The organism is Cryobacterium sp. TMT2-14 (assembly GCF_004402465.1).
GTDB classification, from domain to species: domain Bacteria; phylum Actinomycetota; class Actinomycetes; order Actinomycetales; family Microbacteriaceae; genus Cryobacterium; species Cryobacterium sandaracinum.
Genome location: NZ_SOFV01000005.1, coordinates 1 through 42,111, shown reverse-complemented (window position 1 = coordinate 42,111; position 42,111 = coordinate 1). Strand labels below are relative to the sequence as shown.

The window sequence follows — 42,111 nt, the reverse complement described above, 5'->3', positions numbered from 1 at the left end:
TCACCCGACGCCCTCATCGCCCTCGCCATGCTCAGCCTCGGCGGCCACAAACCCGCACTCCCCGGCCGGGTTTAACCCACAGAAGCAGCAGGAGAGCCGGAAATCTCCTGAGTTAGCCACCGGCGGCAACTGACGACTGACGACTAACCACTGACCACTGACCACTGACCGGAGGCTGAAGGATGCCGTTACCCGGCGCCCATCCGGCCTCAGTGCTCCAGCGCGGGCACCGACCGGGGGCGCACGATGAGCCACAGGGCGAAGATCGACACGATGGCGGTGACGCCCATCACGGCGCCCATCGGAACCGCTGTCCCGACGCCGAGCACGCCGACGATCGGGGAGATCAGTCCGGCGACGCCGAAGTTCGCGGCGCCGAGCAGCGACGCGGCGGTTCCGGCCTCATGCGCGTGCGCGTTCAGGGCGATGACCTGCACGCTGGGGAGGGTGAAGCCGCAAGCCGCGATGAAGAACCACAGCGGCACCAGGGTGCCCCAGAGTCCCGCGCCGGCGAGGTCGAGCAGCACGATGGCCGCGGCCGTGATCAGGAGCACCACGGTGGACACCGAGATGATCCACTGCGGGCCGATGTTGAAGCGGTGCATGAGTCGGGAGCTGAGCTGCACACCCATCACGATGCCGAGCGAGTTGACGGCGAAGAGCACGCCGTACTGCTGCGGGCTAAAATCGTAGACCTGCTGGAACAGGAACGACGACGCCGAGAGGTAGGAGAAAAGACCCGTAAAGGTCATCGCCCCGATGATCGCGACGCCGACGAAGATCCGGTCGCTGAGCACCGCACGGTAGCGCTGACCGAGGGAACTGTGCCCCTTGGTGTGGCGCTCAGCATCCGGCAGAGTCTCGACGATCCAGAACGCGACGGCCAGGATCACGACCGCACCGTAGGCGGCGAGCACCCAGAAGATGCCGCGCCAGCTCATCACCAGCAGCAGCTGCGAGCCGATGACCGGGGCCAGCACGGGGGCCAGGCCGCTGATCAGCGCGAGGCGGGAAAGCATCTTCACGAGCGGCTTGCCGCCGAACAGGTCGCGCACCATCGCCAGGGCGACGACCGCGCCGGCCGCGGCGCCGAAGCCCTGCAGCAGACGGAAGACCCCGAGCCAGACGATGTCCTGGGAGAGGGCGGCGCCGACACTCGCCAGAATGTGGAAGCCGGTCGCGAGCATCAGCGGCAGTCGGCGCCCGACCTTGTCACTCCACGGGCCGACCACAAGCTGGCCGAACCCGAACCCGATCATGGTGCCGGTGAGGGTCAGCTGGATGGCGGCCGCCGAGACACCGAACTCACCCTCCAGGGTGGGGAACGCGGGCAGGTACAGGTCGATCGTGAACGGGCCGAGAGCGGTGAGCGCACCGAGCACGAGGATGTAGACCAGGCGCTGGCCGCGGGAGAGAGCGTCGCCGGGATGCTTCGCGGCCGACCTCAGGTCGGCGGCGGTGATGACGGTGATGGCGGCGGTAGTCACGTGGTGTTGATCCTCGTATCGATGGGGCCGGCCCGATGGGGCGCAGGCGTGCTGGTCTGAAAAGGTGTTCGAGGCACCGCATCACGGGCGTCAGTACCAGCAGCGGAATACGGAACCGCTCTTGGAGACAAGGCAACCACGCCGGCGCCTATTCCCCCATTCGGGGAACGCCGCGGAAGTTGCAGATATCGGCCCGATCGTGCACCGGGTGCCCGCCGCTTCGGCGCCCTCGGCGTTCAGCCCACGGCGGGCAATCCGCTCGGGTCGTCGAGCAGCTGCTCGAAGGCAAGCTCGGCAGCGCCGATCATCAGCAGGTTCGAGCCGAGTTCGGCCGCGCTGACCCGCACGAGGTCGAAGGAGGAGCTCAGGGTCATCGAGGCCACGGCTAGCCTCAGGCGCTCCGGGTCGACCGAGAACAGGGCCGCCAGGAATCCGCCGAGCACGACCAGCTGCGGGTTCAGGATGTTGATCGCCCCGGCCAGGGCCACCGCCAGAAAGTCGACCTGACGGTTGACCTCGGCCCGCACGGCGGGCGCGTCGGAGGCGAGCAGTGCCTGCTCGAGTTCGTCGGCATCCGCGCCGGCCAGGCCGAGGGGTTCGAGGAGTTCCTCGCGGGTGACCTCGGCTTCGAGGGTTCCGGCGATCCCGGCCGTGTCCGTGCGGGCGCTGTCGCTGACCCGGATGTGGCCGAACTCCCCCGCGTAGCCGGCGATGCCGTCCACCACGGTGCCGCCGATGATCATGCCGCCGCCGATGCCGCTGGCGCCGCCGTTGAGGTAGATCAGGTCGGTGAAGCCCTTCCCCGCACCGAAATGGTGCTCGGCCATCGCGCCGAGGATCGCATCGTTGGCGGCGGCCACGGGATAGCCCGTGGCCTGCTCGAGCATGTCCTTGAACGGCTCGTCAACCCAGCCGAGGTGGGGGGCCTGGCGCACCAGGCCGTCGGGGGCGCGCACGAGTCCCGGAACAGCGACGCCGATTCCGACCACGCGGAAGCGGGTCTCGAGTTCGCCTCGCATCCCCTCGATCACGGCGGCGGAGATGTTCACGGCCTCGCTGGCGGTCGGCGGCCGTTCGGTCGGGTAACGGATGCGGCGGTGCACGGTGCCGTCGAGCCCGACGATCCCGATCGTGACGGCGTCGATCTCGGGGTTCACCGCGAGGGCGACCACCCGTTCGGAGCAGAAGACGACCGGACTGGGCCGGCCCACCTGGTTGGTGGATTCCGGGTCGCGTTCCCCGACGAGCCCGAGCGACTCGAGTTCGGCGACGAGAGCGGCGATGGTCGACCGGTTCAGGCCGGTCCGACGCGTCAGCGCCGCGCGCGGCGTCGGTCCGTCCCGGTGCACCAGGCGGAGGACGACCGACAGGTTGTGCCGTCGCACGTCGTCGTTGTTGGTTCCCTGCATCAGTGCCTTCCCATCAGGTAATCAATCCAAGGCTACCGCCGCCCGGCTGTGCCCGTTCCGGACGTGCTACAGCGACGGGCCGGTCGGTGACGACTGGCCCTCGGCCGCGGTCTCACCCTCGTCGAGCGTGCGGACGACGCGAGCCGGGTTGCCGACGGCGATCACTCCCGGCGGCACATCGCGGGTGACGACGGAGCCGGCGCCGATCACGCTGCCAGCACCGATCGTGACGCCGGGGCAGACCACGACGTTGCCGCCGAGCCACACATCGTCGCCGATGTTGATCGGCGACACCCTCTCGTAGCCGGCCCGTCGCTCGTCGATGTCGAGGGCGTGGACCGGTGTGTACAGTCGAACGCTCGGGCCGATCAGGACGTTCCGCCCGATCGTGATCTTCCCGCCGCCGAGGGCCAGGAGGTCGGCATTGATGAAGGTGTGGGCACCCACGTGCAGCCTTGAACCGTAGTCCAGGTACAGGGGCGGCCGGAAGTCCAGGCCCTCTCCGGCCGTGCCGAGCATGCCGACGAACAGCTCCTGGGCTGCGTCCCGGTCCTCATCGAAGAGAGCGGTGATGCGCCGGCAGGTGCGTTGGGTGGCGATCGTCATCTCGGCGAGCTCTGGGCCGGAGCGGTATCGGTACCAGTCCCCGGCGACCATCTTGTCGTACTCCGTGGGCTCGGGATCCGGTAACGGGCTATTTGTTTGAAGCATAAACATAATCCTATTCCCTAGTCGGCCTGTGACCCTGCAGCACTGCGACCGGCCCTGCGGGACCTTCCTGCTACCAGCGGCTCGGCAGGGCGCCCTCGGGCACGATGGCCGGCCGTTCCACGGTGCTGGTCAGTTCCATGACAGAGCGATCATGGGCGGCGCGCAGGATGGCGTCCATGATCTCCAACACGTGGAAGGCCAATTCTGCGGAGGCCCGGTGCGGGCGATCGGTTTCAATGGCCCTCGCCATGTCGGCCAGGCCGTAGCCGCGCCCGGCATCCGCATACCCGGCCTCGGGCTCCACCTCGCGCCAACGACGGTCGTCACTCGTGTAGAGCTCAGTCGCATCGCTGAAACGGTTCGGGTCAGGCACCGCGATCGTTCCGAGAGTGCCGTAGATCTCGATGCGCGGCAACCGGGCCGCCCACACATCGAAGCTCATCATGACCGTCGAGGTGACGCCCGATGCATGCTCCAGCAAAGCGGAAACGTGTGTGTCGATCTCGACCCTGAGGCTCGTTCCCTCGAGCGGCCCGGTCGCCACCGTGCGCTCCCGCCCCGAGCGTCCGACGCTGCCCGATACGCGCACGACCGGTCCGAGCAGCGTGACGAGGGCGCTCAGGTAGTACGGGCCCATGTCGAACAGCGGCCCGCCACCCTCCGAATAGTAGAACTGCGGGTCAGGGTGCCAGAGTTCGTGCCCCGGCGCCGTCCAGAAAGCGGATGCCGCCACCGGCGTTCCGATGCGGCCGTCATCGAGCAACGCACGGGCAGTCTGCACCCCCGTACCCAGCACAGTGTCCGGAGCGGACCCCACCCGCAGACCGCAATCGACGGCCAACCTGAGAACAGGTGTCGCCTCGTCCGGATTCAATGCGAGGGGCTTCTCCCCGTAAACGTGTTTGCCGGCTGCCAGCGCGCGCAGCGCCACCTCGGCGTGGGCTGCCGGAATGGTGAGATTCAGCACCGCGTCCACGTCGGGCGAGGCGATCAGCCCGTCGACGGTCAGTGCCGGCACACCCTGCTCCGCCGCCACGGCGGCCGCGCGAGAAGCATCCAGATCGGCGACCGCCACGAGCTTGAGTCCGGGGAGCTTGGGCAACTCGGCGAAATACTGCTCGCTGATCTTTCCGACGCCGACTACTCCTATTCTCAACGGGCTGCCCATAGAAGTCCCCTTTCGATCATGGTGCGCACGCTGGCGTTCTGCAGAATGTCGACCCGGTGCCCGGGGGTGGACACGAAGATGCGCCCCTGTCCCCACTGCCGGGTCCAGATGGCCGGCGAGGTGACCGGGCGGTGCCACGGGTCCCAGGGGCGAACAGCCTGCGTGGTCGTGGCCAGCACATCGTTGTAGTCGTCGTGGAGCACCCAGTACTGCTCGCTGACCAGATCGAAATCGTCGATGCCCCGGGTGATCGGGTGATCCGCAGCGGCGGGAAGCATGTCGATGCGGTGGGGAACGTAGTTGTCAGATTGTTCCCCGGTGTGGTCGGCGGGTTCCTTGCCGGGGTGAGCCGCGAATTGACCACCGATGAGTTGCAGGTAGTCAACGTTGGTGCGGTACGAATCGGCGATGCCGCCGTGCCAGCCGCCGAGCCCCGTGCCGCTTTCGATGGCCGCCTTCAGCCCCGTGAATTCGTCCTTTTCGATCGAGGCCATGGTGTTGGTCTGCAGGACGAGATCGACCAGGGCCATGTACTCGGAATCGGCATACGGCGCCGCTGAGCCTTCGATGCGCACCGTGAAACCGTTCTCCTCCAGAAATGGAATGAACAGATCCGTCGTCTCGACGGGCTGGTGGCCGTCCCATCCGCCACGCACGACGAGTGCGTGACGGGGGGCGGATGCCTGGGGTGGTGCGGTGGTCATGAATAACCCTTCAAAACTCAAATAAAGACCTGAATGTCAGGCGCGAGTCGTTCGAAGATCGTCCGCGCTTCGTGATACCCCAGCGCCATGCGGTCGATCACGGCTTCGGCAGTCGGATCCCCTGCCGCTTCAGCCGGATGCCCGCTTCGCCAGCGCGCCATCTCCACGACCGTTTCGACGAACGTCCGGCTGGGCGCATATCCCGGAACATACCGGCGAATCTTGGAAGTATCGAAGATCGCACTGTGGCCCAGGTCTCCGACGAACAATTCGGACCAGCCCCAATCGGGTGCAGCAACGGGGAAGAACTCCGACGGAACATGGACCAGTTTCGCCGGCACGCCCAGCGAGGCACCGACGAGCGAGTAGATCTGATCCCAGGTGTAGACGTCATCTGACGTGATGTGGAACGCCTCGCCGATCGCCCGCTGATTCCCGAGCAGCCCCACCAGGCCCTGCGCCAGGTCGGCCGCGTGGGTCAGAGTCCACAACGACGTGCCGTCACCGTGGACGACGATTTCGGCTCCACGCTCGATTCGATCGAAGACCGTCCATCCGCCGGCGAGAGGTGGGTTCGCCTCGTCGTAGGTGTGAGACGGTCGCACGATGGTGACCGGGAACCCGTCATTCACATGCGCACGCATCAGGGTGTCCTCGGCGGCGATCTTCTCCCGCGCGTACCGCAGAAGGCCATTCTGACGCAGGTTCGATTCCACGATCGGAACCTGAAGGATCGGCTTGCGATACATCGACGCGGTGCTGATGTGGACGTAGTGGCGGGTGCGATCGCGGAATATCTCGATCGCCTGTGCCGCGTCGGCGGCGTTGAAACAGAGAAAATTGACGACAACGTCGAACCGCAAGCCGCCGAGCGCCGCAGTGACGGAATCACGATCCGTGATGTCACCAATCAACCAGGTGACCGAGCCGGGCAGCTGTCGCCCCCTGGCGTTGTGTCCACGGTTGAGCACGAACACCTGCATACCCTGGGCGACAGACAAATGTACGGACGACGTGCTGATCGTGCCGGTACCACCGATGTACAGAATTTTTCGCGGCGTGGCAGTCATCGTCATCGCAGGGCAATCGCTGACCAGGAGACCGGAGGCAGCGTCACGGTGAGCACGCCGTCGGTGAGCACGGCGTGGGTGAGCGACTTCAATGCCACCCGCGTCTGATCTGCCAGCGTGTTCTGCGCGTAGACATCGGAATCGTGCACGCTGACAGCCTCGTCGATGACGGATGCGCCCAGATCGACCACATCGATGGTCACGTCCAACGACTCGGTTTGGCTGCGGTTCACCAGGAACACCGCAGACACTCGGCTCTCCGGGTCGTGGGTCGCCACCGAATCCACCAGAGGCGCGGCGCCGTAGACGGCCGTCTCATAGGTGCCGACGTCGATTCGCGGTCGCAACACCTCGCCGCGAGCTAGCCGCGATGTCACCGAGAACGGGAAGAATGTCGTCTGACGCCAGGACGCCCCACCCGGCTCCGTCATGATGGGCGCGATCACATTCACCAGCTGGGCCAGTGACGCCGACCCCACCCGGTCGTGATTCTTCAACAGGGTGATCCGCAGATTGCCTAGCACCACGGCATCCGCCACCGAATAGGTGTCCTCCAGCTGACGCGGTGCCACGCACCACTGCTCATTGACCTCCTCTGACGCCCGGTGCTCGTCGAGGTACCAGATGTTCCACTCGTCGAACGAGATCTTGATCGTCTTCTTGCTGTGCAATTTGTTCTTCACGTGATCGGCCGTCGAGACGACGGTGTCGATGAAGTACTGCATGTTCAGCGACGACGCGAGATACGATCCCAAATCCCCTTTGCGCTCCTGGTAATACGCGTGGGCGGATATGTAGTCGACGTGCTCATAGCTGTGCTCGAGGACGGTGCGCTCCCAATCGCCGAACGTCGGCATCGACGAACCCGAGGACCCGCAGACGACCAGCTCCAGATTCTTGTCGGCGGCCTTCAACGCGTGCGCCGTTCGAGCGGCCAGCTTGCCGTAATCATCGGCCGACATGTAGCCGGTCTGCCACGGACCATCCATCTCATTGCCCAGGCACCACATCCGAATGTCGTGAGGTGCGGCCGTGCCGTTGGCAATGCGTTGGTCGCTGAGCGCCGTGCCAGACGGGTGATTGGCATACTCCAGCAGATCGAGAGCGTTTTCGATGCCCCGCGTGCCGAGATTCACCGCCATCATCAATTCGGAGCCCGTCAGATCACACCACCGCGCGAACTCGTCCAGGCCGACCTGATTGGTCTCGAGTGAATGCCACGCCAGGTCGCGGCGCACCGGGCGTTGCTCCTTGGGACCGACCCCGTCTTCCCAGCGATAACCGGAGACAAAATTGCCGCCGGGATAGCGGATGGTCGACGAGCCCAATTCCCTGACCAGGTCGACGACATCCAGCCGAAAACCGTCCTCGTCGGCCGTCGCGTGTCCCGGCTCGTAGATGCCGTCGTAGACACACCGACCCAGATGTTCCACGAAGGAGCCGAAGATACGACGGTTGACGGGGGCAACGACCGCCGTGCGGTCGATGGCAATGCACGCGTTTGTCACTGGTGCGTATTCCTTTGGTTCTAGATGTGCAGGGAAGCGGGAGGGAGGCTGTTCGGCTTAGGTGTGGCGCGTTCAGGCGGACACCTGTGCCCGGACCAGCGCGTCCTGTCGAACGGCCACCGTGCGAAGATCCGCCGCGGTGATTTCATGGACGTCGCCGGTGATCGAAACGATTGCGCGGGCGGTCGACACACCGGATATCCGTCTCACCGGTATGAGCTTCTCGCTGACGATGGCACTGATGGCGGCCTCCTCGGCAGGCACGCCGTCTGAGACGGCCACGTGGGAGGCGAACCACACCTCGACGTTGCCGGGCTCGACGATCTTGACCATGCGTCGGTCGCTGAAGGCGAATCGGCTCGCCGGCACCGAGAAGGTCAGCCGGCGGGACTCGCCCGCATCGAGTTCGACCCGGGAATAGCCGAGCAGTTGCGCCACCGGCCGGGCTACCGTGCCGTGCACGTCGTGGCCGTAGAGCTGCACGATGTCGGTTCCGCGAACGGCGCCCGTGTTGGTCACCGTCACCGTGGCGGTGAAGCCGCCAGTGGCAGGCGCGGCGGGATCGACTACGTAGTCGGAGTAGTCGAAGGAGGTGTAGGACAGACCGAACCCGAAGGGGAACACCGGTGTCGAATCGGTGGCGGTGACGTCGGACGGCCCGCCGAGAACCGGGTGCAGGTACGAATACGGCTGCGCACCGGCCGACCGCGGCATGGAGACGGGAAGGCGTCCGGATGGATTGACCCGGCCCGTGAGGATGTCGGCAATCGCGAGGCCGCCGCCCTCTCCGGGAAAGAATGCCAAGAGTACGGCAGCCGGGGCTGCGCTCCCGCCCTCGACGGCCCACCCGATCGAGTACGGCCGCCCGGTCAACAGCACCATGATGACGGGCGTTCCGGTCGCGATCACGGCCTTGACGAGTCGGCGTTGCAGACCTGGCAGCTCAAGAGATTCGGAGTCATTGCCCTCGCCGACGGTGCCGCGACCGAAGAGGCCCGCTTGGTCGCCCACGACGACAATAGCCAGTTCGCTCGCCGACGCAGCGTCCACGGCGGCGGCGAAGCCGGACTCGTCGTCGCCTTCGACGGCGCACCCCTCGGCGTACACGAACGCCGGCATGGCGAGACCGGCCGTGTGGAAGGCACCGGGGAGCGACTCGAGTACCGTCGGGATCTCGAAGCCGAGCGTGAGATCGGGATAGCCGGCGAGAACATGGTTCGCGAAGGAGTAGCACCCCTGAAGCGCCGTGGCACGGTGAGCGTTGGGGCCGATGACCGCCACCGTCGAGAGCGGCCGCACCCTTCGCTCCAGCGGCAGCACCCCGTCATTCGACAACAGCACGATGGATTCCTCGGCCAGTCGGCGGGCCAGCTCCCGGTGGCGCGGCGAGTCGAGGTCGATGTCCGTCGGCGGCTCATCCTCGTAGGCGTCCTCGTCGAGAAGCCCCAGCTCCTCCTTCTGCGCGAGAGCGCGCAAGACCGCACGGTCGACATAGGCCTCGTCGAACAGACCGGCGCGGATGCGGTCGGCCAGGGGCTGCAGGTAGGCGTCGCCGGTGGGCAGTTCGATGTCGATGCCCGCTTCCAGCGCGAGCGCCGCCGCCTCGCCCCGGTCGGCCGCGACGGCGTGCATGACTTCGAGGAACGCCACAGCGAAGTAGTCGGCGACGACGACACCGTCGAAGCCGAGTTTCTGCCGCAGGACACCGGTCAGGTAGTCGGCGTTGGCGGCCATCGGGATTCCGTCGATGTCGGTGTACGAGTTCATCACTGACTTCGCACCGCCGTCGAGGATCGCCATCTCGAACGGTGGCAGGAAGACATCGGCCATCTCCCTCGGACCCGCGTGCACCGGTGCGTGGTTGCGTCCGGCGCGCGACGCGGAGTATCCGAGGAAGTGTTTCAGCGTCGCGTGCACCCCCGCGCCCTGGAGCCCGCGCACGTAGGCCGTGCCGACGGTGGCGACCAGATAGGGGTCCTCGCCGATGCACTCATCCACCCGGCCCCAGCGCGGGTCCCGGATGACGTCGAGCACCGGGGCGAGCCCCTGGTGGATGCCCAGCTGCTTCATCGAGTCGCCGATGACGCCGGCCATCTCCTCGACCAGCACCGGGTCGAAGGAGGCGCCCCACGCGAGCGGAGTCGGGAACGCGGCCGCCTTCCAGGCGGCGAGTCCGGTCAGGCACTCTTCGTGCACGAGCGCGGGGATTCCGAGGCGCGTCTCCCGCTTGAGGCGGCGCTGCTCGCCCCACAGCCACGCGGCGCGTTCCGCCGGATCCACCGGCCGCGTGCCGTAGACACGGGTGTAGTGCCCGAGGCCGTGGCGGGTCACCTCGGACAGGTCGCCAGGAGCCTTCTGACCTGCCGCCATCTCGCCCTGCATGGGCGCGACGACGCCGCTCTGATCGAGCCAGTAGCCGACAATCTGGGCGAGCTTCTCCTCGAGGGTCATTCGGGCATGGAGCGCCAGTACGCGCTCCGAGACCTCCGGCATGGCTGAGATGGCATGGGTCACGGGTTCAACACTTTCCTTCAGAGGATCAGATATGCAGTTGGGACAGCGCGCGGTGCGACGGCTCACGGCCGCGCACCGCGTGAACGCCTATCCCTTGACGGCGCCGGTCAATCCGCCGACGATGCGGCGCTCGAACAGCGTGAAGAAGATGAGCGCCGGAATCATCGACAGGGAGGTGAAGGCCAGAACCTGTGCCGTGTCCACCGAATACTGCGACGCGAATGCCTGCACGCCCAGTGGCAGCGTGTACATCGCCTGATCGCTCAGGATGAACAGCGGCAGCAGGTAGCTGTTCCAGCTGGCGACGAAGGCCAGGATGCCGGTGGTCACCACGCCAGGAACCGACAACGGCACCACCATGCGGAAGAAGAACCCGAGTCGGCTCGCCCCGTCGATCGACGCGGCTTCCTCGATCTCCTTGGGAATCGCCTTGAGGAACGGCACCAGGATGATGACGGTCACCGGCAGGCCGAAGGCGATCTGCGGCAGGATCACGCCCGCCAGGCTGTTCATCAGGCCCAGTTGCTTGACCAGGATGTAGAGCGGCGTGATCGCAACGGTCATCGGGAACATGAGTCCGGCTGCGAACAGGGCATACATCAGCCCCCGCCCGTGGAAGTCATAGCGGGCCAGGACGAAGCTCACCATCACCCCGAGCACGACGACACCGATCGTGGTGAAGCCGCTGACGATTGCCGAGTTGCCGATCTGCTGCCAGAAAGTCGGAGCGGTCAGGACGTCGAGATAGTTGTCGAAGCGCCACGGACCCGGGAGCCCGGCAGGCGACGAGGTGATCTGGGAATTGTCGCGGAAGCCCCCGACGATGATGTAGAGGACCGGACCGAGGCACAGGGCGATGAACAGGAATGCGATGAAGTACGTGACGGGGCTGCCCCACTTGTCACGACCTTTCGAGCCACGCTGAACCCGTGGGGCCTCCGTGCGTGAGGCCCTCTCACTGGTCAGAACCGACATCATTTCTTCCCCTCTGTGAGCGCGCCGGCCGTGTCGCGTCGCAAGACGAAGCGCTGGTAGGTCAGCGCGATGACAAGCGAGATCAGGAACATGACAACCGCGACGGCGCTGCCGTAGCCGAAGTTGCCCGAGGTGCGCCCGTTCGCGACCATGTAGGTCGCCATGGTCGAGGTACCCGCCGTCGAAGCGACGTACTGGCCCCAGATGATGAAGACAAGGTCGAACAATTGAAGTGACCCGATGATGGACAGGAACGCCCAGGTGCGCAGGGTCGGGCCGAGCAGCGGCAGCGTGATGCTGCGCTGCACCTGCCAGTAACTCGCGCCGTCGATCGACGCCGCCTCGAAGAGCTCCTCCGGGATTCCCTGAAGCCCGGCGAGGAAGAGGATGACGGCGAAGCCGATGTACTTCCAGGAGATGATCAGCATCAGCGACCAGATGGCGATCTTGGGATCTGAGAGCCAGTCGGCCTGGAACGCGCCCAGACCGACACTCTCCAGCAGGTCGTTCACCGCGCCATTGGTCTGGAGCATCAGACCCCAGCCGATGCCGACGATGACCTCGGAAATGATGTACGGAACGAAAATCAGAACGCGGATGAGGGAGCGTCCCCGGATCTTCTGGTTGATGAGCAGAGCAAGAATGAGTGCGATCGGCAGCTGGATGACCAGCGACAGCACGAGGATGATGCCGTTGTGCATCAGCACCTCGTGGAACGCGCTGTCCGCGAAGATGATCACGTAGTTGCCCCAGCCGACGAAATCGGTTGCCGGCCCGTAACCCTTCCAACGGAAGAAGCCGTAGTAGGCGGCCAGAATGACCGGGAGGATCACGAAGCCGACGAAGACAAGGATCGCCGGTCCGGAGAGGACCGCTATCTCCAGGCGCTTCCGCCAGTCTGCAGTTCTCCGGGTGGGGCGCGCCCCGGCCGGGGACGATGCACGAGGTGCACCGTCCCCAGCTTTCTGCGTGCCCGGCAGCGGCCGCGCGTCGGTCAACGACGTAGCGCCTGCGGACTCTTTTCTCATGGTTGCGAGCTAACCCTTAGCCGCTGCCGCGTTGACGCCCGCGACGAGGTCCGCTGCGCCGCTCTTGCCGGCCAGCATGTCGACGACGCCGGTGTTCAGCGCGTTGCCGACGTTCTGGCCGAATAGGGTGTCCAGCCAGACGGTCACGTACGGTGCCTCGTTGTAGGCCTCCAGGATGGACTTCAGTGCATCATCGGTCACGACGTCCTGAGCCTCCGTATTGGCCGGAAGCGTGTGGAACGCGTTCGCGTACCCTTCCTGCTGCTCCTTCTGCATGAAGAAGTTGAGGAAGTCGGTGCACTCCTCCTGCGGCGCCTGAGCCGAGCAGGTGAAGCCGTCCACGCCGCCCATCATTGCGCCGGCCGCACCTTCGCCGCCGTCGATCTCCGGGAAGGGGAACCAGCCGAGGTCAGCCAGCGGCTTCTCGTCGGGGGTCAGCGATGCGATCACGCCGGGGTTCCACGCACCCATGAGTTCCATGGCCGCCTGGTGGTTCGCCAGAAGGCCGGCCGAACTGCCTGCTCCCTGCTGTGCGGACGTGGTGAGGAAGCCATCGTTGAACGGCTCGGTCTCAATGAACTCTTCCATCTGCTCGCTCGCGTTCAGCCAGCAGGCGTCGTCGAACGTCTTGGACTCGGCTGCCTTGTCCATGGCGTCCTGCGAGCAGGCCCGCTGAGCGAAGAAGTAGTACCAGTGCGCAGCGGGCCAGGCATCCTTGGCACCCACGGCGATCGGCGCGATACCGGCGGCCTTGAGCTTGTCCACCGCGGTGCCCAGCTCGGCCATCGTCGCCGGCACGGTGTCGATGCCGGCCTCCGCGAAGAGGTCCTTGCTGTAGTAGATGCCGCCAGGAAGCACTGCGGTCGGCATTCCGTAGATCTTGCCCTCGACCGCGAAGGCACTGAGCACGCCCTTGGGCACCGCCGCACTCGTAGCCTCGTCGATGAAGTCTGTGATGTCCATGGCCTGTCCGGCCGCCACGACATCCACCAGCTTGCCGCCGCCCCGTGCCATGAAGATGTCTGGTGCATCGCCGGAGTTCAGCGCGGTCTGAAGCTTTCCGTCCATCTCCTCGTTCTGGATGGACTGCATTTCGATTGTGACCTTCGGGTTGGCCGCCTCGAACTCGGCGACCGTCTTCTCCCAGTAGGCCTTGCCTTCTCCTGTCGTTGAGTTCTGCCAGAAGGTCAGGGCGACCGTGTCGCTCGAACCGCTGTCGCCGCCACTGGCGCACCCGGAGGCGAGCATGGCGGTGCTAACGGCCAGCGCGAGAATTCCCGCGGTTCGGTTTTTCCTCTTCATTGTGGAAGCTCCTTGGTAGTCATCGGTGACACACGACATTCGTCCGCCACAGCCAGAGCTTCCCAGCACGGCATCCATCTTGTCAATCGATATCGATAACGATTTCTAACGGGGTGATTCGGCTCTTGATCTGTTGCCCGGCGCTGTACTGTGAGCAGTGTGACCCCTGATGTCAACCCATCCCCCCCGCTTGGGCGAGTGACGATCGCCGACGTCGCGCGCGAAGCCGGCGTTTCAGTGCCGACGGTGTCGAAGGTCGTCAATCTGCGTTACGGCGTCGCTCCGGCGACCTTCAAGCGAGTGACGGAAGTCGTCGCCGCACTCGGCTATGAGCCCTCGCTTGTGGCTTCGAGTCTGCGTCGACAGCGCAGCAATGTGATCGGCATCCTCGTCTCTGAATTCGAGTCGTTCTCGGTCGAGCTGCTCAAGGGCATATCCACCGCTGCCACCGGAACCGGTTATGAGTTGCTCGCGTATTCGGCCCTCGCGCCGGGCGGCATCAGCGCGGGCTGGGAACGCCGATCCCTCTCGCGCCTGGCCGGCACGCTCATCGACGGCGCCATCATCGTCACGCCCACGTTGCTCATGCCGACGACTTCGATCCCCGTCGTCGCGATCGACCCGCACACGGGGCCGGGCGGACCCGCGACAATCGACTCGGACAACATCGGCGGCGCCCGGGTGGCGACCCGGCACCTCATCGAACTGGGACACCGCCGCATCGCACATATCCGTGGGCGCAGCGACCTGGCTTCGGCCCAGTTGCGTGAGGCCGGTTACCGTGAATCGCTCGAGAACGCCGGCATCCCATTCGACCCGACCCTCGTTCGCGACGGTGGATACCAGGCCGCCCTGACGGCCGACGCGGCTCGTGAACTGCTGACGCGGCCGGATCGACCGACCGCGGTGTTCGCCGCAAACGACATGTCCGCGCTCGGCGTCCTGAAAGTCGCCCGCGAACTCGGACTGCGGGTGCCGGAAGACGTTTCCGTCATCGGATTCGACGACATCCCCGAGGCCGCGAGCTCGACACCGCCGTTGACGACCATGGCCCAGCCACTGCACGACCTGGGGGCACAGGCCCTGCAGATGCTGGTGAAGCTGCTCGACGGGGAAGACGTCCCTCACCATGTCCAACTCCCTGCCAAGCTCGTGGTCCGGGCGAGCACCGGCCCCGTGCCGGTCGAATCCTGACTTCCCATTCGCCCAGCACCCCGATTCGTCGGCTGGATCAACACTCCAGTCTGGAAAGTGACTCTGCAATGATGCACTCCGCGGCCCTCTCCTCCGCCTCGGCACCCGCCCATCGGCTCTGTACCACCGTCGTGACCGTGACGGATGCGTCCGGTGAGGTCCTGCCAAACACGGAGATCGTCGTCGCCCAGCTGGACCACGCCTTCGGCTTCGGCAACATCGGCTTCGATTTCCTCGGCCTCGCGAACGGCGAGCCTGTCGAGATCGGCACCGAGAGCCTCGCCACGCTCTACGCTGACGTCTTCAACACGGCAACGCTGCCGTTCTATTGGGGCCGCTTCGAGCCCACCCGCGGCGCACCGGACACGGCCCGGCTGCAACAGGCCGCAAGGTGGTTCCGCGGCCGCGGCGTGAAGCTTAAGGGTCATCCGCTCGTCTGGCACACCGTGCAGCCCGATTGGCTGCTCGGCCTGCCCGTCGACGAGGTCGAACGGCTGCAGCGCGAACGGATCCGCCGCGACGTTGCCGACTTTGAGGGGCTCGTCGACACCTGGGACGCCATCAACGAAGCCGTCATCATGCCGGTATTCGAAAACGGGGACAACGGCATCACGCCGCTGGCTCGCGCCAGGGGGCGCATCCCGATGATCCGCCTGGCGTTCGAAGAGGCCCGCGCGGTGAATCCTCGCGCCACGTTGCTGCTCAATGACTTCGATCTCTCGAGCGCCTTCGAGTGCCTCATCGAAGGGGTCCTCGAGTCCGGCGTCGAGATCGATGCCCTCGGGCTGCAAACCCACATGCACCAGGGGTACTGGGGTGAGGACGCCATGCTCGGGATGGTCGACCGGTTCGCCCGATACGGCCTGCCGTTGCACCTGACCGAGTCATCTCTCGTTTCCGGCGACCTCATGCCGGCCGACATCGTGGACCTGAACGACTTCCGCGTCTCCGAGTGGCCGTCGACTCCGGAAGGAGAGGCCCGCCAGGCGGACGACCTCGAGCGACACTACCGCTCACTCATGGCGCATCCCTCGGTCGAGGCCGTCACCTACTGGGGCATCACCGACGCACGCGCCTGGCTCGGCGCACCGATCGGGCTGGTGCGCGCCGACGGCACTCCGAAGCCGTCCTACGACGCGTTGCGCGGGCTCGTGAAGGGCGAATGGTGGCTTGCACCGACGACCGTGCTCACCGACGCGCGGGGCAGGGTCTCGGTCGAAGGATTCGCCGGCGAATACCAGCTCGGCACCAGCGCCAGGTTCGCCGCGAGTGAACAGTCAACCCGATTCACGCTGAGTCCTGAGGATCGGCACGCTCGCGTCACCCTCCCATCGATCACCTGACCCGGCAGACGCGAAGTCCGGTCACGCGTCAGACACCGATGCGTCCGCGCACAAACCCGGCAGGGTCGTCGAGCAGCCCGGCGAAGGCCAGCTCGGCCGCCCCGACAATCATCAGCCGGGAGCGCAGCTGCGCCCGTTCGATTAGCACGGCGTGCCCGAGGCTTCCGATTGAACTCACGCTCACCGCCTCGGCCAGGCGCTCTCGGCCCACCGACAGCAGCGAACCGAGAAATCCGCCGAGCACCACCATCTTCGGGTCGAACATGTTCACGAAGTCTGAGATCGCCACCGAGAGAAAGTCGATCTGCCTCATTACCTCCCGGAGCACCTGAGGGTCGCGCGAGACGCCGAGGGCGATGTCGAGGTCGTCCAGATCCGCGCGCGGCAGGCCCAGCACCCGGAGCAGGCGCGACATGCTCACCTCGGTCTCCAGGCATCCGATGCGGCCGCAGTGGCATCGCACCCCGTTCGAGTTGACCAGTGTGTGTCCGAGCTCACCCGCGTAGCCACTCGTACCGCGCAACGGGCTGCCGCCGATGATGAGGCCGCCCCCGATGCCGCTCGCACTGCCGTTGAGGTAGACGAGGTCCTTCGCGCCACAGGCCGCTCCGAACAGACTCTCGGCGATGGCGGCCAGGCTTGCGTCGTTGCCGGCGTACACCGGGAAGTGCAGCACCCTGGCGAGGGTGCTGGTGAGGGCGCAGTCCCGCCAGCCGAGGTGCGGGGCGATCAGCACGCGGCCGTCGACCGTGTCGACCAGGCCGGGAACGGCCACGCCGACCCCGGCGATGCGATAGTTCTGCTCGATCTCGCCGCGCATACCGTCGACGATGGCCTTGACCGCGTTCACGGTTTCGGACACGGTGGGAATACGGGTCGTGTCGAAGCGGATGCGGCGAATCACCTCGCCGCCGAGCCCCACCAGCCCCACGGTGATCGCATCGACATCGGGGCTCACGGCGATCGCGGCGATCTTCGGGCTCGGAAACACCTGCAGGCTCGGGCGCCCCACCCGGCCGGGCACATCTTCGGGCTCGCCCTCGAACGCCATTCCGAGCTCGACCAGTTCGGCCACGAGCGCCGAAATGGTGGACCGGTTCAGGCCGGTGCGTCTGGTCAGTTCAGCCCGAGAGCATCCGCTCGAATGATGAATCATGGTGAGAATCATCGACAGGTTGAACCGGCGCAACTGGTCGTTGCTCGAACCACCGCGTGCGGAGAGGGTGGTCGTGGTCAGCCGGGTCACGACACACCACCTCTACGGTTGGAAGACACCTGACAGGGCCCTGCAGGCGCGGGGCGAAGCTAGCGGCCGCCGCGGCTCTTGTTGAAGATGTCGAACGCGACCGCGAGCAGGAGCACGACGCCCTTGATGGTCATCTGCCAGGCCGCGTCGACCGTGAGGATGGACAGGCCCATGTTGAGCACGCCCATCACCAATGCGCCGATGACGGCGCCGATGACCGTGCCGACGCCACCCGTCACGGCCGCGCCACCGATGAAGACGGCCGCGATGGCATCGAGCTCGTAGTTCTGGCCGGCCGAGGCGACGGCGCCCCCGGCCCGAGCCGTGGAGACCACGCCGGCCAGGCCGGCGAGCACTCCCATGTTGACGAAGATGAAGAAGTCGACCCAGCGGGTCTTGACGCCGCTCATCTTGGCGGCGAACAGGTTGCCACCCATCGCGTACACGTGGCGGCCGAACACGGTCTGGTTGAGCAGGAAGGTGTAGCCGAGAATGAGGGCGGCGAGCACGATCAGGATGAGCGGTGTGCCGCTGTAGCCGGAGAGCAACCAGGCGAAGGCGATGATGGCCACGCCGGCGATGCCGCTCTTGATCCACAGGGTGGCGATCGGCTCGCGGGGCAGGTCGAGCTTGCGCAGGGTGGCGCGGGTACGCAGCTGCTGCACGATCAGGGCGAGCGCGGTGAGCACACCGAGGGCGATGGTGAGCACGTCCCGGCCGCCGACCTCGCCGAGCCAGGCGGGCAGCCAGCCCGCACCGATGGCGGTGAACTCGGACGGCAGGCCGCCAATGGTGCCGCCGGTGAGCAGCACCAGGGTGAGCCCGCGGAAGATCAGCATGCCGGCCAGGGTGACGATGAACGCCGGGATGCCGACGAAGGCCACCCAGTAGCCCTGCCACGCGCCGACGACGGCGCCGACCACCAGGGCGAGAATGACGGCGGCCCACCAGGAGAAGCCCCAGGAATTCATACTGATCGCGGCGACGGCACCGACCATGGCCACCACGGACCCGGCCGAGAGGTCGATGTGGCCTGCGATGATGACGATCACCATGCCGATGGCGAGGATCAGAACATAGGCGTTCTGCTGGATCAGGTTGTTGACGTTGCCGGGCAGAAGCAGGCGACCGTCGGTGAGAATCTGGAACAGCATGATGATGATCACCAGTGCGGCGAGGATTCCATACTGTCTGAGGCTGACAGCGAACTTGGGTTTCGTGCGCCTCATAGGGGTGGTGGTGCTCATCGGGGTCAGTCCTTTCCCGCGGTCATGTAGTGCATGAGTGTTTCCTGGGAGGCTTCCGCCGCGGTGACTTCACCGGTGAGCTTGCCCTCGGAGATGACGTAGATCCGGTCGGAGAGCCCGATGAGTTCGGGCAGCTCCGAGGAGATCACCACAACGGCTTTGCCCTGGGCGGCGAGCTCGTTGATGATTCCGTAGATCTCATACTTGGCGCCCACGTCGATGCCGCGGGTCGGTTCGTCGAGAATGAGAATGTCGGGGCCGGCGAAGATCCACTTCGAGAGCACGACCTTCTGCTGGTTGCCGCCGGAGAGCTTGCCGGTGATCGATGTGACGCTCGGCGCCTTGATGTTCATCTTCTCGCGATAGGAGTTGGCGACCTTGTATTCGCGGTGCCGGTCGATGACGCCCCACTTGGCGAGTTTGCCGAGGGCCGCCGCCGAAACGTTCACCGTGATGTCACCGATGAGGTTGAGGCCGTAGAGCTTCCGGTCTTCGGTGGCGTAGGCGAAGCCGTGGCGGATTGCCTCGTCGACGGTGCGCATCTGAATCTCGTCGCCGTTCTTGAAGACGCTGCCGGTGATCTTGGTACCGTACGAGCGGCCGAAGATGCTCATGGCCAGTTCGGTTCGGCCGGCGCCCATCAGCCCGGCGAACCCGACGATCTCGCCGGCGCGCACGCTGAAGGACGCCCCGTCGACGACCTTGCGCGCGGTATCGACCGGGTGGTACACGGTCCAGTCTTCGACGCGCAGCAGTTCGGCGCCGATCTTGGGTTCACGCGGCGGAAACAGGTTGTTGAGTTCCCGGCCGACCATCGAACGGATGATGCGCGCCTCGGTGGCGTCCGGTCCGTCCATCGAGATGGTTTCGATGGTCTTGCCGTCCCGGATGACGGTGACCTTGTCGGCGATCCGCTTGATCTCTTTGAGCTTGTGGCTGATGATGATGCAGGTGATGCCCTGCCCGCGCAGGTGTTCGATCAGGCCGAGCAGGTGCGCCGAGTCCTCATCGTTGAGGGCGGCGGTCGGCTCATCGAGGATGAGCAGTTTCACCTGTTTGGAGAGCGCCTTGGCGATCTCCACGAGCTGCTGCTTGCCGACGCCGAGTTCGAGCACCCGGGTGGCCGGGCTTTCAGCGAGGCCGACCCGGCTGAGCAGCAGGGACGCTTCGCGGTTGGTCTTGTTCCAGTCGATGATGCCCCGGTTGGAATTCTCGTTTCCGAGGAAGATGTTCTCGGCGATCGACAGGTAGGGGCTGAGGGCCAGTTCCTGGTGGATGATGACGATGCCGTCGGCTTCGCTGTCATTGATCGTCTTGTAGGAGACCGGCTTGTTCTCGAACTCGATGGTGCCCTCGAAACTGCCGGCGGGATACACACCGCTGAGCACCTTCATGAGCGTTGACTTGCCGGCGCCGTTCTCGCCGCAGATCGCGTGCACCTCCCCGCGAACGACGTCGATGGACACCCCGTCGAGTGCCTTCACTCCGCTGAAATCCTTCACGATGTTGTGCATCCTGAGGATGGTCGTGTGCTCCAAGGGCAGCCTCCTGATCGATAGCGCGTGTGTAGATCTGCCGGCCCCGGTGAGGGCCGAGGTGGTCGGCCCCGCTCGCGCGGGGCCGACCGGGGTGTGGGACCGGTTACAGTCCTACGTCGGATGCCTTGATGAAGCCGGAGTCGATCAGCTTGACCTGGATGTCCTCCTTGACGACGACCTCGGGGTCGAGCAGGAACGACGGCACGATCTTCTTGCCGTTGTCGTAGGTCTCGGTGTCGTTGACGGTCACTTCTTCGTTCGCGGCGATCTGCAGAACCATGTTGTAGACCTGCTCGCCGAGCGTGCGGGTGTCCTTCCACACGCTCATGGACTGCTCGTCTTTGAGAATCGCCTTGATGTTGGCCTTGTCGGCGTCCTGCCCGCTGATGATCGGGTAGTCCTCACCGGGTGCGTAGCCCGCCGACTTCAGGGACGCCAGGATGCCGATGGCGAGGCTGTCATTGGGCGAGAGCACAACGTCGACCTTCTCGGATCCGGAGTAGAAGGACGACAGGCGGTTGTCCATCTCGGCCTGGGAGAGGGTGGAAGCCCAGCCCTGGATGCCGATCGAGGCCCAGTCCGCGTTGGACTCGGGCGAGCGACCGCTGGGAACGATGAGCTGACCGTTCTCGACGTAGGGCAGCAGAACGTCCCAGGCGCCGGAGAAGAAGAATTTCGCGTTGTTGTCGTCGGGGCTGCCGGCGAAGGGCTCGAGGTTGAACGGGCCGGCGCCGTCGGCCAGGCCGAGCTGGTCGACGATGTACTCCCCCTGCAGGGTACCGACCTCGTAGTTGTCGAAGGTCGCGTAGTAATCGACGTTTTCGGTGCCGACGATCAGGCGGTCGTAGGCGATGACCGTGGCGTCCTGCGTCTTGGCCTCTTCCAGCGCCGGGCCCAGCAGGAGGCCGTCGATGGCAGCGACGACGAGGATGTTGGCCCCGCCGGCAATCTGGTTCTGGATCTGGCTGATCTGCTGGTCGGTCTTGTTGTCGGCGTATTGCAGGTCGGCGGTGCAGCCGGCCTTTTCGAGCAGCGTCTTGAGCTGCTCACCATCGTTGATCCAGCGCTCAAGGGCGCGGGTCGGCATGGAAATGCCGACGTTGCAGTCGGCAATGGCCTCCACGCCGTCGCCGGCCGGTGCGCCCGTGCCGGAACATGCCGCGAGCGACAAGGCCACGGCTACGGTCGCCGCTACGGCGATGATCCTCTTGGTCAGGGACATTGGTGCTTTCCTCTCTGAATGCTGCCAGGCGCAGGGGCGGAGATTCCGACTTCTGCTGCAACGAGGTGCACTTCGACCGACCATTTTGCGTAACGCGAAACGGGGACGAACGGTTACCTCGTTGTAAAGCGTGATGCGATGTGGACTCACACGGTCAGGTGTGAAATCCGGTGCAGGGCCAAGCTGTGCGGACCACTCTGCGGGTGAGCCTGCACTCAGTCGCGGACGACTTTGTTTGTGAACAGAACATATCTAATTTGAGAGCCAATTGCCAACTGTTGTCCCGAGATTCCGCTGTTTGTCCGCAATCGAGGTGGATTCACTATCCAGGCCACACCCTTCTGCCCGGATCGAGCGCCGCGATACAGGCTAATAGTTCCCGCCGGAGGCAAATTCGGATCATTTCCGGCAAACCGTCCCGTTCTGGTCACGATTGATATATGTTTGGGTAATCAACAAATCATCGACGCAGCTGAATCGGAAGTAGTGAAATGACATTGAGTGATGTGAGCCTGACCCCCACCCGCGACGACAAGTTCTCCTTCGGGCTCTGGACCGTCGGCTACAACGGCAGCGACCCGTTCGGCGGCCCCACCCGGCCGCCACTCGACGTCGTCGACGCGGTCGAGAACCTCGCCCGTCTCGGCGCATACGGCCTGACCTTCCACGATGACGACCTGTTCGCCTTCGGCTCCACGGATGCCGAGCGCCAGTCCCAGATCGACCGGGTCAAGCAGGTCTGCGCCGACACCGGCCTGATCATCCCGATGATCACCACCAATCTTTTCAGCGCCCCGGTCTTCAAGGACGGCGGCTTCACCTCGAACGACCGCAGCGTGCGCCGCTTCGCGCTGCGCAAGGTGTTGCGCAACATCGACCTCGCCGCCGAGCTCGGCGCGAAGACGTTCGTGATGTGGGGCGGCCGCGAGGGCGCCGAGTACGACTCGGCCAAGGACATCCGTGCGGCCCTGGATCGCTACCGCGAGGCCGTCAACCTGCTCGGCGACTACGTCACCGACAAGGGCTACGACATCCGTTTCGCGATCGAGCCGAAGCCGAACGAACCGCGTGGCGACATCCTGCTGCCCACGGTCGGTCACGCGATGGCATTCATCACCACTCTCGACCGGCCCGAGCTGGTCGGCGTGAACCCCGAGGTCGGCCACGAGCAGATGGCCGGGCTCAACTTCGCCGCCGGCATCGCCCAGGCGCTGTACCAGGGCAAGCTGTTCCACATCGACCTGAACGGCCAGCGCGGCATCAAGTACGACCAGGACCTGGTCTTCGGCCACGGCGACCTGCACAACGCGTTCGCGCTCGTCGACCTGCTCGAGAACGGCGGCCTGAACGGCGGCCCGTCCTACGAAGGCCCCCGCCACTTCGACTACAAGCCCAGCCGCACCGAGGACATCACCGGCGTGTGGGACTCGGCCGCCGCGAACATGCGCACCTACCTCCTGCTCAAGGAGCGCACCCAGGCCTTCCGCGCCGACCCCGAGGTGCAGCAGATGCTCGAAGCGGCACGCGTGCCGGAGCTCTCCGCGCCCACCCTGGCAGCCGGCGAAAGCTACGACGACCTGCTCGCCGACCGCGCCTCCTACGAGGACTTCGACACGGATGCCTACTTCGGCGGCAAGGGCTTCGGCTTCGTACGGCTGCAGCAGCTGGCGCTGGAGCACCTGCTCGGCGCCCGCTAACCGGGATCCCGATGCGCGGGGCCGGCCACGGTGGCCGGCCCTGTGCCGGGCTCCGGCTGGTCCCATGGCTCACTCAGGAGTCCGATCCTGTAGCTGACGCGGGAGATCCTCCGGATGCGGCGGCCGGGCCCGCGGATCCCGCACCGTGCCCGCGGTACCCAGGCCCGCGGCATCCGTTTCTCCTGAGTTGCCCACTCGTCGCACCTCCTCGTCGCACCCCCTCGTCGCACCCCCTCCTCACGCCCAATCTCCACGCCCAATCTCCACGACCCATGCCCCACGACGCACGACCCCCGAGCGGAGAATGAAGCCATGACACTGGTTGCCGGAATAGATTCCTCGACCCAGAGCTGCAAGATCGTGATCAGGGATGCCGACACCGGCGCCCTGGTGCGCAGCGGTCGTGCGTCGCATCCGAACAGCACCGAGGTCGACCCCGAGCGCTGGTGGGAGGCGCTGCTCGCCGCCCTCGCCGACGCCGGCGGGCTCGCGAATGTCGCCGCGATCTCCGTCGCCGCCCAGCAGCACGGCATGGTCGCGCTCGACGCCGAAGGCCGCGTGATCCGCCCGGCACTGCTCTGGAACGACACCCGCAGCGCCGGTGCCGCGTCCGACCTGATCGCCGAGATCGGCGCCGACGAGTACGCCCGGCGCACGGGCCTCGTGCCGGTGGCCTCGTTCACCGCCACGAAGCTGCGCTGGCTCCGCGACGCCGAACCGCTCAACGCCGCCCGCGTCGCCGCGGTCGCCCTCCCCCACGACTGGCTCACCTGGCGGCTGCGCGGCTACGGCCCGGCCGACGCGAGCCCCCTCGGGCCGCAACTGGACGAGCTGACCACCGACCGTTCCGACGCGAGCGGGACCGGCTACTGGTCACCCACCACGGGCACCTACGACCTCGACCTCTTCGAACGCGCCCTCGGGCACCGCGCCATCCTCCCCCGCGTACTCGGTCCCGGCGACACCGCCGGCACCACGGCCCCTCTGTCGGATTCGTTCCCAGCGGGAGTCGTGATCGGCGTCGGCGCGGGCGACAACGCCGGCGCCGCACTGGGACTCGGCGCGGGCGACGGGGACGTCATCGTCTCCATCGGCACCAGCGGCACGGTCTTCGCCGTCACCAATCAGCCGACGACGGATGCCACGGGCACCGTCGCCGGCTTCGCCGACGCCAGCGGACTGTCCCTGCCTCTCGTGGCCACGCTCAACGCCGCCCGGGTGCTCGACGCGGTGCGGCTGCTCCTCGGGGTTGAGCACGACGAGCTCGGGAGCCTCGCGCTCAGCGCGGAACCCGGCGCCCAAGGGCTCGTCCTCCAGCCCTACTTCGAAGGCGAACGCACGCCCAACCTGCCGGACGCGACGGCCAGCCTCTTCGGACTCACCCTCACCTCGAGCACCCGGCCCAACCTCGCACGCGCAGCCATCGAGGGGATGCTCTGCGGCCTCGCCGATGGCCTCGACGCCGTACGGGCGCAGGGGGTGGTGGCCGACCGGGTGCTGCTGATCGGCGGCGCCGCGCAGAGCCCGGTCGTCGCGGCCATCGCGGCGCAGGTCTTCGACTGCCCGGTCGTGGTTCCGACCCCGGGCGAGTACGTTGCCGACGGCGCCGCCGTCCAGGCCGCGTGGGCGCTGACCGGCAGCCGCCCGGTTTGGCCGATATCCCTCGCCGCCGCGCCGGAACCGGACTGCCGCCCGCTCATCCGGGCCCAGTACGAAGTCCACCGCGCCCAGGCCTGAGCCGGCTCCGCCCACGGCGCCCGAAGCTGGGGCTCAGCGCTCACAGCCCCCTCACAGCCCCGCTGCACCTCCCCCGGAGACGGACCCTCTAACCTTGGAGCTACCTGCCAGTCGCAACGAAACGGTGCATTAGTTCATGAGTAATGTCTACGGCAAACCTGTCCCCCCCAAGAAGGATCGCCGCGAGATGGCGCGTGAAAGCGCCCGCCAGCTCCGCGAGGAGCAGCAGAAAAAGGAGAAGCGCAACCGCTGGCTTCTGCGCGGCGGCATCGGCGCCGGCCTGATCGCGGCTGCCGTGGTCGTGGCCCTCGTCGTGGTCGGCAGCCAGGGACCTGCGGCGCCGGGCCCGCTCAACATGGCCAGCGACGGCGTGCTGCTCGGCGGCGACGGCACCAACATCGTCCCGGTCGAGACCGTCTCCGTGGCCGCCGACGAGAACCCCATCGCAACCGACCCGACAACCCTCGGCGACACCGCCAACATCGTGGTCTACGCGGACTATCTCTGCCCCTTCTGCGGCCAGTTCGAAACCACGAACGGCGAGCAGATCGCCGGCTGGGTCGCCGCGGGCACCGCCACGCTCGAGCTGCACCCGATCTCAATCCTCGATCCGGTTTCGGCCGGTAGCAAGTACCCGACCCGCGCCGCGGCCGCCGTCGCGTGCGTCGCCAACTATGAGCCCGAGAACGTGCTCGCCCTGAACGCGGCCCTGTTCGCGAACCAGCCCGCGGAGAACACCGAGGGCCTGACCGACGAAGACCTGGTCAGCCTGGCCACGAGTGCGGGCGTCACCGACGAGAAGGTCGCCACCTGCATCACGGAGAACACCTTCGCCGCCTGGGTCGGCACCGCCACTAAACGCGCCCTCGACGGCCCTCTCCCCAACGCCGACATCGAGCAGGTCAAGGGCACGCCCACCGTGCTCGTCAACGGCGTCTCCTACCCCGGCGCCCTCGACGACCCGGCCGCCTTCGAGGCCTTCGTCACAGCGCAGGCCACCGCCGAGTAGCGCCTGGGGTTCGGGGCACCGCGAGGTGCCCCAGCCTCACTCCCGACGCCCCGGCCTCACCCCCGGCGCCGCCCCGCCCCCACGTGCAGTCGCGATCGTCTCTCGCACGAAGGACCACCATGCAGATCCACGGACAGACCGTCGACGCCCAGACCCGCTGCGTGCACTACCGTTCCGCGCTCGACGTCGTGGCGATCAGATTCTTCTGCTGCGGGCGCTTCTACCCGTGCTACCAGTGCCACTCCGCCGGTGAAACCCATGTCGCCCGGCTCTGGCCGGCCGACCTCTGGGCCGAGCACGCCATCCTCTGCGGAGTCTGCCGCGGCACACTCTCGATCGCCGACTACCGGGCAACTACCGCGTGCCCTGCGTGCGGCGCCGCCTTCAACGACGGATGCCGCGCTCACGCCCATCTCTACTTCGACCTCCCGGCAACGCCGGCCTGAGCCGCTGCCGCACGAGCCCACAACCCACGGCAACCCCCACCATCGCAACCGCCACCGCCACCGCTACCGCCACCCACTTCGGCACCCAGGATCCCGGGTGGGAACCAATTCGACGGAGATTTTGCTCCCCGAAGGCCGGTTTCGACGATTTCGGGGGTGAATCGGCAAAATCTCCGTCGAATTCGTTCAGGGCGGATACTGCGGGCCAAGCAGGACAATGCCGCAGAACTGAACCGGCGAGGCGGCCTGAGCCGGGCACTAGCCGGCCTGAGCCGGGCACTGGCCGGCCTGAGCCAGGCCTTCCACCCCCGCACGGGCTCCAGCCGGCACGCAGCGACCCCCGCGCAGACCGCGCGAACCGCGCAACCGGCGCAACCCGAGCATTCCGAGGAACTTGCGCGCCCCTCGCGACTACATCGGGCCGGCGCGCTCCGACAGCCAGGCGTACGGATCCGTCGGGGTGATCCCGTCGATCAGGATCTCGAAATGCAGGTGCGGGCCGGTGCTCTCGCCGGTGCTGCCCACGTTGCCCAGGTGCGTGCCCACGCCCACGGACTGTCCCGCGGAGACCTGCAGCGAGCCGGCCTGGAAGTGCGCATAGACGCTGCTGACGAGCTGTCCATCGACGGTGTGGTCGACGATCGCGTAGACGCCGAAGCCGCCGTTGTCCGTGGCGGAGACTTCACGCACGACGCCGTCCGCAACCGCCTGGGCAGGTGCACCCTCGCCGGGAAGCATATCGAGCCCCTTATGGAACGTCGAGCAGCCCCCGCAGGGTGCATCGCGCGCACCATAGGGATCGGAGAGGCGAACCGAGCCCGGGAAGGGCCACTGCACGGCTGCACCAGCGGCGGCCGGAGCGGCCGCATCGTCGGCACTCGGAACCGCAGCAGTGGCGGCAGGTATGGGTTCGGGCTTCGGCGCATCAGTGACCGTGAAACCGTCGCGCTGCACGGTGGCGGTGGCCGCCGCACTCGGCATCAGGCTCTGTAGCGACGCTTCGGCGGCGGAGGCATCAGGGGCGGCGGCAGCACGCGCGGCGGGATCGGACTCGGCGGCATGCGCTGAGCCATCCGCGAAGGCCCGCACCGAATCTTCCACGGCGGCCGGCGGCAGCCAGCCGTAGACATCGAGTTCCGAGGCCTGTGCGGGAATGCCGAGGACCACCGTGAGCAGTCCGGCGAAAAGCATCGCGAATCCGCCGGCGGCGGCCTGACGCGGGATCAGGGTGAATCTGGTGAGCCTGGGCAACCTGTTGAGCCTAGGCGTCTGCATAGGCACCTTCCGCCGAAACGCGGCGGGCAGGGAACAGGAGAAAAATGGGCATGGTGAGAGCTCTCGTCGGCGCGGTTACGCGGTTCGGGTGAGGGGGGCCGGAACCTCACTCAGACGGAGAATGCGCTCACAGCGCAGAGCAGTCCCACGGGGAACGACGCTCCCTCGGAGGAAGTGTCCAAGTGCGCCGCACGACGTGGGGCTTCGCGCACAAGTATTGAGGATATCTCGGTATCCTGATAAAGCAATGGGCTTGCGCAGTTCGGTCACGGATGTTCCGGCCGGCGGCCCAGGATCGACGCCACGCGCGATCGCCCGAAAGCTCAACCACTCAGCCTAGCCCGCACGCGCAGCACCGCAAACTCAGCACAGCAACCTCGGAGCCGCAAACTCTGCTCCGCAACCGCAGAGCAGCACCCGCAGAGCCACAAACGCAGAGCCACAAACGCAGAGCCACAAACGCAGAGCCACAAATTCAGAGCCCGAGCACCCGATCCGCCAGCGTGCCGAGCGCGCCCGGCACGAGCCGGTAGTACGCCCAGGTGCCACGCTTGTCGCGGGTCAGGATACCGGCATCCACCAGCACTTTGAGGTGGTGTGACACGGTGGGCTGACTGAGCCCGAGGGGTTCGGTGAGGTCGCAGACGCAGGCCTCCATATCGTCGTGCGCGGCCACCAGCGAGACCAGACGCAATCGGGCCGGGTCGGCCACGGCCTTCAGCAACCGGGCGAGCCGCTCCGCCTCATCGGCGCCGATCGCTTCGCGCGCGGCAGGGGCGCAGCAGGCAGCGGCCGCGCCAGCGGCATCCGTCGTGCCATCTGCGACATCCGAAGCAACCGCGCCATCCGTCACGAGATCCACGGCGACCGCAGCGGTCGACGCCTCAGGCACGGCACGGGTCTCGGTGAACGACATCTGAACAGTATCTCCCATAAATTGACATCCATCGATGCATTGGGGAAGACTCCCTATCGACACCTCTGATTTTATGTCCCACCCGCCGATTTTTGTCTTACCTGCTCACGGAGCCACATGCCCTTCCCCGAATCGACCACCTCCCGCCCCACCGCCGCGCCCAACGTGCAGCCGGCTGCCGCGCAAAACGCCATCGCCCCGGCGCGGCTCGGGGCCGTCGACCGTCTCCTGCCGGTCTGGATCCTCGCGGCAATGGCCCTGGGCCTGCTACTGGCGGTCGTCGCACCCGGCGTCGGCGACCTGCTCGCTGCGTTCACGATCGGCTCGGTCAGCGTGCCCATCGCGATCGGGCTGCTCGTGATGATGTACCCGGTGCTGGCCAAGGTTCGCTACGCGGATGCCCGCGCAGTCGCCCGCGACCGCCGCCTCCTGGTCTCCTCGCTGGTGCTGAACTGGCTGCTGGGGCCCGCCCTGATGTTCGCCCTTGCCTGGATCTTCCTGCCGGACCTGCCCGAATACCGCACCGGCCTCATTATCGTGGGCCTTGCCCGCTGCATCGCCATGGTGCTGATCTGGAACGATCTGGCCTGCGGCGACCGCGAGGCCGCCGCCTTCCTGGTGGCCCTCAACTCCGTCTTCCAGGTCATCGCGTTCGCCGCGCTGGGCTGGTTCTACCTCCAGGTGCTCCCCGCCTGGCTCGGCCTGTCTACCACGAGCGCGGAGTTCTCGATCTGGGCGATCACCGTCAGCGTGCTCGTCTTCCTCGGCATTCCCCTGCTGGCCGGCTACCTGTCCCGCCGGGTCGGCGAGGCCACCCGCGGCCGCGACTGGTACGAGAGCCGGTTCCTGCCGAAAATCAGCCCGTTCGCCCTCTACGGGCTGCTGTTCACGATCGCGCTGCTCTTCGCCCTGCAGGGCCGCCAGGTGATCGACCGCCCGTTCGACGTGGCCCTGATCGCCCTGCCGCTGCTGGTCTACTTCGCTGTCATGTTCGCCGCCGGATTCGCCACCGGCAAGCTCACCGGGCTCTCCTACGAGCGCACCACGACCTTGGCGTTCACCGCCGCGGGCAACAACTTCGAGCTGGCGATCGCGGTGGCCATCGGCACCTTCGGCGCCACCAGCGGCCAGGCCCTGGCGGGCATCGTGGGCCCCTTGATCGAGGTGCCGGCGCTCGTCGCCCTCGTCTATGTGGCGCTGTGGCTGCGGCCGCGGCTGTTCTCAGGGGCCGCGGCGCAGGCATCCGCCGCAGCCGACACCGCCGTAACCGACACCGACGTCACCGCCGTCACCGACGTCACCGCCGACCCGCTTCCCGACCGGGTCTGATCTCTGTACACCGCCCCGCCGTCCACCCCCCGAAAATCAAGAAGGAACCACCGATCATGACCGCTAAGCCCACCGTTCTCTTCGTCTGTGTGCACAACGCGGGCCGCTCTCAGATGGCCGCCGGCTACATGACCGCCCTGTCCGAGGGCCGTGTCGAGGTGCTCTCTGCCGGCTCCGCGCCCAAGGACCAGATCAACCCCGTCGCGATCGAGGCCATGGCCGAGGAAGGCATCGACATCGCCAACAATGTGCCGAAGGTCCTCACCACCGAGGCCGTGAAGGAGTCGGACGTCGTCATCACCATGGGCTGCGGCGACACCTGCCCGATCTTCCCCGGCAAGCGCTACGAGGACTGGGAACTCGCCGACCCGGCCGGCCAGGGCATCGAGTCCGTGCGTCCGATCCGCGACGAGATCAAGGCCCGCATCCAGGGCCTGCTCGCCGAAATCCTCCCCGCCCAGGTCTAGGTCCGACCCGCCATGAGCGATCTGAGCGCGCGTCGGTCACTGCCCGGACTAGCCTTCTCCGAGGAGTCGTTGCGACGGCTGGCCGCGCACCTCACCGACCGGTTCTCGGGCGTGTTCGGCGCCGAAACGATCGAACGGTACGTGCTCGAGTCGTACACGTCGCTCCTGCGCACGTCGACGGTCACGGCGTTCCTCGTGACCAACACGGGGCGCTACGCCACCGACCGCCTGACCGCTCTGGCCCAGGCAAAGGGCGCGATCGCGAAGGACGTCCCCGAGGTCCTGTTCGTCTGCGAGCAGAACGCGGGGCGGTCCCAGATGGCGGCGGTGATGACCCAGGCCCTGTCTGGCGGTCGGGTGCACGTGCGTTCGGCCGGTTCAGCGCCGGCAAAGGGACTGAACCCCACGGTGATGGCGGTGATGACCGAACTCGGCCTCAACCTGGACGAGGAGTTCCCGAAACCGCTGACGGATGACGTCGTGCAGGCCGCCGACGTCGTCGTCACCATGGGCTGCGGCGACGCCTGCCCGGTCTATCCGGGCAAGCTCTACCAGGACTGGAAGCTGGCCGACCCGGCCGATCAGCCGACCCCAGAGGTGCGTCGCATCCGGGACCAGATCCGGCATCAGGTCGAGGCCATGCTCACGACCCTCGGTGTCGACCCCGAGCCACTGCCGCTCCCCTAGCCCCTGCCCCTGCCACCTGCCCCTGCCACCCCACCACCACCACCGCCACCGCCACCGCCACCGCCACCGCCGAGAGTCGCCGTTTTTGCCGACAGTCGCCCCTGCAACGGGGACTCTCGGCATCAACGGCGACTCTCGTCGCGCGGGCACGGGCGCGCGCAGGCACGCCCGAGGGCGCCGGCCCCTACTTGCGCACCAGCTTCGCCACCGTGAACCCGCCGGCGGCGACCGTCACGGTTCCCTTCTTCGGCGCCTTCTTGTCGACGGATGCGACGAGCTGGCCGGTCGCATCGAACGCCTCCTGCGCCAGCCGGTAGCCACGTGGCACGCCGACCGTGCGCACGCTGGTCTCGGTCGCCGCGCTGACGTACATCGTGGACTCCCCCGCCGACCCGGTCACCGTGATCGTCGAGATCAGCGGCTGGATCAGCAGCGCGTCAACGGATGCCGCCCCGTCGGCCATGCCGACGACCGCGGTGTCCGCCCCCGGCAGAGCCAGCTCGAGCGTGAGCGGGAACAGGCGTCCGGGGGCATCCGTGATGCCCTGAGCACCCGCGCCGCCGTTGCTCGTGCTGCCCAGCGTCGACGTCGCCGACGCCCAGGTTGTGGCCCCGGAGTCCGCCTCGGCCTGATTCACGATCGGGAAGACATTGCGAGCCTGGTCGGCAGCGGGAACCGGGATGCTCAGCGAGTCGCCCGCGCCCAGCGCCACGTAGGCGCCGCCGGAGAGGTTGGCCTCGCCGGTCCAGGACGACGGCGGCGTGACCACTGACCCGCCGCCCGTGATGGTGCCGGACTCGGCCTCGACGACACTGAGCCCGACGGTGGAGACGGTTTCGTCGATGCCGAGGGCCTTGACCTTCAGCGACGGATTCGCGTCCAGGGTGAGCATGGTCATCAGGGCATGGATGGTGGATTCGGCACCCGAATTGGGGTTGATCCGGCCGTCGGTTTCGATGCCGTCGATGGCCGTACCGGTTGCCGGGTTGTAGGCCGGAGCGCCGTTCGGGTTGGCGCCGAAGAACCAGGCGGCGGTCACTGCGGCGAGGTCGAGCAGCCCCGGGGCGTTCGCGGCCGCGGCGGTGGTGACGAGCCCCTGCACGCGAGAGTCGACGCCGTAGGCGATCTGCGCCTCACCCGGGGTGGGGCTCCAGGCGTTGTCCGGTCCGCCGGCGGCCAACAGCTGAGGGGTGAAGCGGGCAGCATCCTGCACGGCGGCGCCGAGCAAGTCCGTGCGTCCGAGCGCCGTGGACGCGGTGGCGATGGCAGCCGGGGCCAGTCCGCCCCAGGCGTGCCACAGGGTCTGCGACTTGTTCCACGGCATGATCGCGCCGAACGGCCACTCGGTGGCGGAGCCGGAGGACATCCCGGCGACCCCCTCGGTGAGCCGGGTCAGCGCGGTGCGGGCGGTGTCGTCGTCCGGGACGGCCGTGACGTAGGCGGCGAGGCCGAGCGCGGCCTCGGCGGAGGCATCCGCCCCGCCCGCGATGAGCCAGGCCGGCACGTTGACGCCGTCGGCCACATCGAAGGTGCCGTACTTGCCGAGCGACTGGCGCTCGAGGGAGTCGAGCGACAGGCGCAGGCGGTCCTGCAGGAACGCGGCAAACTCGGGGTCGGCATCCTGGAAGGCGGCGAAGCCCTCGCCGAGGGCCCAGACGGCGCGGGCCACCCAGTAGGACTCGGCCGAGTCGCTCGGGTCGGGCAGTTCCACCGGGCTGGCGCTGGGGGTGAGGGTGCCGTCGGGCTGCTGCCAGAGCACGACGTTTCCGGCGTTCGGACCGGTCGTGGTCTGCAGGTAGGTGAGGGAGCGCAGCGTCTGCACGGCGTGCTCGCGGCTGGTCTCGTCACCGGTCTGCTGCCAGTGGCGTAAGTAGACGACCGCGGTGCGGGCGATGTCGTCGGCGTTGTATGCGCCCTGGCTCCAGTGCCCGGTCGAGGGGTCGAGCGACCCGCCGCCGACCCTGCCGTAACTGCCGTCGGCCTGCTTATCGGCGTAGGTCCACGGCGCCTGGGCGGTGGGCTGCGCGTCGATTTCGTAGGTGGTGTGCCCCTCCACCGTGGCCAGCGGCACGGTGTCGAGCAGGAACGTGAGGTGGGACAGGTTGGTCAGCGGCGCGGACGCCGCGGCGGCGGGCCGGGTGGCGACGACTCCGGCCGGTGCACCGGATGCGCCGGCTGCACCGGATGGCGGTGCCGCGGCGGCCGCGGCGGTGCCGGCTCCGAGCAGGAGCAGCGAGACCGCGGCGGTGAGGGCCACGGCTTTCAGAGATCGCGGGCGGGGGGACTGTGAGCGAACAGCGTTGTACGTCATTTCTTCTCTCCTGGTTCAGCCTGAACCGGTTTGGTACAGCTAACTAAACCGGTTAAGGCGACGCGAGTCAAGAGAAGTGGCGCATTGCGTCCCCCATTCGGGGCTGGAGGGTCCCCGCATCGTCGAGAGTCGCCTCGTGTGCCGAGAATCGCCCGTGCAACGGGGACTCTCGGCACAATCGGCGACTCCCGCCGAGCGCGCGGGCGCCCGACCGGCTCAGCTTCGCGCGATCGGCACCTTCTTCGGCTCCTCGGCACCCTCGGGCACCGGCACGCGCACCTCGAGCACGCCGTCCCGGTAGGACGCCGTCACATCCTCTTCCTTGGCTCCGCGGGGCAGCGCAATGTCGCGCGTGAACGAGCCGTACCGGAACTCGGTCCGGTAACCGTCCTTGTCCTTGTGCTCGGTCTTTTCCTGCCGCTCGGCCTGGATGTGCAGCACGCCGTCGCTGACCGACACATCGACATCTCTTTCCGGGTCGATTCCAGGCAATTCCGCCCTCACAACCAGGCTGCCGCCGTCGCGGAATTCCTCCACCCGCAGGGCCGGAGTGTCCCAGTCGCCCTCGAAAAAGCGCCGCACCGGCTCCGGCATTTCGAAACGCTCGCGTTTTGCAAGTGCAGCCATGATTCGTCTCCTCCGTGTTGCCCGAATGTAGTCACTTGGATGTGGTCACCCGGATGTTGCTCCAGATGCCACACACAGTACCCCCGAGGCCCGTGCCACGCCGCGGCGATGGGGGCGACAGCGGCGACGGATGCCCGCGCAGCAGGTTCCCAGCGACCCCGCTTAACCTGAGCGAATGACCGTCATCCTGCAGCGCGATATCGCCAGCGAACGCACTTCCGCGCACCCGATCCGGCGCTTCCTGCGCCGGAGCCGCGCCTGGGTGGACCAGCATCCGCGGCTGCGCTGGCTCTACCGCACTGTGGTCGGCGTGCTCGGCTCCACGGTGGCCGTCATCGGGCTCCTCCTGGTGCCCCTGCCGGGGCCCGGCTGGCTGGTCGTCTTCCTCGGAATCGCGATCCTGGGCACGGAATTCCCCACCGCGCACCGCATCGCGGTGGCCCTCAAGCGCATCCTGACTACGGTCTGGGCGTGGTGGCGCTCCCGCCGGGCGCGCGCGTCCGCCGGAGGGTCGAGCGCTTCGGCTGGGTCCTAGGCCCGATCCGCCACCCCGCCCGCAGCGCCCGGGCCCGCGGCGCAGCTCGCCCGTACCTGGGCCGGCAGGGCGGTCAGATTCGCCCGCCGCTCGTCCGGAAGCCCGGCCGGGAGCAGGCCCGGCAGCAGCAGCGCCCACATCTCCTCCACCCGCTGGAAGAGGTCCGCCCGCCCGGTGAGCACCTGGGAGACGGTCTGCACGCCCGTGAAGGCGGGGCTGATGAAGTGCGCGGCGGCCTCTACATTCAGATCGGCCGAAACGTCGCCTTCATCGATCGCGCGTCGCAGCACCTTCCCGCAGACATCGATCCAGTCATGGAACGGACCGACCACCGGCACCGAGAAATTGGAGGCCTCCATGGTGAGACGGATGCCGGCACTCACCACCGGCTCGTCCCGCACCTGCGCCGCCAGCTCAAAAGTCATCAGGATGAGGGCTTGCAACCCGGGCACCGTGCCGTCCAGCAGCCTCTGGCCCAAGCCGATCGAGGCCTCGTGCTGCGCCTCGATCACGGCGAGCGCGAGCGCCTCCTTGGACGCGAAATGAAAATAGAGTGCGCCCTTGCTCACTCCGGCGGCGACTTCCAGTCCGGCCAGAGTCGTGCTGCCGTACCCGTGCTCCCGGAAGGCGACCGCCGCACCTCGGATGATCGCGGCCCGCGTTCCGATCGCCCGTTGTTGCTGCGCCATTCCACTCCTCGGTTATTCCGGTTTCCAGCGTAGCGACTGCCCGAACCGGGGTCGCACACGGCCCCGCGCATCCGTTGTATCGTCTCTGCCTCAATCGGCACCAATCTGCCTCAATCGACCCCACAGAAGATACCGTTTGGTATGGTTTAGGCACGGGACGCTGTGACTGGGGAAAACGGGCGTCTCAGGGGGTTCAACAGGGGAGGTCGTAATGATCGATAGTGCAGGCATGGTGCAGATGGCAGCACTCGGACTCGGCGGCCTCGCCGTTCTGGGCAGCGCGGCGCTGATCGCCGCCGCCCTGACACAGATCAGCCGGGCCATCCACCTGCGGCAGGCGGCGCGGGCGAGCTGGGTGCTGGCCGTCGTCTGCGCGCCGGTCTTCGGGGCGGTCGCCTGGTTCGCGGTCGGCAACCGGATCGACGCCGACCAGAGCTGACTGGAGCCGACCGCCGCCGGCGGTCGGCTCAGGTGTTCGGGCGCACGACCAGCACCGGGCACTTGGCGTGCCGCACGCACTGTTCGCTCACGGAACCCAGCAGCATGCCGCTGAGGCCGCCGCGGCCGCGGGAGCCGACCACGAGCATCCGTGCGCCTCGGGACACGTCGATCAGGGACTTCAACGGACTGGCGTAGACAGCCCGGTAGGTGACCTTCACGTCGGGGTGCTTGGCCACCTCGGCCATCACGGCCTCGCCGAGCTCAATGCGCACCGCGTCGGCATAGTCCTCGATCGACGCGACATAGCCGAATTCCCAGTTGGCCGGGCGCGGCGCCGTGTCGATGGACCACGCGCGCACCAGCACGACCGGTGCGTGCAGCTGCTCGGCGAGGTCGAGCGCCACGGTCACGGCGTGATCGGCGTGACCCGATCCGTCGTGTCCGACGACGATGCTGTCGCTGGAAACGGGAGTCTGTTCTGGCTGTGTGTCAGGCATGACCCCAAGCTACTCCGGGGGCCCGGGTCGCGACGCGCGCGCTGCTGCGTGTCGGCCGCCTGCTCCCAGCCCCTTCCCGCAGTGCCCCGGTAAGGTCTCCCCTATGACGTACCTGGGCACGCCGCGTCGACGACAGACCGCACTGGCGATGGTCGTCACTCTGGCCGTGCTGGGCGCTGGTCTGGCGCTGGCCGCGTCGGTGCACACCACCGACGAAGCAGCCGCGCCTACCGGTTTCGCCCCCGGTGCGATCATCAGCGACTACAACTTCTACAACGCCGACTCCCTGAACGAGGGCGAGATCCAGTCGTTCCTGGGGGAGCGCTCCTGCATCCCCCGTGACGGCTCACCGTGCCTGGCCGACTACGAGGAGAACACGATCTCCCAGCCGGCCCACGGCGAGGGGCACTGCACCGCCTACCCCGGGGGCCGCAACGAGTCGGCCGCCCGCATCATCGCGAAGGTGTCCGCGGCCTGCTCCATCAGCCCGAAGGTGCTGCTCGTGCTGCTGCAGAAGGAGCAGTCCCTGCTTACCCGGCCGAGCGCATCCGGTTATCTGCGCGCCACCGGCTACGGCTGCCCCGACACGGCCGACTGCGACACGGCGTACTTCGGCTTCTTCAACCAGGTCTACCGTGCCGCCTGGCAGTTCCGGCAGTACACCCAGGAGCCCGAGCGCGCCTACAAGATCGGAACCGTGCGCGTGGGCTTCAATCCGGATGCGAGTTGCGGGGTGTCCTCCGTCACCATCGAGAACCAGGCCACCGCGAACCTCTACAACTACACGCCGTACCAGCCCAATTCCGCCGCGCTGGCACGCCCGGGCACCGACGGCGACGGATGCTCGACGCACGGCAACCTGAACTTCTGGCGGTTCTACAACCAGTGGTTCGGGGCGTCGGAGGCCGTGGGCTATCCCACGGCGTTCAACTCGTGCCTGAACCTCGTCGGCGGCCAGCCCTGCCGCAAGCACGGGCTGTTGCCGACGCCCTGAGCGGTCCCGACGGTTCGCGTTTCCGCGCTGGTTTCTCCGCCGGTTTCTCCGCGCAGAGCGTAATCGCCCCGAGGTCCTGGGGCTCCGCCGGGTCCGGTCGCCCGGCCGGGCGAACACCCGTGACCTGGCACTCTCAATCCCTGATCAGGCGGTATTCCTGGCCCGAATGTGCGCGCACCGGACGGTGACGGGGCCCGGTGACACACCCGACCGGAACAGCTGGGCAGCCAACCCGATTCCCAGCCCGCACGGACCGGCCCCCCACTCCCGGTACCTAAACTCCTCCGATGACTACGAACGGTCGATCGGGTTTTTCGCCGACCGGCCGCCGCAATCGAAAGGATCCACTTTGAACAAGCACACGATCTCCCCGGCAGCCGACACCTCCCGCACCAAGCGCGTCGCCCTCGGCGCCGCCTCCGTGCTGACCGCCGGAGCCCTTCTCGGCGTCGGCGCGCAGGGCGCCACCGCCGCCCCTCAGAGCGCCGAGCCCACAACGAGTTTCAGCTCGAGTGCCGGCACGCGCGGGGATGCCGGCGCCACGGCGAACGGCGAATTCCTGGCGTCGCTTTCGGCCGAACTTCGCGCAGACCTTTCCCACGGGCAGAGCGGCAATGTGAAGGCCCAGAAGGTGGCCACCACCCTCTCCGAGCACGCCGAGCTGTTCGACACCCTGCCGGCGAACCTGCAGGATGACCTGACCGCGCTCACGGACGCCTCCGGGGCGACCGACCGGGCCGCCGCCGTCGACACCGTGCGCACCACCGCGCTGGCCGGCGGCTACGGCGAGGAGATCACGAAGATCGCCGAGGCCGTGCGGGACAACCCGGAGCACCCGTTGACCGCCGCCATGGAGGCCGCCCTGGGCAGTGACCTCGGCACCGCGCCGGGCACCGCGGACACCGACCCGACCGCGGACGCCGGATCCTCGGTGACGGAACTGGCCCTCAAGCTGGCGGACAACCCCGCGCTCCTCGACAACCTGCCGGCCGACCTGCAGGCCGACCTGGCCGAGCTGAAGAACGCGCCCGCCGCCGAGCAGGAGGCCGCCGCGCAGAAGCTCGAAGAATCCGCCCTCAGCGGCGACTACGGCAGCGTGGTCCAGAAGATCGCCGAGCGGGTCCAGGCACACGTGGCTGCCGAGGCTGACGCCGGTGCCCGTGCCGACGCGGGGGCCGGTGCCGACGCGGACATTCACGCCGGAAACTAGCACCCGCATTAGAACGGATGCCCGGACGCGCAGTGCGCGTTCGGGCATCCGTCTGCCTTGTCCCCCATTCGGGGACTGACCGCCCGGAGGCGGCGCGGCTAGGATCGCCTCACCCGAGCGGCTGACCCGACAGCTCCGGCAACGCGTTCCCAAGGCGATTCTCATGGGCACCACAGGACCCCGAAGTTTTCGCTCCCCCGCGGTTTTCGCTGCCCCGCCGCTGTCCCCGGCCGGGCATCCGCAGGACGACTCCCGCGGCGCAGAGCCTGACCGGCGAGTGCACGCGCTCGGGGCGTGGGCGGGTCGCTCACGACTCACCATCGCCGCCTGGCTCGTCGGGCTGGCCGTCACCAGCGCCCTGTTGTGGAGCCCCGCCGTGGTCTTCGGGGTCCGCAATCCCTCGGCTCACCTCGTTCTCGACTCGGTCGACGCCTGCGTGGCGTTGCTGGTGGCGTCCCTCGTGTTCGGTCGGTTCCTGCGGCACGGCCGGCTGCAGGATCTGCTGCTCTTCCAGGGTCTCGTGCTGCTTGCCGCGGCGGGCCTGGGCCTGACCTACCTGACCGAGGTGCTCGGCGGAATCCGCGCGGAAACGCTCGACATCTGGCTTCCGCTGGCCATCCGGGTCGTGGGCGCCCTGCTGATCCTGGCCGCTGCCCTGGCGCACACGCGACCCGCGAAACGGATGCTCCGGCGCCGGCTGCTGGCGCTGGTTCCCCTCCCCCTGGTGGCCGCGGTCTACCTCGCCCTCTGGACCGGCCGGGACCGGCTCCCCGTGGCGTTCGACCCGGGTTCCGCCCCGGTTTCCGCGGAGAACGCGCTCCTGACGGGCCATCCCGTGCTGCTCCTCGCCCAGGGCGCGGCGGCCGTGAGTTTCTTCATCGCCTCGGTGGCCTTTGCGTCACAGTCGGCCAAACGGGACGACGAACTGCTCCGCTGGCTCGGCCCGGCCTGTGCGCTCGGGGCGTTCGCCCGCCTGAACTACGTGCTCTTCCCATCCCTGTACACGGACTGGCTCTACACCGGGGATCTTCTCCGCACCGGCTGCTACCTGCTGCTGCTGGTCGGCGCGGCGCGGGAGATCCGGACCTACTGGCGGGCGCAGGTCACCGCGGCGGTGCTCGATGATCGGCGGCGGCTCGCCCGCGAGCTGCACGACGGAGTGATTCAGGAGCTCGCCTATATCCGCGCGGAAAGCCACGCCATTCCCGTGGATGTCGCATCCGGCATCCGTATCGTCAACGCCTGTGATCGCGCCCTCGACGAGGCGCGGGCGGCCGTGCAGGCGCTCGGACGCACGAGCGATGAGCCGCTGAGTTTCACCGTTCACCGGGCGGCCACGGAGCTGGCCGCGAGGTACGGAATCGACCTGCGGGTCGACCTCGATGAGGCCATCACCGTCGATTCGGAGCAGCAACACGCGCTGATGCGCATCACCCGGGAGGCGGTGTCCAACGCGGTGCACCACGGCAAAGCCATGGGGGTGCACATCCGGCTCAGCGAGGCCGGAGGCCGTCGGCGCCTCGCGATTGCGGACGACGGGGTGGGGTTCGATGTGCCGGCCGGCACCGACACAACCGGTTACGGCCTGGTCAGCATGCAGGCTCGGGCGCGGGCGCTTCCGGGCACGTTCAACGTGGAGGCACGACCCGCGGGCGGAAGCGTGGTGACGGTCCAGTGGTAGACGGCACCGGCATCCGCGTCGTCATCGCCGACGACCATGCCCCGATACGATCGCTGATCCGCCAGGCCCTCGAGGCCGGTGGCTGCGAAATCTGCGGCGAGGGAGCAAGCGCAGCGGATGCGATCCGGCTCGCCCTCGATCACCGCCCCGACGTGGTGCTGCTCGATATCAACATGCCGGGGAATGGGATCCACGCCGCCCGGGAGATCGGCCGGAGCCTGCCGGAGACGCCCATCGTGATGCTCACGATGTCGAAGGACGACGACGACCTCTTCGATTCCCTGCGCGCGGGTGCCTCAGGCTACCTGCTCAAGGATACCGATCCCGGCGCTCTGCCGGGTGCGCTGCGGGCTGTTCTGGCGGGCGAGGCGGCCATGGCGCCGGAGCTCATGCTGCGGGTGCTCGGCGAGTTCCGGGCGCCCGCGCGGCGCCGCTTCCTGCGCCGCTCCGTGGCCGCGAGCAAGCTCAGCGCGCGGGAGTGGGAGGTGATGGAGTTGCTTGCGGAGGGAAACTCCACCAAGGCGGTAGCCGCCCGGTTGTTCGTGTCGCCGACGACGGTGCGGGTGCACGTCTCGGCTGTGCTCCGCAAGCTCGCCCTCACGGACCGCGAGAGCGCTTTCGAGCGGCTCCGTGACGAACGCGGCGAGCGGGGCTCACCTCGGTCGTAGAGCCTGGCGGGCCGCGGCGGCCGGCACGATTCCCGCGTCTGGGGGCGCAGGACGGAAGGCCCCGAGTTCCGCTCGGGGCCTTCCGTGTTCCGCTTGCGCTCGGTGCCTACTTCAGCATGAAGTTGGCACTGATCGTGGAACCGTCCTGGGCGGTCATGGTGACCACGGCGCAGGTACCCGGCTTCTTGGGGGTCTGCCAGTTCTGGATGAACTGCCCCGACGTCGAGTCATACCGCAGGCTCGTGCCACCCGTGGTGGTGAGTTCGATCGCATCCGTCACCGCGGACGAACCCGGGCAGGTCACGGCCGTGGCGGTGAAGCTCTTGACGGCCGAGACGCTGGTGAGTTCGGCACCGGAGAAGATCTCGAACTTCAGCGGGACGGAGCTGCCGCCCTTCACCGTGTTCCAGACGTTGGCTCCCATATCGACCGGGGCGTAGAAGCCCTTCAGGGACCAGGCCAGCACCGTGTACGCGACCCTCGACGTGCTCGTATTGCCGGCCGTGTCGGTGGCGGTCGCCAGGTACGAGTGATCCCCGACTCTGGTGCCGCCGCCGGTCACGACGCAGGAGGCAATTCCGGACAGGGCGTCGGTCGCGTAACAGCTGGGCGCGGCCGGGTTGCTTCCGTACTGGTAACTACCGGTGGGGCCGCCCAGGAGAGCAACGGTGGGTGCGGTCGTGTCGATGTCGATCCCCGACACGCTCGCGGTCGCGGTGTTGCCGGCCCGGTCGGTCGCGGCGCCCGTCACTGACTGGCCCGCCCCCTCGACCAGGGTCACGTCGCCCGCACAGGTGGCGATGCCGGATCCCGCATCACGGCAGGTGAAGCCGACGACGACGTCCGCCGCGTACCAGCCGGCGGCGTTGGGGGCGGCCGGGTCGAGGGTGGACGAGATGGTCGGGTCGACGGAGTCGATGTTGATCCCGGTCGTCGTCACGGTCGTCGTGTTGCCGGCCTTGTCGGTCACGGTACCCGTCACCGACCGGTTCGCGCCGTCCGGCAGGGTTGTGTCGCCCGGGCACGTGGCGATTCCGGACCCTCCCACATCCTCACACGTGAAGTGGACGATGACGCCCGCGTCCGTTGTGTACCAGCCGTCGTTGCCCTCGGGGGCGACCGGGTTGAGAGTGTACGAAATGGTCGGGTCGACGGTGTCGATGTTGACCACCGCTGCGGTCGCGTCAGCGGTGTTGCCGGCGTTGTCCGTCGCGGTGCCGGTCACGTTG

Annotated in this window: 37 protein-coding genes; 15 read left to right on the top strand and 22 right to left on the bottom strand. The window is 67.4% G+C overall.

The genetic code is table 11. The features are described 5' to 3' along the window. Nucleotides 1-209: 209 nt before the first annotated feature. From E3O28_RS01420 to E3O28_RS01370, 11 genes are all read right to left on the bottom strand, one after another. On the bottom strand, nucleotides 210-1,487 hold the full coding sequence (locus E3O28_RS01420; RefSeq protein ID WP_241972961.1) for a multidrug effflux MFS transporter: 1,278 nt from the start codon (nucleotides 1,485-1,487) through the stop codon (nucleotides 210-212). Between the two features lie 236 nt (nucleotides 1,488-1,723). Then, the gene (locus E3O28_RS01415; protein ID WP_134342278.1) at nucleotides 1,724-2,896 is read right to left on the bottom strand and encodes an ROK family transcriptional regulator; all 1,173 of its coding nucleotides are present in this window, start codon (nucleotides 2,894-2,896) and stop codon (nucleotides 1,724-1,726) included. Nucleotides 2,897-2,962: 66 nt separating this feature from the next. After that, nucleotides 2,963-3,607: a sugar O-acetyltransferase gene (locus E3O28_RS01410; RefSeq protein WP_198411519.1), complete on the bottom strand. Its 645-nt coding sequence runs from the start codon at nucleotides 3,605-3,607 to the stop codon at nucleotides 2,963-2,965. Nucleotides 3,608-3,677: 70 nt separating this feature from the next. Next, nucleotides 3,678-4,775: a Gfo/Idh/MocA family oxidoreductase gene (locus E3O28_RS01405; protein WP_134415069.1), complete on the bottom strand. Its 1,098-nt coding sequence runs from the start codon at nucleotides 4,773-4,775 to the stop codon at nucleotides 3,678-3,680. Then, on the bottom strand, nucleotides 4,760-5,479 hold the full coding sequence (locus E3O28_RS01400; RefSeq protein WP_134415068.1) for a ThuA domain-containing protein: 720 nt from the start codon (nucleotides 5,477-5,479) through the stop codon (nucleotides 4,760-4,762). The genes E3O28_RS01405 and E3O28_RS01400 overlap by 16 nt, the downstream gene beginning before the upstream one ends. 17 nt (nucleotides 5,480-5,496) lie before the next feature. Further along, nucleotides 5,497-6,555: an NAD-dependent epimerase/dehydratase family protein gene (locus tag E3O28_RS01395; protein ID WP_134415067.1), complete on the bottom strand. Its 1,059-nt coding sequence runs from the start codon at nucleotides 6,553-6,555 to the stop codon at nucleotides 5,497-5,499. Further along, complete coding sequence (locus tag E3O28_RS01390) at nucleotides 6,552-8,057, bottom strand: alpha-N-arabinofuranosidase (protein WP_134415066.1); 1,506 nt, start codon at nucleotides 8,055-8,057, stop codon at nucleotides 6,552-6,554. Before E3O28_RS01390 ends, E3O28_RS01395 begins: the two co-directional genes overlap by 4 nt. 72 nt (nucleotides 8,058-8,129) lie before the next feature. Next, entirely contained in the window at nucleotides 8,130-10,550 is a 2,421-nt protein-coding gene (locus E3O28_RS01385) for a glycoside hydrolase family 3 N-terminal domain-containing protein (protein ID WP_134415070.1), read from the bottom strand. 108 nt (nucleotides 10,551-10,658) lie between these two features. Continuing rightward, the gene (locus tag E3O28_RS01380; RefSeq protein WP_198411520.1) at nucleotides 10,659-11,546 is read right to left on the bottom strand and encodes a carbohydrate ABC transporter permease; all 888 of its coding nucleotides are present in this window, start codon (nucleotides 11,544-11,546) and stop codon (nucleotides 10,659-10,661) included. Beyond that, nucleotides 11,546-12,574 carry a sugar ABC transporter permease gene (locus E3O28_RS01375; RefSeq protein ID WP_134415065.1) on the bottom strand — a complete coding sequence of 343 codons (1,029 nt, stop codon included), beginning with the start codon at nucleotides 12,572-12,574 and terminating at the stop codon, nucleotides 11,546-11,548. Before E3O28_RS01375 ends, E3O28_RS01380 begins: the two co-directional genes overlap by 1 nt. 9 nt (nucleotides 12,575-12,583) lie before the next feature. Continuing rightward, nucleotides 12,584-13,876, bottom strand: coding sequence for an extracellular solute-binding protein (locus tag E3O28_RS01370; protein WP_134415064.1), 1,293 nt, complete (start codon nucleotides 13,874-13,876; stop codon nucleotides 12,584-12,586). A gap of 198 nt (nucleotides 13,877-14,074) precedes the next feature. Here E3O28_RS01370 and E3O28_RS01365 point away from each other — a divergent pair, with 198 nt between their 5' ends. Together E3O28_RS01365 and E3O28_RS01360 are read left to right on the top strand one after the other, a co-directional pair. Further along, the gene (locus E3O28_RS01365) at nucleotides 14,075-15,070 is read left to right on the top strand and encodes a LacI family DNA-binding transcriptional regulator (RefSeq protein ID WP_134398484.1); all 996 of its coding nucleotides are present in this window, start codon (nucleotides 14,075-14,077) and stop codon (nucleotides 15,068-15,070) included. Between the two features lie 68 nt (nucleotides 15,071-15,138). Further along, nucleotides 15,139-16,413, top strand: a complete 1,275-nt coding sequence (locus tag E3O28_RS01360) for an endo-1,4-beta-xylanase (protein ID WP_134342271.1) — start codon at nucleotides 15,139-15,141, stop codon at nucleotides 16,411-16,413. Between the two features lie 28 nt (nucleotides 16,414-16,441). Here the strand turns inward: E3O28_RS01360 and E3O28_RS01355 are convergent, their stop codons facing one another. The 4 genes from E3O28_RS01355 to E3O28_RS01340 all read right to left on the bottom strand — a co-directional run bounded on the left by E3O28_RS01355 (nucleotide 16,442) and on the right by E3O28_RS01340 (nucleotide 21,666). Continuing rightward, entirely contained in the window at nucleotides 16,442-17,659 is a 1,218-nt protein-coding gene (locus E3O28_RS01355; protein WP_241972960.1) for an ROK family transcriptional regulator, read from the bottom strand. 59 nt (nucleotides 17,660-17,718) lie between these two features. Beyond that, nucleotides 17,719-18,906: a multiple monosaccharide ABC transporter permease gene (gene mmsB / locus E3O28_RS01350; RefSeq protein WP_134342270.1), complete on the bottom strand. Its 1,188-nt coding sequence runs from the start codon at nucleotides 18,904-18,906 to the stop codon at nucleotides 17,719-17,721. A gap of 5 nt (nucleotides 18,907-18,911) precedes the next feature. Then, nucleotides 18,912-20,420, bottom strand: a complete 1,509-nt coding sequence (mmsA, locus tag E3O28_RS01345; RefSeq protein ID WP_104169414.1) for a multiple monosaccharide ABC transporter ATP-binding protein — start codon at nucleotides 20,418-20,420, stop codon at nucleotides 18,912-18,914. Nucleotides 20,421-20,547: 127 nt separating this feature from the next. After that, complete coding sequence (locus E3O28_RS01340) at nucleotides 20,548-21,666, bottom strand: sugar-binding protein (protein WP_134342269.1); 1,119 nt, start codon at nucleotides 21,664-21,666, stop codon at nucleotides 20,548-20,550. Between the two features lie 491 nt (nucleotides 21,667-22,157). Between E3O28_RS01340 and xylA the strand changes: the two genes are divergently transcribed. The 4 genes from xylA (at nucleotide 22,158) to E3O28_RS01320 (ending at nucleotide 26,555) form a co-directional block, all read left to right on the top strand. Continuing rightward, nucleotides 22,158-23,363, top strand: coding sequence for a xylose isomerase (xylA, locus tag E3O28_RS01335; RefSeq protein WP_134342268.1), 1,206 nt, complete (start codon nucleotides 22,158-22,160; stop codon nucleotides 23,361-23,363). A 312-nt stretch (nucleotides 23,364-23,675) separates the two neighbouring features. Further along, nucleotides 23,676-25,100 carry a xylulokinase gene (gene xylB / locus E3O28_RS01330; RefSeq protein WP_134415063.1) on the top strand — a complete coding sequence of 475 codons (1,425 nt, stop codon included), beginning with the start codon at nucleotides 23,676-23,678 and terminating at the stop codon, nucleotides 25,098-25,100. A 187-nt stretch (nucleotides 25,101-25,287) separates the two neighbouring features. Beyond that, entirely contained in the window at nucleotides 25,288-26,109 is an 822-nt protein-coding gene (locus E3O28_RS01325) for a thioredoxin domain-containing protein (protein WP_166784701.1), read from the top strand. A 119-nt stretch (nucleotides 26,110-26,228) separates the two neighbouring features. After that, a complete protein-coding gene (locus E3O28_RS01320) occupies nucleotides 26,229-26,555 on the top strand; it encodes a CHY zinc finger protein (RefSeq protein WP_134342265.1) in 327 nt (108 codons plus the stop codon). 411 nt (nucleotides 26,556-26,966) lie between these two features. Here E3O28_RS01320 and E3O28_RS01315 read toward each other — a convergent pair whose 3' ends face one another. Together E3O28_RS01315 and E3O28_RS01310 are read right to left on the bottom strand one after the other, a co-directional pair. Next, on the bottom strand, nucleotides 26,967-27,806 hold the full coding sequence (locus E3O28_RS01315; RefSeq protein ID WP_241972959.1) for a M23 family metallopeptidase: 840 nt from the start codon (nucleotides 27,804-27,806) through the stop codon (nucleotides 26,967-26,969). A 499-nt stretch (nucleotides 27,807-28,305) separates the two neighbouring features. Next, entirely contained in the window at nucleotides 28,306-28,683 is a 378-nt protein-coding gene (locus E3O28_RS01310) for a metalloregulator ArsR/SmtB family transcription factor (protein WP_233191100.1), read from the bottom strand. Between the two features lie 180 nt (nucleotides 28,684-28,863). Between E3O28_RS01310 and arsB the strand changes: the two genes are divergently transcribed. Genes arsB through E3O28_RS01295 form a run of 3 tightly spaced genes read left to right on the top strand, consistent with a single transcriptional unit; the run spans nucleotide 28,864 to nucleotide 31,229 of the window. Then, a complete protein-coding gene (gene arsB, locus E3O28_RS01305) occupies nucleotides 28,864-30,075 on the top strand; it encodes an ACR3 family arsenite efflux transporter (RefSeq protein WP_134415060.1) in 1,212 nt (403 codons plus the stop codon). Nucleotides 30,076-30,131: 56 nt separating this feature from the next. Continuing rightward, nucleotides 30,132-30,542: an arsenate reductase ArsC gene (locus E3O28_RS01300; protein ID WP_104099282.1), complete on the top strand. Its 411-nt coding sequence runs from the start codon at nucleotides 30,132-30,134 to the stop codon at nucleotides 30,540-30,542. 12 nt (nucleotides 30,543-30,554) lie between these two features. After that, nucleotides 30,555-31,229, top strand: coding sequence for an arsenate reductase ArsC (locus E3O28_RS01295; protein WP_134415059.1), 675 nt, complete (start codon nucleotides 30,555-30,557; stop codon nucleotides 31,227-31,229). A 184-nt stretch (nucleotides 31,230-31,413) separates the two neighbouring features. Here E3O28_RS01295 and E3O28_RS01285 read toward each other — a convergent pair whose 3' ends face one another. Next, nucleotides 31,414-33,540, bottom strand: coding sequence for a hypothetical protein (locus E3O28_RS01285; protein ID WP_134415058.1), 2,127 nt, complete (start codon nucleotides 33,538-33,540; stop codon nucleotides 31,414-31,416). A gap of 216 nt (nucleotides 33,541-33,756) precedes the next feature. Beyond that, nucleotides 33,757-34,167: an Hsp20/alpha crystallin family protein gene (locus tag E3O28_RS01280; RefSeq protein ID WP_104099262.1), complete on the bottom strand. Its 411-nt coding sequence runs from the start codon at nucleotides 34,165-34,167 to the stop codon at nucleotides 33,757-33,759. Nucleotides 34,168-34,342: 175 nt separating this feature from the next. Between E3O28_RS01280 and E3O28_RS01275 the strand changes: the two genes are divergently transcribed. Next, a complete protein-coding gene (locus E3O28_RS01275; RefSeq protein ID WP_104099263.1) occupies nucleotides 34,343-34,702 on the top strand; it encodes a TIGR02611 family protein in 360 nt (119 codons plus the stop codon). Here the strand turns inward: E3O28_RS01275 and E3O28_RS01270 are convergent. After that, the gene (locus tag E3O28_RS01270) at nucleotides 34,699-35,391 is read right to left on the bottom strand and encodes a ScbR family autoregulator-binding transcription factor (RefSeq protein WP_134415057.1); all 693 of its coding nucleotides are present in this window, start codon (nucleotides 35,389-35,391) and stop codon (nucleotides 34,699-34,701) included. The genes E3O28_RS01275 and E3O28_RS01270 overlap by 4 nt on opposite strands. Before the next feature lie 211 nt (nucleotides 35,392-35,602). Here E3O28_RS01270 and E3O28_RS01265 point away from each other — a divergent pair, with 211 nt between their 5' ends. Further along, a complete protein-coding gene (locus tag E3O28_RS01265) occupies nucleotides 35,603-35,830 on the top strand; it encodes a PLDc N-terminal domain-containing protein (RefSeq protein ID WP_104099265.1) in 228 nt (75 codons plus the stop codon). Between the two features lie 28 nt (nucleotides 35,831-35,858). On the opposite strand, the gene E3O28_RS01260 is transcribed toward E3O28_RS01265, so the two are convergent. Continuing rightward, on the bottom strand, nucleotides 35,859-36,329 hold the full coding sequence (locus E3O28_RS01260; RefSeq protein ID WP_104099266.1) for a universal stress protein: 471 nt from the start codon (nucleotides 36,327-36,329) through the stop codon (nucleotides 35,859-35,861). 103 nt (nucleotides 36,330-36,432) lie between these two features. Here E3O28_RS01260 and E3O28_RS01255 point away from each other — a divergent pair, with 103 nt between their 5' ends. From E3O28_RS01255 to E3O28_RS01240, 4 genes are all read left to right on the top strand, one after another. Beyond that, complete coding sequence (locus E3O28_RS01255) at nucleotides 36,433-37,323, top strand: hypothetical protein (protein WP_174720192.1); 891 nt, start codon at nucleotides 36,433-36,435, stop codon at nucleotides 37,321-37,323. Nucleotides 37,324-37,672: 349 nt separating this feature from the next. Further along, a complete protein-coding gene (locus E3O28_RS01250) occupies nucleotides 37,673-38,533 on the top strand; it encodes a hypothetical protein (protein WP_134415056.1) in 861 nt (286 codons plus the stop codon). Between the two features lie 163 nt (nucleotides 38,534-38,696). After that, nucleotides 38,697-40,214, top strand: a complete 1,518-nt coding sequence (locus E3O28_RS01245; RefSeq protein WP_134415055.1) for an ATP-binding protein — start codon at nucleotides 38,697-38,699, stop codon at nucleotides 40,212-40,214. Further along, entirely contained in the window at nucleotides 40,208-40,882 is a 675-nt protein-coding gene (locus E3O28_RS01240) for a response regulator transcription factor (protein ID WP_134343221.1), read from the top strand. The genes E3O28_RS01245 and E3O28_RS01240 overlap by 7 nt, the downstream gene beginning before the upstream one ends. 106 nt (nucleotides 40,883-40,988) lie before the next feature. Here E3O28_RS01240 and E3O28_RS16125 read toward each other — a convergent pair. After that, on the bottom strand, nucleotides 40,989-42,111 hold a 1,123-nt coding region (locus E3O28_RS16125; RefSeq protein ID WP_194087718.1), incomplete at its 5' end, for a PxKF domain-containing protein.

Excerpts from the sequence above, each read along its gene's own strand:
- E3O28_RS01340 (WP_134342269.1), bottom strand. The coding sequence starts at position 21,666 with ATGTCCCTGACCAAGAGGATCATCGCCGTAGCGGCGACCGTAGCCGTG.
- E3O28_RS01405 (WP_134415069.1), bottom strand. The coding sequence starts at position 4,775 with ATGGGCAGCCCGTTGAGAATAGGAGTAGTCGGCGTCGGAAAGATCAGC.
- E3O28_RS01295 (WP_134415059.1), top strand. The coding sequence starts at position 30,555 with ATGAGCGATCTGAGCGCGCGTCGGTCACTGCCCGGACTAGCCTTCTCC.
- mmsA (WP_104169414.1), bottom strand. The coding sequence starts at position 20,420 with ATGCACAACATCGTGAAGGATTTCAGCGGAGTGAAGGCACTCGACGGG.
- E3O28_RS01370 (WP_134415064.1), bottom strand. The coding sequence starts at position 13,876 with ATGAAGAGGAAAAACCGAACCGCGGGAATTCTCGCGCTGGCCGTTAGC.
- E3O28_RS01400 (WP_134415068.1), bottom strand. The coding sequence starts at position 5,479 with ATGACCACCGCACCACCCCAGGCATCCGCCCCCCGTCACGCACTCGTC.
- E3O28_RS01380 (WP_198411520.1), bottom strand. The coding sequence starts at position 11,546 with ATGTCGGTTCTGACCAGTGAGAGGGCCTCACGCACGGAGGCCCCACGG.
- E3O28_RS01410 (WP_198411519.1), bottom strand. The coding sequence starts at position 3,607 with ATGCTTCAAACAAATAGCCCGTTACCGGATCCCGAGCCCACGGAGTAC.
- mmsB (WP_134342270.1), bottom strand. The coding sequence starts at position 18,906 with ATGAGCACCACCACCCCTATGAGGCGCACGAAACCCAAGTTCGCTGTC.
- E3O28_RS01245 (WP_134415055.1), top strand. The coding sequence starts at position 38,697 with ATGGGCACCACAGGACCCCGAAGTTTTCGCTCCCCCGCGGTTTTCGCT.
- E3O28_RS01265 (WP_104099265.1), top strand. The coding sequence starts at position 35,603 with ATGATCGATAGTGCAGGCATGGTGCAGATGGCAGCACTCGGACTCGGC.
- E3O28_RS01325 (WP_166784701.1), top strand. The coding sequence starts at position 25,288 with ATGGCGCGTGAAAGCGCCCGCCAGCTCCGCGAGGAGCAGCAGAAAAAG.
- E3O28_RS01300 (WP_104099282.1), top strand. The coding sequence starts at position 30,132 with ATGACCGCTAAGCCCACCGTTCTCTTCGTCTGTGTGCACAACGCGGGC.
- E3O28_RS01285 (WP_134415058.1), bottom strand. The coding sequence starts at position 33,540 with ATGACGTACAACGCTGTTCGCTCACAGTCCCCCCGCCCGCGATCTCTG.
- E3O28_RS01375 (WP_134415065.1), bottom strand. The coding sequence starts at position 12,574 with ATGAGAAAAGAGTCCGCAGGCGCTACGTCGTTGACCGACGCGCGGCCG.
- E3O28_RS01275 (WP_104099263.1), top strand. The coding sequence starts at position 34,343 with ATGACCGTCATCCTGCAGCGCGATATCGCCAGCGAACGCACTTCCGCG.
- E3O28_RS01385 (WP_134415070.1), bottom strand. The coding sequence starts at position 10,550 with ATGCCGGAGGTCTCGGAGCGCGTACTGGCGCTCCATGCCCGAATGACC.
- E3O28_RS01280 (WP_104099262.1), bottom strand. The coding sequence starts at position 34,167 with ATGGCTGCACTTGCAAAACGCGAGCGTTTCGAAATGCCGGAGCCGGTG.
- E3O28_RS01270 (WP_134415057.1), bottom strand. The coding sequence starts at position 35,391 with ATGGCGCAGCAACAACGGGCGATCGGAACGCGGGCCGCGATCATCCGA.
- E3O28_RS01260 (WP_104099266.1), bottom strand. The coding sequence starts at position 36,329 with ATGCCTGACACACAGCCAGAACAGACTCCCGTTTCCAGCGACAGCATC.
- E3O28_RS01415 (WP_134342278.1), bottom strand. The coding sequence starts at position 2,896 with ATGCAGGGAACCAACAACGACGACGTGCGACGGCACAACCTGTCGGTC.
- arsB (WP_134415060.1), top strand. The coding sequence starts at position 28,864 with ATGCCCTTCCCCGAATCGACCACCTCCCGCCCCACCGCCGCGCCCAAC.
- E3O28_RS01360 (WP_134342271.1), top strand. The coding sequence starts at position 15,139 with ATGATGCACTCCGCGGCCCTCTCCTCCGCCTCGGCACCCGCCCATCGG.
- xylB (WP_134415063.1), top strand. The coding sequence starts at position 23,676 with ATGACACTGGTTGCCGGAATAGATTCCTCGACCCAGAGCTGCAAGATC.
- E3O28_RS01395 (WP_134415067.1), bottom strand. The coding sequence starts at position 6,555 with ATGACGATGACTGCCACGCCGCGAAAAATTCTGTACATCGGTGGTACC.
- xylA (WP_134342268.1), top strand. The coding sequence starts at position 22,158 with ATGACATTGAGTGATGTGAGCCTGACCCCCACCCGCGACGACAAGTTC.
- E3O28_RS01255 (WP_174720192.1), top strand. The coding sequence starts at position 36,433 with ATGACGTACCTGGGCACGCCGCGTCGACGACAGACCGCACTGGCGATG.
- E3O28_RS01320 (WP_134342265.1), top strand. The coding sequence starts at position 26,229 with ATGCAGATCCACGGACAGACCGTCGACGCCCAGACCCGCTGCGTGCAC.